This window comes from Staphylococcus sp. 11-B-312 (assembly GCF_016743055.1).
Lineage (GTDB): Bacteria > Bacillota > Bacilli > Staphylococcales > Staphylococcaceae > Staphylococcus > Staphylococcus ureilyticus.
Window position 1 is genome coordinate 692,058 of the sequence record NZ_CP068241.1, and the last position, 57,671, is coordinate 749,728.

The window sequence follows — 57,671 nt, forward strand, 5'->3', positions numbered from 1 at the left end:
ATTGTCTGTTGCTCTTTCAGTTTGAGATGTAGCAGTTTCACTGTGCTCACTGTCTCCACTATGTGTATGTACATTTGTTGTTGAATTATCAGATTCGAGTGTATCTTCATTACTATCATCTGCTTGAGCAGTTTCTGAATCTTCACTTACATGATCTAAATAATTATTGCTATCAACTTCATCTAAACTACGTTTAGTAAAGAAATAAAGTATTGCTCGAATAATAATACTTAATAAAATGTAAACGACTGCTACAGCTGATGTGGATAATGCAATTACTTTCATTGCAAAAACACTGCCAAGTTCTTCATTGAATAAGAAAACAAGACCAAATGACATTGCTGCATGGAATATCGTTGCGATAAATATCGTGCGACCTTTTGTAGCACGAATTAACTCACCGATAATCATGGAAAATGCAAATGTATATAATAAACCATATAAAGTATATTCAAGACTAAAGGCCATATTTATATTCCAAATGGAATATAATAAACCAACAATAATCGATGCAAAGAATGTGTTCATTTTCGTTTCTATAATATTTTGTAAATAAGAACGGAAACCAAATTCTATTAAGAATGCCATCACTAGTTGTCCAAGTATAATTGCAGTAATTGAAACAGATAAATCTTCTGTTTGTAATAATACAAAACTATCCGCAAAGATATTAAAACTTATCATAGCAATCAGGAAAATGATTAAAGGTAAAATAAATGCTAGTAAAATACGTTCAATCACTTTTAAATCTATTGTTAGTTTTAAACCAGATAACTGCATTTTACGTTTACTAAAAACGATAATACAAACAAGCGCAGCAATAAATGGCGCTATAGCACTTAAGTCAAAGACAAAACTCTTAAGTGAAATAGTACTTTGTAAGTCTTTCAGTATAATAGGAGCTGCATAAGCAATAATATAGAAAATAAAAATCATTATTGCCCATTGAAAACCTGATATACGTTGTTTATTCATTATGTAACCTCCAATAGGGTTCAGAAAATCATTTATCACTAATTATACATATTTATTAATCAGAAATAAATTAAATTTAGGTATTTATCATTGAAATGTAATAGTAATGCCAAAACTAACATCTAAATGAAATAATTTATTGTCATTTGATAAAATTAAGTAGATAAATTTTGGGTAAATAAAAGCATAAATTGAATTGAATTCAATGTAAGCGTATACTTTTAAATGAGACATTGTTATAAAAGGAGGAGAATTATGTATAAATTAGCACAGCGTGATTTCTGGACAGGTAGAGTCGATAGCGAATCAGATAAGTCTCAATTTAGACATTTTCAAACTGTGAATTTTAGAAATATCAAAGATGACTATCATGAGACACGCCAAGGTGTGGGATTATTAGGTTACGCAGTTGACAGGGGTGTTGAATTGAACAAAGGGAGATTAGGTGCTAAAGAAGGTCCCGACGCAATTAAGAAAGCATTTGCCAATCTACCTGTGTTGAGTGACTGCAAGATATATGACTATGGTAATGTAGAACATGATCATGATGACTTAGAAGACACCCAAAAAGAATTCGCAAAATATGTTGCGACATCAATACAAAGGCATAAACAGACGTTTTTATTGGGTGGTGGACACGATATCGCATATGCCCAGTATTTAGGTATAAGAGAAGTTTATCCTGATGCTTCTTTAGGTATCATTAATATCGATGCACATTTTGATACCAGAGCGGAGTCACAGTCTACCTCTGGAACGAGCTTTAGGCAAATTTTAGATCAAGATAATCAAGCAGATTATTTGGTATTAGGTATACAACAAGGCGGTAATACACAAGGCCTATTTGATTATGCGGAAGAAAAAGAAATCGGCTTTGTTTATGCTGAGGAATTATTACATCAAATATCTCCTCCTGTAAAAGATAAAGTAGAACGATTTATACACAATCATGACGTTATTATGTTCACAATATGTATGGATGTTATAGATAGCGCATACGCACCAGGTGTAAGTGCTAACGCAGTATTAGGTTTGTTCCCACATATTGTCCTTGAACTTGCCAAACGCATTATACCAAATGACAAAGTCTCTACGATTAGCATTGCAGAAACAAACCCTAAATATGATGTCGATAATCGTACTGCAAAGCTATCAGCTAATTTTTTACATCATTTTATTCTTTAATATTCCAATAAAAAAGACATAAATCTATAAAAGAAAGTACTCGTTCAGGGTGCTTTCTTTTTTTTAGGTAATTGATGTAAATGGTACGACTGAGTGTAGGTTTAATTTCAATTGCATCTAAATCTCGTGCATTAAAAGATTGGTAATAGACACGTGGTATGACGGCATAGCCTAATCCTCGATGAACGAAATTCGTTGAAGCTTCAAAGCGATCTGCCTCTATAATAATATTTGGGTGAATATTTAAGCGGTTAAAATAGTCATCCAAATGCTTACGTACTTGGGAACCTTTTGTAGGTAAAATGAGCGGTAAAGATTTAATGGATACCTTTTTGCTATTAGAAAAGGTATTTTTAGGTGTTATGAGGACATAAGATTCCTTATATAGAGGAACAGAGTGTATATCCTCGTGAATAATTTGTTCATTGGTTAAGCCTAAATGATTTTCAAAATTTAATAGACGCTCTAATATCGTGCTCTGATCATGTACTTCTGAAGCGTGATACGTTTGATCTGCATATTCTTTTTGATGCATAGCAACTACTTGTGATATCCATTGATTTGATGATTCAAGAATAGAAAATTTGATTTTAGGTGCATGTCCCATTTTTAAATCATACATTTTTTCTAGCGTTTGATGATAACTTTGTACGAGCTGAATTGCGTAGTTATAAAAATGAATACCTTTTTCAGTAATTTTGATATCCTTGGTCGTTCTTAAAAATAAATCATAACCTAAATCAGCTTCTATTTTTTTTATTGTATTAGTTAAAGACGGTTGGCTTATATGCAAAAAATCTGCTGCCTTTGTAAAACTATTATATTTAACGACAGCAATAAAATATTCTAATTGAACAATTTTCATCTGAATGTCACTCCTATATATTTGCGTATTTATAGTTTGAAACTATTAATAATTAGTTTATTGATATTGGTAGTTTATATAATAACATATTATACTTTTAGATATAGAGGGAGTCGTACTTTCATGTTAGGGGCGTGAAGTACATGTGGAGATTTTTCATTTATAGCTTGATTGGTATTATATTTTTCTTCGTTCCTGTGACTATACAAGGTCAATCAACCATTATGATTGATCATATTGTGCAATGGATTACGCTAATAGTGAAACCAGTTTTACCATATTATGTATTGATTTTAATTATTATTGGTGCAATTCATCCATTTCTCAATCAAAGGTGGAATGAATCGAAAACAAATATTATTTTTAGCTTATTCAAAGTAGTAGGGGTATTCATCGCTTTCATGGTTGTTTTCAATATAGGGCCTGCTTTTGTTTTAAAAGAAAGTATTGGACCATTTTTATATGAAAAGTTAGCCATACCATTAAGTGTTTTAATTCCCATAGGAGCGATTTTTTTATCATTTTTAGTAGGTTTTGGATTGTTAGAGTTTATCGGTGTGATTTGTCGTCCGATAATGCGACCGATATTTAAGACACCAGGAAAGTCAGCGGTCGATGCAGTAGCATCATTTGTTGGTAGTTATTCAATAGGCTTACTGATAACAAACAAAGTCTACAAGAGTGGTAGTTACACACATAAAGAAGCAGTAGTTGTAGCGACAGGGTTCTCTACGGTTTCCGCTACGTTTATGATTATTGTAGCTAACACACTAGGTATTATTCAGCATTGGAATTTATATTTTTGGTTTACACTCGCAGTGACATTTATTGTTACTGCTATTACCGTACAACTCCCACCTATCAGATTTGAAAAGCATACGACATATAAAGACCAACCATATCAAGAAGAGATTCGCAGAAACATGCCATTGTTAAAAGAGTCTTGGTTAGAAGCAAAATTAGCTGTGAAACAGTCTAAGTCATTAATTGACAATGTATTTGAAAATTTGAGAGATGGTGTCGTAATGACTATAGCAATTTTACCTTCTATCATGTCAATTGGTTTTCTAGGATTAGTAATCGCAGAATTCACACCAGTAATCGAATATATATCTTACATCTTTTATCCATTTATCAGCATTTTTCCAGTAGAAAATGTAGGGGTATTAGCACAGGCTTCAACGATTTCAATTGTTGAAATGTTATTACCAGCTGCGATTGCACAATCAGCAGATTTAGCAACAAGATTTACAGTAGCGGTCATGAGTGTTTCAGCGATTATATTTTTCTCAAGCGTTGTTCCGGTTATATTATCTACTGAAATTAAAATATCGATAGGAAAACTTGTGATTATTTGGTTTGAAAGAGTAGTACTCACACTACTGATTACAATTCCATTTGCATTATGGATATTTTAAATATCAAAACAAAGGTTGAATTTAAAATCGATGAAGGAGAGATTGTTCATGAGAAATATTAAAGCAAAAAAAGGTTTAGAGATTGAATGTAAAGGTTGGGAACAAGAAGCAGTATTACGAATGCTATATAATAATTTAGATCCTGAAGTTGCAGAAAGACCCGAAGATTTGGTTGTCTATGGTGGCATAGGGAAAGCAGCTCGAAACTGGGAGGCATTCGAAGCAATTGAATCCACACTGCGTTCATTAGAAGCTGATGAAACGATGTTAGTTCAATCAGGCAAACCAGTTGCTGTATTTAAAACACATGAAGAGGCGCCACGTGTATTACTTTCAAATTCTGTATTAGTACCTGAATGGGCAAACTGGGATCATTTTAATGAATTAGATCAAAAAGGTTTAATGATGTATGGACAAATGACTGCGGGTAGTTGGATTTACATAGGTTCACAAGGTATCGTTCAAGGTACATATGAGACATTTGGTGAACTAGCTAATCAACATTTTGATGGCAAATTAAATGGTACGGTTACATTAACTGCTGGTCTTGGTGGCATGGGTGGTGCACAACCATTGGCAGTTACGATGAATGGTGGTGTTGTTATCGGAGTTGATGTAGATGAAACACGCATTGATAAGCGTATTGATACACGTTACTGTGATGTGAAAACACGAGATTTAGACGAAGCATTAACGTTAGCGGAAGATGCACGCAAACAAGGCAAGCCATTATCTATTGGCTTGGTCGGTAATGCGGTCGATGTACATCAAGCAATTTTAGATAAAGGATTTAAAATTGACATTATTACGGATCAAACGAGTGCCCACGATCCTTTAAATGGATATGTGCCACAAGGGTATTCATTAGAAGAGGCAAGTGCACTTCGTAATAAAGATCCAAAACAATACGTGAAAGAATCGCAATCCTCAATGCATAAGCATGTATCACTAATGTTAGAATTTCAAAAACAGGGTGCGGTCGCTTTTGATTATGGAAATAACATAAGACAGGTGGCATATAATGATGGCTTAAAAAATGCTTTTGATTTCCCTGGATTTGTACCGGCATATATTAGACCGTTATTCTGCGAAGGAAAGGGGCCATTTAGATTTGCAGCATTAAGTGGGGATCCTAAGGATATTGAACGTGCTGATGAAGAAATGAGAAAGTTGTTCCCTGAAAATGAAAAACTTATTCGTTGGTTAGATTTAGCACAGGAGAAAATTGCGTTTCAAGGATTGCCTTCAAGAATTGCGTGGTTAGGTTATGGAGAACGTGCGAAAATGGGTCTAGCGTTAAATAGACTTGTGCGTGAAGGTGAAATTTCTGCACCGATTGTAATTGGTCGCGACCATTTAGATTCAGGTTCAGTAGCCAGTCCTAATCGTGAGACTGAAGGTATGAAAGATGGTTCAGATGCTGTAGGAGATTGGGCTATTTTAAATGCATTAATCAATACTGCTGCAGGTGGATCTTGGATTTCATTCCATCATGGCGGTGGTGTTGGTATGGGTTATTCATTACATGCAGGCATGGTAGTAGTTGCTGATGGTTCAGAAAGAGCAGATAAACGTTTAGGACGTGTATTAACTACGGATCCAGGTATGGGAGTAGTAAGACATGCTGATGCAGGTTATGAATCAGCAATTAATGTAGCAAATGAAAAAGGCATACACATTCCAATGATTACAAGAAAAGGAGATAAAAAATGAACGACTTAATCATTCAAAATATTAAACAATTAATTTTAACGAAAGCTACCGAACGTCCTTTAAAAGGAAAAGAATTAAATGATTTAAATATTGTTGAAAACGGTACAGTAGTTGTGAAAAATGGCAAGATTGTTTATGCGGGTGAACATTCTGATGCATATGATGCAAAAGAAATAATAGATGCTTCAGGAAAAGTCGTTTCACCTGCCTTGGTAGAAGCACATACGCATCTTGTACATGGAGGCTCACGTGAACATGAGATGTCACTCAAACGTCAAGGTGTGTCTTATTTAGAAATACTTGAACAAGGTGGCGGTATACTTTCTACTTTAGAAGCCACACGTCAAGCGACGGAAGACGAACTTTTTGAAAAAGCGGAAAAAAATCTATTAACCATGTTACAACACGGTGTCTTAGCGGTTGAAAGTAAGAGTGGTTATGGATTGGATAAAGAAAATGAACTTAAACAATTGCGTGTTTCAAATCGATTAGCAAAAAAATATAATTTAGACATGAAACATACCTTCCTTGGGCCACATGCTGTGCCTAAAGATGCGGAGTCTAACCAAGATTTCTTACAAGAAATGATAGATTTATTGCCGGAAGTTAAACCATATGCTGATTTTGCCGATATTTTCTGTGAAACAGGCGTGTTTACTGTGGAAGAATCTAAATCTTACATGGAAGCAGCTAAAAAACAAGGCTTTGATGTTAAAATTCATGCAGATGAAATCGATCCATTAGGTGGTTTAGAACTTGCAATTGATGAAAATGCTATCTCTGCGGATCATTTAGTTGCATCTAGTGAAGAAGGTAAACAAAAGTTGAAAGATAGTGATACTGTTGCAGTATTATTACCAGGGACAACTTTTTATCTTGATAAGGAAGGTTATGCAGATGCAAGAGGTATGCTAGATAACGATGGCGCTATTGCGATAGCTACTGACTTCAATCCAGGTAGTTGTGTGACTAATAATTTACAATTGGTGATGTCTATTGCAGCGTTAAAATTAAAATTATCTCCAAATGAAATTTGGAATGCAGTGACAGTCAATGCAGCTAAAGCAATTGACGTTGATGCAGGTACCATCAATGAGGGAGATAAAGCAAATATTGTAATTTGGGATGCACCTAATCATGAATATATTCCATATCATTATGGTATTAATCATGCAGAAAGAGTTATTAAAGATGGTAAAGTGCTCTTTGATAATCGTGTAAAACTTTAATAGAAAAACTGTAATTAAAATTAAAAATAAGATTATTAGAGATGAATAGGGTGAGGAATGGAATCAAAAATGTTGATTTGTCCTCGCTCTATTCTTATTTTTTTATTCAAGTTTTCTAAAAATAGAAATTTAGAAGTGCAAAAAATTAAGTTAATAAAATATTTTGACAATTATGATAGTATAGTAATTAAAGGGGTTTGGGGGTGAGTACGGTGTGAGTAATGCTGGGTATATTGAACAATGGAAAGGTAACATAGTACAGAATACACTTTCAGGTGTATTACTTGCACTTGCATTGTTACCTGGTGCAATTGCTTTTTCATTTATAGCAGGTGTGAATCCGACAATCGGTATGTTAAGTACTGGTTTAATGATGCTTGTACTTAGCTTTACTGGAAATAGAACCTTGATGGTATCAGCACCAAGTAGTGGTGTATCTTTAGTCGTAGCACCTTTAGCTGTAAGTCATGGATTGCAAGCTGTCATTTTAGCAACCTTATTTATGGGTATCATCCAAATTTTATTTGGGTATTTTCAAATTAATAAATGGTTAGAATTGATACCTGTCGGTGTTGTAATTGGATTTATGAATGCACTAGGTATATTATTATTTACATCTCAGCTAAAGAATATTTTAGGTATTTCTATGGCAACTTATATCGTTGCAATCATGTCATTTTTTATTATTTGGTTGGGCGCTCGATATATCAAAATTATACCTGCACCATTGATATCCATTATTATACTGACAATATTTTCGTGGGTATTAAAACCTGAGATAAAATATGTGCACGATTTGTCTTCAATACATATTAAACTACCTTATCCAACTATTCCTATTGAAATATTAAATGTTAACTTTCTCCTAATTACATTGTTTTATGGTTTGATGATGGCTATTGTTACAATCGTTCAAACGACTTTAACAGCAAGAATGATGGATGAAGTAACAGCTACGACTAGTGATAAAAATCGTGAATCAATAGGTCAAGGCATAGCTAATTTAGTAGTAGGATTATTTGGCGGTTATGGTGGAAGTGCGCTTGTTGGTCAATCGCGTTTTAATGTAACAATGGGTGCGAACTCTAGAGTTTCAACTTTTGTTACCGGTAGTTTTTTACTGGTAAGTTTATTTGTTTTTGGTGAAATTATAGGACATATTCCAATGGCTGTTTTAGCTACCGTGCTTATTACAATTTCATTGAATACATTTGATAGACGAACAATACCCTTTATACGGAAGTCACCTTTAGTAAATGGATTCATGGTAATACTTACGATGGTGCTTATTTTAATCTCTAATAATTTAGCGCTCGGCGTTGTGATTGTAACAATACTATATTATATTTTTAAACGTTTTATAAATTTAGAAAGGACGTGACATGTCATGCCACAATATGAAGACTTTGTAAAATGGAGACGTACATTTCATCAGTTTCCAGAATTGTCTGATGATGAATATGAAACAACGAAACGATTAAGACGTATTTTAGAAAGTTATGAAATTAAAATTTTAGATATACCGTTGGAAACTGGTTTGATTGCTGAAGTAGGTCAAGGAGATACGTTTATTGCTGTTCGATCGGATATAGATGCTTTGCCAATTAATGAAGAAGTTGTACATGAATTTACATCAACTAATGAAGGTATTATGCATGCTTGTGGTCATGATATCCATATGGCAAGTATTTTAGCAACAGCTACAAAATTAAAAGAAATTGAAGATCAATTAAAAGGTAGAGTACGTTTTATTTTTCAACCTGCCGAAGAGCTGGGATATGGTGCTGTTAAATTAGCTGAGACAGGTGCCATTGATGGTACAAAAGCTGTGCTTGGTTATCATAATTATCCTACTATGGATATAGGTACATTGGCAGTGAAATCTGGTGCCGTGACATCCTCTGTAGATCGCTTTGAATTTAAAATTAAGGGTAAAGGTGCACATGCAGCAAAGCCTGAACAAGGTAATGATCCAGTCATCGTATTAGGTCAATTAATCAATAGTGTTCAATCCATCGTCAGCAGAAATTTATCTGCTTTTGATAATGCAGTCGTAACGATTGGAGAAGTATCTTGTGGTAATACATGGAATGTTATTGCAGATCAAGCTTATGTACAAGGTACAGTGAGAAGTTTTGATGAAGGTATTCGCACATTCATTGAGAAGAGATTGAGAGAAATTGGGAGTGGATTGGCAGAAGTATTTGATGTTGAAATTGAAACACAATATATACGATTACCAGGCGCAGTAATCAATGACGAAAAATTAACAGACGATGCAATTAACGTTGCTAAACAAGTAGGTTACAATGTGAATATAATGGAACAGCCATTAACTATTGGTGAAGATTTTTCTGGGTTTGCCAACAAGTATCCAAGTGTATTTGTTTTTATTGGATCTAATAGTGACTATGATTTACATCACCCCAAATATGATCCCGATGAACGCATTTTAGAAAAAGTACCAGATTACTTTGTAACATTTGTACAGAAATTATTGAACGAAGCTTAAAAATATAATCTTGTGTTATGGGCGATTTAATTTGGGTAAAAAATAATTACAACCATTATTTTTTGAGGAGGATTAAGCATGGCGTCTCAAGATCCTAGAAAGAAATATTCAAATGCAGATTTTCCAAAACAAGAGCAACCCGTTCCAGGTTTACAAAAAGATCTGAACCCTAAACCAGATTGTGGAGAAACTTCTTATACCGGTTATGGTAGATTGAAAGGTTTAAAGATGTTAGTAACAGGTGGAGATTCAGCTATTGGTAGAGCAGCAGCTATTGCGTATGCTAAAGAAGGTGCTGATGTTGCAATCAATTACTTGCCATCAGAACAAGAAGATGCTGAAGAAGTAGAAGAAGTTATTACATCGGCAGGACAACAAGCTGTGCTAATACCGGGTGATTTACGCAATGAACAATTCAATTATGAGTTAGTAGAACGTGCATATCACGCGTTAGGTGGATTAGACAATGTTACACTCGTAGCTGGACATCAACAATATAGAGATACACTAAAGGGCTTCGATACAGCGTCATTTACTGAAACCTTTGAAACGAATGTGTATCCAATATTTTGGACTGTACAAAAAGCGATTGATTATCTTGAACCAGGTGCTACAATTACGACAACGTCATCTGTACAAGGTTATAACCCAAGTCCAATTTTACATGATTATGCAGCATCAAAAGCTGCAATCATATCGCTAACTAAAAGTTTGTCTGAAGAACTAGGAGCTAAAGGCATCCGTGTTAACTGTGTTGCACCAGGACCATTTTGGTCACCACTTCAAATATCAGGTGGACAACCACAATCCAAAATTCCAACATTTGGACAAAAAGAAGTGCTTGGCAGAGCAGGTCAACCTGTAGAATTAGCAGGCGTTTATGTTCATTTAGCAGCTGATGAATCAAGTTACACTACTGGCCAAGTATACGGGGTTACAGGTGGTACACAATTAGATTAATTTGATAGATGGCTATTTCAAAGTGATTCGTGCTTAAATGAACAGTTATGCACTTACATTTTGACATAGCCACTTTTTATTTATGAAAGGAAAGTGAATTTTTGTGAAACATTTTAAAGCAAGTGAATTGTCTAAAAGACAAAACTATAAATTATTGAGTGGTAGTGTCATACCTAGGCCAATAGCCTTTGTGACATCTCAAGATAAAAATGGTAAGTTAAATGCGGCACCGTTCAGTTTTTTTAACGTGGTGAACAGTGCACCACCGATGATTATGATTTCTACAGGACGCTCAGAAGGTAAACGTAAAGACACTTCACTTAATATTGAAGAGACTGAAAATTTTGTAGTACATATCACTGATGAAACAAACGTAGAGCAAATTAACCGTACAGCTGCACCATTGGATCGTACTGAAAATGAATTAGAACGAACAACGTTAACCCTTGTCGACTCAGAACTGATAACTGTACCTGGTATTGAACAGGCGAAAATACGTATGGAATGTAAATTAGAGCGGATTATATCATTAGGAGATACTGATGAGGGGTCAGATCTAATCATTGGAGAAGTCGTGATGTTTCATATTAATGAAAACGTGTATTTTGAAGACAGTAAGATTAATGCACAGGCACTAGAAGCCGTGTGCCGTTTAGCTGGAAATGATTATGCCACGATCGGTGATACATTTACGATTGTTCGGCCAACGGAATAACCTTTGAAGTAAAATATCATTTCATATTATGATTATATAATTGACGAAGAGGCGTGAATAGTGTACTGTTATAAAATAAATAAAATAGCTTATCTAGAGAAGTGGAGGGACTGGCCCATTGAAACTTCGGCAACATGGTAATGCGTGTGCCAATTCCAGTAGCATAAAGTGTGCTAGAAGATAAGATTAAAGATGTATCGATTTACTCTTTTCTTCTATGAGAAAAGAGTTTTTTATTTTTTATGGTAAGCAAAATGAATGATTGACTAAAAAAGTAATGATAAAGAAAGTTGGTTTTGTATGACGGAAAATAAAAAAGGTAACGCATGGGCGCTTGTGCCATTAATCATTTTTGTAGGTATATTTTTAGGTGTGGGCGTTATTACTGGTGACTTTTCAATAATGCCACTCAATGTTGCAATTATTATCGCATCCATTGTGGGTTTGTTGATAAATAAAAAAGAAACATTTTCTAAAAAAGTAGATGTATTTACTAAAGGCGCTGGACATTCAAATATTATTTTGATGATGTTAATATTTCTACTTGCGGGTGCATTTTCTCAAACTACAGAAGATATGGGGGGAGTCAAGTCGACGGTAAATTTAGGACTATCCTTTATTCCAGAAAACTTAATTATCGTCGGTTTATTTATCATTTGTATGTTTGTATCACTTTCAATGGGTACTTCAGTCGGTACAGTTGCAGCTATAGCGCCGGTTGGTTTTGGTTTGAGTCAGGCGACGGATGTATCTGCAGCGATAACAATGGCTACTGTCGTTGGTGGCGCAATGTTTGGTGATAATTTATCAATGATTTCGGATACTACAATTGCCGCTGTTCGTACTCAAAAGACTAAAATGAGCGATAAGTTTAAGGTGAACATAAAGATTGTATTACCAGGTGCGCTATTTACTGTTATAGTACTTTGGTTTTTAACGCATGGTGCTCAGATAGATACTACGAAATCATATGACTATAACTTTATTAAAGTTATTCCATACTTATTGGTACTGATTTTAGCGCTGGCAGGTATAAATGTAATTATAGTGTTGATTGGTGGTACCGTATTATCTGCGATTATTGGACTGGTTGATGGATCATTCAACTGGTCAGGCTTGCTTAGTTCAATCTCAAAAGGAATTGTTGGTATGGAGGATATTGCGATTATTGCACTTTTAATTGGCGGACTTGTAGCATTGATACAACATAATGGTGGTATCACTTGGCTATTAAATTTTGTACGCAATAGGGTTAAATCAAAACGCGGTGCAGAATTAGGTATAGCGGGACTTGTGAGTGCTGCGGATATTTCGACTGCCAATAATACAATTTCTATATTAATGGCAGGCCCCTTAGCTAAAGATATTGCAGATGAATACGAGATTGATCCTAGGAAATCTGCAAGTATTTTAGATATGTTTGCGAGCTGTTTCCAAGGTTTATTACCTTATAGTCCGCAAGTTATAGCAGCAGCAGGCGTTGCGTCTATCTCACCAGTTTCATTAATGCCGTATTCAATTTATCCGATCATTCTAGGTGTTTGTGGCCTAATTGCAATTTTCTTTAGATTACCAAGATTAAAATAAAAAAGTTGATTAAAAGAAAGGGCAACAGTTTATATTATTTGATATAGACTGTTTGTCCTCTTTTTTAAGAAGTAAGATAGTATTAAAAAAGGGAAAATTTTGACGTTTACTGATTAATAACGATAGAATAAATAGGTTATCACTTTTAAAGGGGATATAAAGGAAAGTTGAATTTCATAGTATTATTGTTTAGAAGTCTAGTATAATGAGTTAGAATAGTTATAAGAGTGAAAGTAGGTGAACAATCATGGCTAGATATAATGTGGAAAATGAAAACGTAGAAATTCAGTTGGAAAGACTGTTTAAAGTTGAACCTGAATTAGTATATCAAGCTTGGACTGAGCAACGATTTCTTAAACAATGGTTTATGACAACTGAACGAACGAATAAATCAATAGAGATAGACGCTGTACAAAACGGAAGCTATGAAATTATTGATGTTCGTAAAGGGAAAGAAAATATAGTGAAGGGTACTTACGTTACTTTGAACCCAAATGAATATATTGTAATGACGATAGGGATGCCTGAATTAAGTGACTCTGAAGATACAATTGAAATAGAGATGTTTGAAAGAGAACCAGGCATAACCCAAATGATTTTTAATTATACAGCTTATGTACCTAGGGAACGCAGATTGACATCATTAGAGTATAAGCAAAAGAAAAAGGAATATCATGATTCTACTGCGCATGGTTTTGAAATGTTATTTGATAAGCTGCAAACAACACTAGAAGAATATGAAGAGGAACAATAAAAAATCATTACAACCTAACTCAATAAATTAAAAGTGGGACTCAGGCATATTTGGGCAGAAGCTCATGTATCAGTCCCACTTGTGTAATAAATTGAGATGTTGACTAAGAGGCTGAGACAATTAATTTGTCCAGCTTTCTTTTATTTGATATGTTAATTATTTTGTGTGAATTGACCGTATTGTATACGCTCATTAAATTTACGTAGTACCGTTTCAAAAAAAATATGGTAGCTGATAAAGCTGGAATAATCAATGCCGTTTGTTAAATAAAAAGTGTTACTTGATACGTAGATATTATAATTTGCCTTTTGAGCCAAGGTGTTGTCTTGAAGCGTAGTAATAGAAATGAAATACTTTTGACGCAGTTGCAGTAAATTCGTTATATCGGATAAGTGATCGGTCTCGCCGGATAAAGAAATAATAAAAAACAAATCATTATCAGAAGCTTTATTTAACACCATTTTAAATTCATGTACATCATGTAATACAATAATATTTTTATGTATGGTCAATAAAATTCTTTGAGCTTCTTGCGCAACATTCATTTGAGCTAAACCTGTGCCATATAAATATACCGTTTCGGCTTGATATATTTTGTCAGTAACTAGGTCGTAATCGATACGCTCCAAATAAGTGAAGGTATTTTCAATTTCTTGTTTAAAAGCGTTCATAGAGTCAGAAGGTAATTGATGGACTTGTTCAGATTCAAATTTTAAGTATGATTTAAAATCACTGTAGCCATCAAAGCCGAGCTTACGAGTAAAACGATGAATACTTGCATTTGATGCATGTGTATAAGCCGCTAAATCTTGGATTTTCATTGTTTTACAATCTGATATATGTGTGTTTATAAAATGAGCGATTTGTAGGTCGTTTTCATTTAATTTATTAAAATTGTTATTTATGCGTTCATCTAAAAGCAACGTTATCACCTCAGAATTTTGAAAATATTTTCAAGTTTTGAAAATATAATCTTATTGTACAAAATTGTTCGTAATGGCGTCAAACTATTGTTCTGATGTAAGCGTTTACTATAAAATCGATGGTAAATTGATCCATAATCATTTGAATAGAGAGATATTCAATTATCATAAGTGAATTATTTTGGAAATTTAGAAAAGGGGAACTTTATATGAATGCTATAAAGCGATTTGGAAGTGCAATGATTGTACCTGTATTGATGTTTGCATTTTTTGGTATTGTACTCGGTTTAGCAACATTATTTAAAAATCCTTCAATAATGGGGAGTATTGCTGAAGAAGGTACAAATTGGTTCAAAATATGGTCAGTGATAGAGTCTGGTGGTTGGACAATATTTAATCACATGGAAGTGGTATTTGTTGTTGGCTTGCCATTATCTTTAGCTAAAAAAGCACCTGGACATGCAGCACTGTCAGCATTAATGGGATACTTAATGTTTAATACCTTTATCAATGCCATATTAACGCAATGGCCGCATACATTCGGAGCAAATTTAGAAAAGGGTGTAGAAAATGTAACGGGATTAAAAGCGATTGCTGGTATAGAAACATTAGACACGAATATCCTAGGCGGTATTATTATTTCAAGCATTGTCACATGGATACATAATAGATATTATAGTAAAAAATTACCTGAAATGCTTGGTGTATTTCAAGGTTTGACATTTGTAGTAACGATTTCATTTTTTGTCATGTTGCCAATTGCTTTAATTACTTGCATCATATGGCCAACGGTACAAAATGGTATTTCTTCACTGCAAGGATTTATTATTGGCTCGGGTTATATAGGTGTGTGGTTGTATCATTTTTTAGAAAGAGTATTGATACCAACTGGATTACATCACTTTATATATGCACCAATAGAAGTAGGTCCTGTTGTTGTGAATCATGGATTGAAAGCAGAATGGTTCGAACATGTAAATGAATTTGCTAAAAGTAAAGAACCATTAAAAGAATTATTCCCATATGGCTTTATGTTACAAGGTAACGGAAAAGTCTTTGGTTCAATTGGTATTGCTTTAGCAATGTATGCAACGACGCCAAAAGAAAATAGAAAGAAAATTGCAGCATTACTAATTCCAGCAACATTGACAGCGATTGTTGTAGGCATCACTGAACCATTAGAGTTTACATTTTTATTTATTGCACCTTATTTATTCGTTTTACATGCAATTTTAGCAGCAACGATGGATACGTTAATGTATGGTTTCGGATTAGTAGGTAACTTTGGTGGAGGATTATTAGATTTCTTTGCTACGAATTGGATACCTTTAGCCCAAAATCACTGGTTAACTTATATTATTCAAATTGCAATAGGTTTCGGTTTTACAGCGATTTATTTCTTCTTGTTCAAGTTTTTAATTATAAAATTTAATATTCCACTTCCTGGACGTAAAAAAGACGATAAGGATATGAAATTATATAATAAAGATGACTATAAAAATAAAGACGGTAAAGCACAAGTTGCTAAAAAAACTGAGTCAGCAAACGAGTTTGAAGCTAAAGCAATCTATTATTTAGAAGGTCTAGGTGGCAAAGAAAATATTAAAGACGTTACAAATTGTACGACACGTTTAAGATTGACAGTGAATGATGTCAATAAAGTTGAGGATAGTGATTACTTTACGCATAAACAAATGGCACATGGCTTAGTGAAAAGTGGGAAAAATGTGCAAGTCGTAGTAGGTATGTCTGTACCTCAAGTCAGAGAAGCATTTGAAAATTTAGTATTTGAAGAAAAAAATAAATAATAACGAGATTGCATATAAAACTTATGCACAAAAAAGGACTAATCCATATGATAATCATTAATGGATTAGTCCAATTTTTTATCAATAACGCATCAATTAATTTTTGCATGCTTGTTAGTAGACATGGTATACACGGCGCGAAGATGGGTCTTACATTCTATTTTGTTTATAAGTGTCCACATAAAAAAACGTCATTTCTATACAATTACAATAAGAATAGACGTTTATGATTGGATGCTAGATCCTTGTATACATGATTTATGTTGATTAAATATCGTGAAATGGTAGCTAAATCAATTTTACTGTATATGTGAGTGATGTCGTACATTAATGTTTTTAAGAAATTCTCGTTTTATGCATTAAACGTGGTTGGTAGGTAGCACTGTAAACATCAATGTTGTGTGTTGCGATAGCGTGAATTAATTTAGAGAATACTGTAGGCGAACAAGAAACGTTGATGGTATTTCGATTGAAGGTATAAACAATTGTTTCAGTGTGATTGAGTAAATTCATAATATCGATAACTTTGTCTTTAATAAATGCATCATGAAGGCCGTCAACAGCGATTTCGAAACGCTTAGATGATAATAGTAAATGATCCAAGTCTAGTAGGTCCTGTGCATGATTATTTTCTAAAATTTGATAGATTAAATAATTGTGGAAGCTAAGAAAACTAATCAAATATGGTAGTTGTTGCTTAGGTAAATTCACTTCTAAAGCATATAAATGATTTTTTTTGAAAATAGTAAATTTGAACGATTTACAAAAGTGGACTTGTTTCAAAAGTTTTAACAAATTTTTGCGGATATGACGTTTATTTAAACCACTGATGTTTAAAACAAACGTTTCAGTTTTATCTAAAAACATATTATACCTCCATATCTATATAAAGTGACATACGTATATTAAAATTAATATTTAGTGCCCTTAAAATTATACATGTTTTAAATTCTATTAAATTGTACCACTCTTTTTAAAAGAAGACACTAGGTCTTTAGAACGAAGTATAAAATTTTTGGAAATTCCTAGGGTTTTAAAGTCGAAATATTTAGAAAATTCTGTTGTTTAGATGTTCAAAATATGATACATTCTTCTTTATTAATACAGAGAGGGAAGTGTTTTAGATGTTATCAAAAGTAAGTAAGTTTGCAACGAATACGTTCTTAGTATGGATGCTTATTGCAGCTGTCATTGGTTTTATATTTCCAATGCAACTTTCTACTTTAAGTAATTGGGTACCTTATTTACTAGGAATTGTTATGCTAGGTATGGGATTAACCATAGACCCCAAAGATTTTAAAATCATATTTCAAGCACCTAGATCTGTAATCATTGGTGTGGTTTTGCAGTATACGATTATGCCTTTAAGTGCATTTTTAATTGTTAAACTGTTTCATTTGCCTCCAGAAATTGCAATTGGTGTGATTTTAGTTGGATGTTGTCCAGGTGGTACATCTAGTAACGTTATGAGTTACTTAGCAAATGCAAATGTTGCATTGTCAGTAGCTATCACAAGTGTTTCAACATTACTAGCACCATTTTTAACACCAGCTTTAATATATTTATTTGCGCATGAATGGTTACAAGTTTCATTTATCAGTATGTTTTGGTCAGTCGTTCAAGTGATTTTAATACCAATAATCATTGGGTTTGTACTGCAAAAACTGTTCAAGACATTTGCTGATAAGACTGCCACTGCATTACCAATCGTTTCCGTTGTAGCTATTTCATTAATACTTGCATCTGTAGTTGGTAGTAGTAAAGCACAAATTTTAGCCACAGGATTGCTTATTTTTGCGGTTGTCATTCTTCATAATTTGATTGGCTATATACTTGGTTATACATTTGCTAAAATCCTAAAATTAGACCGACCGGACAAAAAGGCAGTATCGATAGAGGTAGGTATGCAAAATTCAGGGCTAGCAGTTTCTTTAGCTACAGTACATTTTAACCCATTATCTGCAGTTCCGGGAGCCGTGTTCAGCTTAATACATAATATTACAGGTCCAATACTTGCAAAATACTGGAATAAAAGGTAAGTATCATTGATTTTGAGATAAAATTAATATGAAGTTCTAAACTAAGAGGAAAACATTAATTTTTTCGTGTTTTTCTCTTAGTTTATATTATCTCTGTCTTTGATAGGCTAGAGAAGTATAAAATATGATACACTGACAATAATTTGATTCAATTTTGTTAAATTATAGGAGGGGAAATGTATGTATCGTGCTGTGATATTTGATTTTGATGGTACAATTATAGATACAGAAAAGCACTTGTTTGAAATAATAAATAAACATTTAAATCATTATGGTTTGGAAGAAGTTAGTTTAGATTTTTATCGTCAATCTATTGGGGGATTGGCTTCAGATTTGCATCAGTATCTAGAAGACCAACTAGGACAAGAACGTAAAGAAAAAATATATCAAGAGCATAATGAAACGAGTATACATTTACCGATAGTTACACATATGAAACAACTTATGGATTATTGTAAAGTGCGCCATATACCCATGGCTATTGCGACAAGTAGTTTTAGAAACGATATTCAACCAACGTTTGATCAATTAGGATTAGATGCGTATATTGATGTTGTTGTTGGACGTGAGGATGTAGAAGAAATAAAGCCAAGTCCCGAACTATATTTAACAGCAGTTCAAAGATTAAACTATAATCCTGTTAATTGTTTAGCTATAGAAGACTCAGTCAATGGGGCAACTGCAGCGGTGAATGCTGGTTTAGATGTTATTGTAAATACGAATGAAATGACGGAAAAACAAGATTTTAGTAACATAGTATATTTAGATAAAGACATATCAGGTACAGCTATCATTGAAAAATATTTTGAAAAAAGTAGAGGCTAACGTATGAATGGTTATTTAATTTTATTTTTTTTAGGAGGCCCAATTGTTTTAGCAATAGGAAATTTAGTTTTAGGACCTATTTTTAATAAAAAAGTCCCCTTAAAAATACAATTCCGGTCATTTATGGTTGGAAGTCTTATTTACTTATTGGGAGCTTTGGCCTTATATTATCTTATTTTACAAAATCAATTTTAATATAAAACCCCTTATTTTGACATTGGAAAATGCTTCAATAAGGGGTTTTATAATATCGAAATGAAAAATGATAGTCTATTTTAAAAATTGAAGTATTAGTGTCACAATAACTAATACGAGTAATATAGAATCAATACCTACCATAATTGCAAAACGTGGATTTTTTTCTCCAGCAGCTTTAGATTTTTTTACAGCTTTTAAATTAGGGATTAAACTTACACTTAGTAAAATGATAACAACAATACCAATGAAAATACTCATGATTTATCACCACCATTTTTATGAGTATCGATATATTCCCAGATATACCCTGCAATGATACCAATAATCAATCCGGTTATGATACCGATTTTTAAAGCAGAAAACATAGCGCTGATTATGATTGCAATTAGTAGTGAAATAGGTAATGTAATACCAAATTTATATTTTCGCTCTGGTGAATTTACAATAGTAAAAATTAAGTAATATAGTATCCCAAATACAACAATCGTTAGTAAACTTTTTAGCATTAAATTTCCGGCAGAAACATCACTATCGCTAAAATAATTGATTAGGAAAAATAATATACCAAATATAATTGAAACTGTGATTGTACGTTTCAATAGATGTTTATTCATATTGAACTCCTTTATAATAAAATCTATTGAGCATTATATCATATAAAATTAGGAACTATAACTTCATGAACGTTAGACTCTAGCTCATCATTACAATAACGCAAGTTGTAGTTATTGTACTTTACTTTTTTGATATTGCTTATGGTCGTTTAAATAAGCATAGAACAAGCCTATTACTAAACCGCCTCCGATATAATTGCCGATACCTGCCCCCAGCAAATTGATTAAAGCAGGCATGGCTGAAAGTACATCACTTTGGTAAACGACTCCACCTGCGAATAATACGGTATTATAAACAACGTGTTCGTAACCCATAAATGCGAAAATGGATACACCAAACATCATGACAAACATTTTTGCCAAAACATCATCAATTTGCATAGCTATGACAAGCGATATATTTATAAAGAAATTAGCAAAAATACCTTTTATAAGAATGGCAACAAAACCTGCCGATAGTGTTTTATGATCAATTGTAGCTTCTAATTGTTGCATCATCTCAGGTGTCATAATGTCTGAGGAACGAATCAATAAGAAGAACACCAATCCACCTAAGGCATTACCAATAAAACAGAGTACAAATATTTTAAAAACGCGGATTGGCGAAATGACGCGATAATACAGTCCAACTGTAAAATACATAAAGTTACTCGTTAATAATTCGGAATTTGTAAAAAGTATTAACACTAAAGCAAAACTAAATGCAACCGCACCGACTATATTTGCAACGCCCATTGGAATATCAGAGGCTAATGAAGCTTTAATGAGCAATACAAAAACTGTAATCACACCTAAAATAAAACCAGCCATTATGGCACGTAATAGATAACGTTTTAAATAAAAACTTTGTAAAATATCTTTGGCACGAATTGTCTCTACGACATGATGAACCCACGCTTTACCATAAAAAACTTTATCCCATTTAATATTTTTTTCGTTCAAAACTTTATCCTCACTTTCTATTAATTAAAAATAGTATACTATGTTACAGTATTTTTGTGAAATAATTCACAAAATAATCACAATTAAATAGTGACACTCAATTAACTAAATATAGTATTTAATTGCTCTCTATCATATTGAAATGAAAATTTACATTGCGTTTTCTCTAAAAGTAATCTAAAATAAAAACATATGTAAGGGCTTACATAAATGAAAAATAATTGTTTTAATTTTTAGAATTTATAGTATAATAGCGTCATAATAAGTGAATTATTTTCACTTATATTTGAATGAGATGGGGTTTGAATGATGAATGAGAATAACGAATTACAAAGGGGACTAGGTGCACGTCAAATGCGGATGATAGCACTTGGTGGAACGATTGGTGTCGGACTCTTTATGGGGGCGACAAGTACGATTAAATGGACAGGGCCTTCAGTAATATTTGCCTATTTAATAGCTGGGCTGTTTTTATTTTTAGTGATGAGAGCTATGGGGGAAATGGTATATTTACACCCGACTTCAGGTTCTTTTGCAAACTTTGCAAGTGATTACATAAATCCAGTTGCTGGTTATCTGACAGCATGGAGTAATATTTTCCAATGGGTTGTTGTAGGTATGAGTGAGGTTATCGCCGTTGGAGAATATATGAATTATTGGTTTCCTGATTTACCACAATGGATACCAGGTATTATAGTTGTATTATTGTTGGCTGGTGCTAACTTAGTATCAGTTAAAGCTTTTGGTGAATTTGAATTTTGGTTTGCAATGATAAAAGTAGTAACTATTATCTTGATGATTATTGCAGGGTTCGGTTTGATTTTCTTTGGACTTGGTAATGGTGGAGAGGCTATAGGTCTTTCTAATTTATGGTCACATGGTGGCTTTATGCCTAATGGTTGGATTGGTTTCTTCTTCGCACTTTCTATTGTAATTGGTTCTTATCAAGGTGTTGAATTAATCGGTATTACTGCTGGTGAAACGAAAGATCCACAAAAAAATATTAAAAGTGCGGTTAATGGTGTTATATGGCGTATATTAATTTTCTATATCGGAGCCATTTTCGTTATTGTAACTGTTTATCCTTGGGATGAATTAGGAAACATTGGCAGTCCATTTGTTGCAACATTTGCAAAAGTGGGTATTACATTTGCTGCTGGACTCATTAACTTTGTAGTTTTGACTGCAGCGATGTCAGGATGTAATTCTGGTATATTTAGCGCTAGTCGAATGACGTTGAATTTATCTCAAAAGGGCATGTTACCTAAATTTTTCCGTAAAGTTATGAAAAATGGTGTTCCTATTTGGACGGTTACTGCAATAGCAATTGGTATTTTAGTTGGCGCGTTATTAAATGTTATTTTGCCTTTATTTATTAAAGGGGCAGATAGTATTTTTGTTTACGTATACAGTGCCTCGATTTTACCAGGTATGGTACCGTGGTTTATGATATTAATTAGTCATTTAAGATTCAGAAAAAATCACAGCGAAGAACTCAAAAATCATCCTTTTAAAATGCCAGGCGGCGCAATAACAAATTATATTACAATGGCGTTCTTTATCATGGTGTTAATCGGCATGCTATTTAATAAAGAAACAGTTGTTTCAGTTGTTATTGGTATCGTGTTCTTAGGTTTTATGACATTGTTCTATTATCTAAAAGGCTATCATAAATTAAGTGATGATCAGCAACTTTAAAAAATATAATAACACATCAATTTGTAAGCAATATTAAGTAGTCATAAATGATACATTTTTTGTATCATTTATGACTTTTTTTGTATATCCGTCATTACGTTGGTACACTTACATAAATGCTTTTACAAAAATTTAACAATATAAAAATACTCACTCAAAACTCGTGCTTTAGAATAAAGTTGAGGTCATAATACATATCTAAAGGAGTTATTATATGAAAATACTTAATAAACTAGCTACTGCTACGATTGCAGGGACAATCATTGCCGGTTCATCATTAGGGAGTGTACAAGGGACTTATGCTGCAGGGAAAAAAGATGAGTCTAAAGATTCAAATCAGAATGCTGATGTAGCTTATATGGGTAATACAAAAAATCCTAAAAACGTTATCTTTTTAGTCGGTGACGGTATGGGACCTTCGTATAATTCTGCTTATCGTTATTTTGCAGATAATCCAGATACTAAAGAAATGGATCAGACCGCTTTTGATAAATATCTAATAGGGAGTCAACGTACAAACCCTAATGATCCAAAAGAAAATGTTACTGATTCAGCAGCTGGTGCAACCGCATTTAGTTCAGGACAAAAAACGTATAATGGAGCTATAGGCGTCGATGCTAATAAAAATAATGTTAAAACAGTATTAGAACAAGCTAAAGAAAATGGTAAATCAACTGGTCTCGTATCTACGGCTGAAATTACAGATGCCACGCCTGCTGCATACGCATCACACGTTGATGATCGTGATAAAAAGGATGAAATTGCTAAACAATTTTACAATGATAAAATTAATGGCAAGCATAAAGTCGATGTACTACTAGGTGGTGGTGCTGAGTATTTTGGCAAAGACAATGGCAATTTAAAAAACAAATTTAAAAAAGATGGTTACGATGTGGTTACAAATAAAAATGAACTACAAAATTCCAAAAGTAAACAAGTATTAGGATTATTTGCAGATAATGATATGCCATTACAGATAGACGCACCAGACAAAAATCCAAAATTAGTGGATATGACTGATAGTGCCGTAAATAAATTAAAACAAAACGACAAAGGATTCTTTTTAATGGTTGAGGGCGCTTCTATAGATAAATCAGGGCATCCAAATGATGTAACTGGGGTAATGTCAGAAATGTCTGGATTTGAAAAATCATTTGAATATGCTATGAATTATGCAAAAGAAAATCCAGATACACTTGTGGTAGCTACTGCAGATCATTCTACAGGTGGTATGTCTATTGCGAAAGGTAAAGATTACGTTTGGAACCCAGATGCCATTCACCAAATGAAACATTCAGGTAAATATATGACTGAAGAAATTAGCAAAGGCAAAAATGTGGAGAAAGTCATTAAAGATGGTTACGGTTTTGAAGTCTCAGAAGATCAAATGAATAAAATAAAAGATGAAGCTAAAAAACTTAAAGATCTTAAAAAAGATGAAAAAGCATATGAAAGTCAATTACAAAAGGTTCAAGATGCTGTACAAAAACCAATTAATGACAAATCAAATACTGGTTGGACTACTAATGGTCATACAGGAGAAGATGTAAATACTTATGCATATGGCCCTGGTAGTGATAAATTTAAAGGAAATATTGATAATACTGATAATGCCAAAAATATTTTCGACTTTTTTCAAAATGATGTAAAGTAAACAACTAACAAATAAATAGTGTTAGCGATAGATTAAAAACGAGAACGACATAGAAATCCTTTATCAAAATGCGATTTCTATGTCGTTCTCGTTTATGATGTTATTTAAAAAGTGATGGCAGCAATGATTTAGTGTTTAAACTGGATTTTAGACAAATGTTTACGATAATTATCAAGTGCCATTTTAGACTGTGTGATTGAGTCTAACGAACGTTGATAATTTAAAGCAATAAATCGATAATAAAGAATATCTACCGTAAAAAGTTGTGCAAACAATGATGTTGTTGCGGCCATGCGTAGTTCATTCTCATCAGTTTGACCATAAATTAAAGTATAATCAGAAATTTTAGCTACAGGATTATTGTTCGAGCTTGAAATCGTGATGATAGGTATATTATAGTCAGTTGCAACTTTTGCCATAGATTGCATTTCACTATGACTACCTTGGTTGGTTACAAAAATAATACAATCTTGTTCATCATGAGTAGCCATGGTAGTCATTAATAAATGCGTTTCTTGTATTAAGCGCACATTTAAACCAATCCGAGATAATTTTTGATATAAATCTGTAACAATAACGAGTGATGCCCCATAACCAAATAAAAATATGGTACGCGCATGTTTTAATGTGTCACAGATGTCATCGATGTGATGTTGTTCAATTTGTGAAGCAACACAACTCATTGTATCTGTTGCTCGGGCTAACATTTTAGACTTGATAATATCGACGGATTCATTATCAATTAATTCCATATGATTATTGTTGATTGCATCTTCAGGCAAATAACGTGAAATTGTAATTTTAAGTTCTTGAAACCCTTTTTCTGTTATTTTCTTGCTAAAACGTACAATGGATGCTGTACTTGTATTAATTTCATTTGAAAGGTCTTGGACAGACATATTAATGATACGATGAGGTTCGTTTAAAATAAAATCAGCAATTTTTTTTTCACTTTTTGTAAAAGTTTCATATATATTATCAATTTTATAAAGTACGTTGGTCATAGTTTAACCACCTAAGTTATCAGATTCTCTCATTGATTTTGTTGTACCTAAAAAGAAGGTGAAGAGGAAACCACCGATGTAAGCAGCGATTAATCCTGCAATGTATCCTAAGTACATATGATCTGAAATCAAAGGTAACAATGAAATACCACTCGGTCCAATAGCGGTAGCACCGATGTGTCCAATACCACCAACCACTGCACCGCCAATACCGCCACCAATACATGCGGTAAAGAATGGTCTACCAAGAGGTAACGTGACCCCATAAATCAAGGGCTCGCCAATACCAAGGAAACCGACAGGCAGTGCACCTTTAATTGCATTTCTCAAAGTAGTATTTTTCTTACATCTTACCCAAAGCGCTAATGCGGCACCAACTTGTCCTGCACCTGCCATAGCAGCAATTGGTAGTAAGTAAGTAGCACCAGATTGATTGATCATCTCAATATGAATAGGCGTAAATATATGATGTAATCCTAACATAACTAATGGTAGGAAGAAAGCACCAATAATAAAGCCACTAAAGACGCCACCAATATTAATAACACCATTCACTACGGATACTAAACCGTCAGAAACAAAACCAGCTAAAGGCATAATGATAAAGATTGTTGATAATCCGATAACAAACAAAGTAATCGTGGGTGTTACGATAATATCAATGGCATTTGGTACAATTTTATGTAATCTCTTTTCTACGAGACTCAATAACCAAACAGCAAAGATAACACCGATAATACCACCTTGTCCTGCTTGTAAAGGTTCGCCTGTAAAAATATTAGTGATCATATTTTCTTCTGTTAAACCTGTTAGTAATGTCGTTCCTCCAATAACACCACCTAAACCTGGTGTCGCACCAAATTCTTTAGCAGCATTGATACCAGTGAAAATGGCTAAATATGCTAACATACCATCTTTAATTACGTTAAAAACAGTAACAAGTTGCGTAATCCATGAGCCAGATATGACCTCTGCAGCTAGTAAGTTGCTTAAAACTGCAGCAATACCACCGATTAAACCTGCACCAATAAATGCTGGAATCAATGGGATGAATATATTAGCGATTGTTTTTAATAATTTATTGAATTTGCCACGTTTTTGTTTACTTTGAAAAGCGGCTTTGTTTTCTTTGGCTCTTGCTTCAGTTTCTGCTTTATAATCTTTAGTTTGGTGAGGGATGGTTTCACCTAAACGCACACCACTCATTTCAGATATATGAGCAGCTACCTTATTAACTGTGCCAGGTCCAACGACTACTTGTACACGGTCGTCTTTGACAACGCCCATTACACCTTCTGTCGATTTTAATTTATCATAGTTAACTTTATTTTCATCGTGCACCTTAATTCTTACACGCGTCATGCAATTTATAACATTTTCCATGTTCTCTAAACCGCCAACTGCATTTACAATACTTTCTGCAAGTTTTTGTTCTTTAGACATCATAAAACCCTCCTATATACATAAATTATTTTAAGTATTTGGTTTAATTTTTGATTGCTTGCTTAACGATGTGATTATTTTTTTCTAAACGCTGTTGTGCATCTGCTTTTGATGTATCACACATATGCATAACGATAGCAACTTTAAGGTTATGATCTGCAGCATGATATAGTTTTTCAGATTGTTGATAAGAAATGTCGCAGATATCTTGTATAATGCGTATGGAACGGTCAATTAATTTTTGATTTGTAGCTTTTACATCAACCATGAGGTTATCATAAACTTTACCGGCGCCAACCATTGTGATTGTTGAAATCATATTAAGCATTAATTTCTGAGCTGTTCCAGATTTTAATCTTGTAGAACCTGTTAAGACTTCAGGACCCACATTAACTTCAATTGCATTTTTAGCTATGCTACTTATTTTAGTGTTTGAATTGCATGAAATTGAAACAGTATGTGCACCAATGTGATTCGCATACTTTAATCCGCCGATAACATAAGGTGTATTACCACTAGCAGCAATACCGATTAAAACGTCTTTTTCATTAAGGTGAATATGATGTAAATCTTCTTCAGCCAAGGAGGAACTATCTTCAGCACCTTCAACAGCAACAGTCATGGCTCTTTGTCCTCCTGCAATTAATCCAATGACTTCATCTGGAGACGTATTGAATGTGGGCACACATTCAGCAGCATCAAGCACCCCCAACCTTCCACTTGTTCCAGCACCGATATAAATAATTCGACCACCAGCTCTAAATTGTTTTGTAGTGATTTCTATGACTTTAGTCAAGTCTGGTATGACTTTTCTAATTTGTTGTGGGACTTTTTGATCTTCATCATTCATTGTTTTAAGAATTTCTGTTATAGACATCTCATCTAAATGCATTGTCGCTTTATTTCTAGATTCAGTAGTTAAATCACTCATAAATTTCTACTCCCTTGTTTTTATAATAAATTTAAATGTATCATTGGGCTTCATACAACGAATCAATCTGCGCTCAGCTTCACAAATTTCACCTATAACATTAACGTGAGGATGCGCTGGTAAGTCAGTTTTCAAAAGTTGTAATTCTCCTTGATAACGTCCGTTCAGTTTATTATCGATGGTAACTGTACCAGTGTTTCGAACTGTTGTATTATAAGCATTAATTTCACTTGTACAATAGTGTCTAGCTTCTTGTGAGCGAATTACATCTTGCGGGTTGTCTGGTCGTACAGTGTGAGGTTGCTGTAATATCTTAGTTGCTTGAATATCTAATAAATCAATTGTGAGTGTGAAAGTTCTATGGCATAATACATTCATTAATTGTTCGTCTAGTGGTGCGCTAATTTTAGTATCACCAATCAAAATTTGTGTTGTCAGATGATCTAATAATAGCTGTGCACTTTCAATAGGGTGTTGTGCTCTCGTTGATTCTATGGTTGGTAAACCTTTAAAAAGGGGGCCACGTTTTGTAGTGCCTGGAATAAAACCGAAGATCGTTGCGTTTGGATTATACTTTAAAATTAGTGAGTTTTGAATATGAACAAATTCAGTTGTTAGACCTGTATCTGGCCGTGGATAATAGTTATGGCAATAGCATAAGTGTGTAAAATCATCTAGTTTTTCATAAAGCTGTTGAAGTAGTGATTCAGAAAGTATGCTGGCATTTAAGCAACAGTGAAAACCATGTTGGATAATGTCATTAATAATTTCTATAGAAGTACTGTGATCAATACGAATCATAAATTGCGCATGATGATATGATTGCAAGAATTCATAAAAAGATTGATCCAGCAATGAAGGATTGATATCAATCATATACGTAAGTTGTTCGTCTGATAAATAATTTAAAAGTTCTCCCAAATAGCGATATTTAGATGTTTCGTCTTCCTCTGGAATTTGTACAGATGTGAAAATGGTCGTATATCCCAAAGCAATCATTCGTCTAATATATGATTTATCAATGGGTTGTCCTAAATAAATAGAAAAGCCATGCATTGTTATCACTCCTATATTGCTGTAATCGATTTCATTTTACAACACATGAAAAAGTATTACAATTTTAATTTTAAAAAAATGTCATTTTGAAATATTATTACAAAAACGCTTGTAATAACTTTTGTGTTTCCAATAATTGATTTTGTAAGGTATCGAGGTACTTAATTGTATTTCCAATAGTGAGTTCTTCAATGGGGTTGGTGTCATGGGTTAAAAGGAATTGGTAATAATTATAATGGGGCAAAGAAAATCGTTGTAAGCTGATGTCTGAAAACACGATAAGTTCGTCTTTAATAAACTGTTGGATATCTTGTTTGTACTGTGCTTTCTTTTTATTTTGAGTAACGATAGCAAACTTATAAGTTTCAATTAAGTTTAATAGTTGGTTAATGCGTTGAGCGAGTTGATGAAATTCTAAATTATACATAAAATGCATCCTTTCTTAAAAAAATTTAAAATGATGAATATGATTTTCTGATTTTGTTAAGCATGGTAGGATATACACTATAAAATTAAAAATGAACTTAAAGGGGCTATTAAAAAATGGAAAAAACAAAATATCGTTTTAAAGATATTGTATGGAAAGACTTTTTCCTTATTGCGATTTTAATTGTAAGTATGATTGTTTTTACAGTGATTGGTATTTTATTTAGTTTTGTTTTTGTAGATCATTTAACAGAAAAAATAGTGATCAAAATAAGTGTGGTTGTACAACTGCTATCATACGTAGTTACTGTGTTTAGCTTTTATTTTTTACATACCAAGGATTTTAAAATAAATTTGAAGAGAAATATAGCATTTATAAAGCAGCATTATTTATTTCTTATCATCGTGACGATTGTTATGATGGTTTGTAGTGGAATTTATAACATGGTGATGCAAATGTTACCCAATGGTATTGGGTTTAATGAAACTCAAAATGAATTAGAACTAATGAATTTATTTGATCAGCCGTCATTTTTACCGTTTACATTTTTGTTAATTGTAATTGGTGCACCATTAGTGGAGGAAATATTTTTTAGACATTTACTGATAGGTGAATTAGGGAAGAAATTTAATGCTATTGTTATGGGGGTTATTTCAGCCATTCTATTTTCACTAATGCATGTGATTGGAGCGGAATCTCCATTAGAAATAGGAAGTTATTTAATTTTAGCGATTGCTATGGTCTATGCATACATCAAATCAGGTTTTAAACTCATTGCAAGTGTAAGTATTCATATGCTCAATAATTTAATCTCATTTGTTTTTACGCTAATTACGTTATATACATAATGGACAAGGTTGAAAAAATCCCACTGAGTTTTTTAGGACTCAGTGGGATTTAAAAATTGTTGATAGTTATTGATAGTAATATCTTGTGTTTTTATTTTTTTCTCAAATGAATATGAAATATCATGGATATCAACAATAGGTATTTCATTAGTTTTACCGAGACCAATTTCAAAAATAACTGCTTTCCATAATCCGTCTGTACATAATAAGCCTATAAAAATTACATTTTCAGTCATAATCTCATTATTTTTATTATACTCCATAGCCATCACATTTCTTTCGGTACAATAGATTAAGACTTCTGAAAAAATGGGCGGCAAGTCAACATGTGTTTGTTGATTGAATTTAATATATCGGTCTAGCTTTTTAAGCGCCCGTCTCATTTTCGTATAAGGTAAATTTAAACATTTTTTAATAATTGCGTTTATCTCTTCTTTATATGGAAGTGTAGTATATGATTGACTTTCATTCAATACTAAGAATAAAGCGGTGAGTTGCTTATCAGTTAATTCGAGCTCATAACTATTTGGCGTCTCTTGGAGTTGATAACCACCTAATTTCCCATGTTTTGCTAGAATTTTTACTCCCTGATCTTCTAAATCTTGAATATCTCTTAAAATTGTACGTTTCGATACATTTAAGTCTGTCGCGAGTTCTGAAGCGGTAATTTGCTTATTTTGTTGTATGGCTTGTACCAATTTATTTTGCCTTTCGCGTTTATTCATTAGAAAGTCACCTCCCAAATGATTACATATTACATTCATTATAGCATAAAAGTGACAATGACGACATTTATAAAGTTTTAAAAAAAGTTATAGAAAACGCTTACATTTTTTAGTTGTTTATGTTAGTATAATAATTAGTAACAAGGGGGTAGCGAAAAGATGACAAAGGGGTAGGCTATTACATATAGTTTTGTTAACATCTTTTTCGTACGAGTTACTAAGCAAACATCTTCAATATTTATTACTTACTTTCCTTTCTATAAGAGGCTGGGGCAATTAAATTGTCTCAGCCTCTTATCATTTTATTGAATATCATACTTATCGGTATAGAATAATGAAATCATTTATCGGACGATAGTGAATCGAATAGTTTGTTACCGTAATTATATTTATATGATAAAATAAAACAAATTATACATATGAAATAATTAAAATGAAAAAATTTAGTGATTCGCTTAAAGAGGAGGTCGCAAATGAATAAAGAAACATTATTAGATATAGATAATTTAGTTAGAGATTGGTTAACAACATTAGATGATATTATCCCACAATTAATAAAACAAATGGTTACTTCAACGAAAAAAAATCGATTTGATTTAGTGACTAATGTAGATAAATCTATTCAACAAAATTTTGAGCAATTTTTACAGCAACATTTTCCAAATCACCAACTTTTTGCGGAAGAAAAATCGAATGAAGGTATTCAAGCAAAAAAGGGTCATGTATGGGTCATGGATCCGATTGATGGTACTACAAATTTAGTTAAGCAACAGGAAGATTATTGCATTATATTAGGCTACTTTGTGGATGGTGAACCTACGTTGTCATACATTTATGATTATCCACACGGCAAGCTTTATAAAGCTATCAAGGGCCAAGGCGCATATATGAATGGTAAATTATTGCAACAGCCAGAAGATCTAAAATTAGAAGACGCGATTATTTCATTTAATACTTTGGTAATGAATGATGATACGATTCATGATTTAAATGATGCTTCATTTGGATATCGTTTCATTGGTTCATGTGGCTTAGATTCTGTGCGCGTAATTTTAGGACAATTTGGCGCACATGTAAATACAAATCCTAAACCATGGGATATCGCTGCACAGTTTTTATTCGCTGAAGAATTGGGATTGACAATGACGACGTTAAATAATTCAACTTTAGATTTTGCGAAAGCGGGACCATTTATTATAAGTAACAAAGCTTGTCATAAAGAAATGTTGACGATTCTAAATTCAGGATCTGGGTATCAAAAATAATTATTTTAAAATATTAATTATTTAACAATAGGTCTTAAGCACCATGTTCATTAAATAATTTTACTATATAATCTATAATTAATTGAAATAGAAAATCGAATATAGAATGGAGAATGAAAAAGGTGAATCGTTCTAACGAATATAATAAAAAGAAAATGGGGTTGCCCGCAAAAGTATTTTTGTGGTTTTTGGGTTTATTGTTAATTTTAGCAATTTTAGCCGTTGTGTATTTAGGTTTTAAAATATTTTCTGTCGGTGGTGCAATACATAATCCATTGGATAGGGATAAGTCATCTTTGAGGGAAAAAGAAGCCAACCTTAATAATGGAGATCCATTTACGATTGCTTTATTTGGTGTAGATTCAGATGCCAAAAGAGCTGCTAATGGCGGAGGACAGCGTAGTGATACGATTATGGTGTTGTCTATCAACCCAGAGAAGAAATCTACTGAAATTGTGAGTATACCTAGAGATACTCAAGCAGATATCGTAGGTAAAGGTACAACTGAAAAAATAAATCATGCATACGCGTATGGTGGTCCTGACATGGCAGTGAAATCAGTAGAAAAATTATTGAATGTGCCGATAGATCACTATGCAACGATAGACATGGATGGAATGAAAGATATGATAGATACTGTTGGAGGTATTGATGTCACTAGTAACGCTACCTTCTCATATGATGGATTCCAATTTAATGAAGGACAAAAGTCTCGAATGGATGGAAAAGAAGCAATGGCGTTTATAAGAAGTCGTAAAGAAGAAGGCGCTGGCGGCGACTTTGGTAGACAAGAACGTCAACAATTAGTTATACAAGGTCTTGCCAACAAATTGACAAGTATCAGTTCAGTTACGCATTTTAACTCGTTGATGAATCACGTTGAAGATAATGTAAAAACTGATTTGACTTTAGGTGAGTTGAACAAAGTTAGAGGTAATTATAAAGATGCAAATGATAATGTTCACCGCCATCAATTAGAAGGTCAAGGTGGCATACAAGATGATGGTCTATATTATTTTGTACCTAGCCAAAGTTCATTATCTGAAATAGAAAGCGATATAAAAAATAATTTAGGTATCTAATTTAATAAATACACGCAACCACTGTATTGGTTGCGTGTATTTTATTTTTGTCACTAAAATAATAATTTTCAGAGAGAATATTTAACACTATAAATTAAAACTTATATTAAACAGTTAAAAATCAGTGGAAAGCCTTAACATTTTATTGATTTACATATACAATATAAATAACATTACCAAAAAGTGTGGGGCTTTTAAGATGGAATGTTGTCAGACATCTTTGATTCATAAACACGGGCTTTATAAAATTAATAGGGGTGAATAATATGCAAGAACATTTAATTATTACATTAGATGGCAAAGATTATCTTGTGGAACCCGGCACAAATTTACTACAATTTATTAAATCACAAGATACGTTTGTACCTTCTATATGTTATAACGAATCGCTTGGTCCAATTGAAACTTGTGATACGTGTACAGTAGAAATAGACGGTGTGATGCAACGTGCTTGTAGTACGACGATAGATAGACCAATGATTGTAAATACACAAAATGATAATGTACAAACAAGTCAAAAAGAAGCATTAGATCGTATTTTAGAAAAACACATGCTTTATTGTACAGTATGTGATTATAACAATGGTGATTGTGAGATTCATAATACAATGGATCAGTGGGGTCTCGAACATCAAACATATGAATATAAGGAAAAACCATATGAAAAAGACTATGGACCTTTCTATCGTTACGACCCAGACCAATGTATTCTTTGTGGAAGATGTGTAGAAGTGTGTCAAGACGTCCAAGTCAATGAAACTTTAACGATTGATTGGGAACGTCAACAACCACGCGTGATTTGGGATAATGATACAACAATTAACGATTCATCATGTGTTGGTTGTGGTCAATGTGCAACTGTATGTCCTTGTAACGCTATGTTAGAAGTAAACATGGAAGGAAACGCAGGCTATATGACAGATTTAGAGCCAGGTTCACTTGCTGCGATGATTGACTTAACTAAAAAAGCAGAACCAGGCTATGGCCCACTATTTGCAGTATCTGATTCTGAAGCGGCGATGCGTGAAGAACGCATCGAAAAAACTAAGACTGTATGTACATATTGCGGTGTTGGTTGTTCCTTTGACGTATGGACAAAAGGAAGAGAAGTATTGAAAGTTCAACCTCAACACGAATCTCCAGCCAACAAAATTGCAACTTGTGTGAAAGGTAAGTTTGGTTGGGATTACATTGATTCAGAGGAAAGATTAACTAAACCATTAGTACGTAAAAATAATCAATTCGAAGAAGTAGAGTGGGATGAAGCATTACAAGTAATTTCTGAAAACTTTAATAGAGTAAAAGCTTCTCACGGATCTGATGGTCTAGCATTTATTTCTTCTTCAAAAGCAACTAATGAAGAATCATATTTAATGCAAAAGCTTGCGAGACAAGTAATTGGTACGAATAATGTCGATAACTGTTCTCGTTACTGTCAAGCACCTGCGACAAAGGGATTATTTAGAACTGTAGGTCATGGTGGTGATTCAGGTTCAATCAACGATCTTGAAATTGCTGATATGGTTGTTTTAATAGGCACAAATACTGCTGAAGCACATCCAGTCATTGCTTCTCGCATTAAGCGTGGACATAAATTATATAACAACACATTAAATGTTTTTGATATTCGTAAACATGAAATGGCAGAAAGAGCTGACAACTTCTATCAACCTAAACCTGGTACTGACTTAGTTTGGTTATCAGCGGTGACAAAATATATTATAGATAATGACTTGCATGATAAAGCATTTGTAGATGAATGGGTAAATGGCTTCGATGAATATCATAAGTCTTTAGCACCATTTACGATGGAATTTGCCGAAGATACAACAGGTATTTCAAAAGAAGCACTCATAGATTTTGCACATCAAATGGTTAATGCTGAAACAGTGTCAATTGCGTGGGCTATGGGTGTCACACAACAAGATATTGGTAGTGACACGTCTACAGCAATTTCTAACTTATTATTAGCAACAGGCAATTATAGAAAACCAGGTACTGGTGCATATCCGCTTCGTGGTCACAACAACGTACAAGGATGTAGTGACATGGGTAGCATGCCTGATCAATTCCCTGGTTACCAAAAAGTAGCAGACGATGAAATTCGTGCAAAATTTGAAAGAGAATATGGTGAAACATTACCGAGTGTTCCTGGTAAAGATAATCACCAAATGATGGAAGGTATTCACGCAGGTGAAATTGACGCATTGTATTTATATGGTGAAGATACAGGTATTGTTGATTCAAATATCAACTATGTACAAGCTGCACTAGAAAAAGTTGGTTTTTTAGTCGTACAAGATGAGTTTTTCACTTTCACTGCTTCATATGCAGATGTAGTTTTACCAGCATGTCCTTCACTAGAGAAAACAGGTACATTTACGAATACTGAACGCCGTATCCAACGTTTATATCAAGCCCTTGAACCTAAAGGCGAATCTAAACCAGATTGGGTCATTATTCAAGATGTAGCTAGAACACTAGGTTATGATTGGAATTACACGCACCCAAGTCAAATTATGGACGAAATTGCTAAACTGACACCATCATATTCGGGCGTGAACTATGACAGATTAGATGGTTACAATAGTTTACAATGGCCTGTGGCTGAAGATGGCACGGATCAACCAACATTATATTTAGATGGATTTAACTTTGAAGATGGTAAAGCGAATTTCTATCCTTTAACTTTCGATAATTTCTTTAAAGTGAATGAAAAATATGATTTACATGTAAATAACGGTCGTTTATTAGAGCATTTCCATGAAGGAAACATGACTTATAAAGTACCAGGTCTTGCATATAAAGTCCCTCAACCATTCGTAGAAGTATCTCCAGAACTAGCACAAGAAAGAGATATTCATGAAGGGGCAGAAGTTAAGTTGATTTCAGATAGTGGTGAAGCTGAACTAATTGCACATGTCACTGATAGAGTAAAAGGCAAAGAAATTTATATTCCACTTAATAACAATGCAATGATAAATGGTGATCAAGGTGCGATTAACTTATTGACGAACAGTGATGTGGATAAAGATACAGACACACCTTCTTATAAGCGTACAAGTTGTCGTATGGAAGTTAAAACACGTAGAGGAAAATCACCATTAAACCCTACAAACTTCCGAGTAGATAAACAAAGACAACCACAATATAGCGTACGTGTTGAAGACAAATGGAAACGTGATGATTACACTTTCCCAGGAAGTCAGGTGAATAAATAATGGCTGAGAGAATAACGAAAATTAATCGCATGCAAAAGTCTGAAGAACAAATCAAACAAGAAAGTTTAGCAGAAGTAACAGATGCAATTGCAGCAAATAAAGATAGTATCATGAAAGCTATTAACATTATTAGCACGTTGGACGATGCTAAGATACTAGATGCAGTATCAGGTATGGTCAATAGTCGAGGTGTTATCGCTAATAAATTCGCAGTTGAATTAAACAAAGAACAATACACAGGATTGATTACAAATATGGCATCACTTGTTTTCCTTTTAGGTGATTTGAATGTCAATGACTTGAGCATTATGTTAAATAAAGTAAATAAAGGATTAAGTGTTGCAAATCAAGCTAGTCCAAACCAAAAAACATCTATCACTGGCTTAATGAGTGTACTGAGAGATGACGAAATGAATCGTAGTTTAACTTATATGTTAAATATGCTCAGAGGCATGTCTAGATCATAAAATGAAGTGTATATATTGATGAAAAAAGCCCTTATTGTGAATTTTTATTCACATGAGGGCTTTTTTGCTATGATAAATGACATATTGAAAATTAAGTAAATATGATACAATTTCAATAAACAGAATGATTTACTTAGAATATGATTACAAGGAGTGGAGTCTTATCAATCCGAAATTAATTAAAATCATGGCTATTATTTCAAATGTATTTTTAGTCATTGGTATTATATTTTTAATCACTTTAAATATTGCGATGGCGATTACAATGTTTGTTGTTTCATTGGCAATTAGCTTAGTGATTTTCAACACATTGTTTAGAAATCGAAAAGGCATGCGTATTGCAATTAATGTTTCCTTTATAATTGTACTTATTGCGATTATTTTTGCCTATTTCACATTGACTCAATAAAATGCAATGCAGGGAGATTTTAAAATATGAACGAGCGTGTTAAGCAACGTATACCGTTGATATTATTAATATTAATTATTGTTATATTTGCTATTTTATTAATAATAAATGAAACATCTTTATTTGAAAAACAAAGAACACATACCTTTAATGAAGCGGTAGATAAGCAAGTAAGTTCAGACGCATTAAATATGAAAGAACAGGAAGGTAAATTCATTAAAGCTACTACTACAGATGTGAAAAAAGCAATGGAGGTTAATAGTGATCAAGATGATTTAAACCATATGGATATTTCTGAAAAGGTATCTATGTCTGAAGCTGAAATAAATAAAATTTTAAAAAATAAAGGTGTATTAAAAGGGAAAGGTAAAACTTTTCTAGAAGCACAAGATAAGTATGAGGTTAATGTTTTATATTTAGTGAGTCATGCCTTAGTTGAAACAGGTAATGGTAAATCGGAATTAGCTAAAGGCATTAAAGATAAAGGTGAAAGGTATTATAATTTTTTTGGTATAGGTGCATTTGATGAAAATGCTGTACATACTGGTAGTAGTTTTGCAAAGAAACAATCGTGGACATCACCTGAAAAAGCAATTATGGGTGGGGCCAAATTTGTAAGAAAAAATTACTTTGATAATAAACAAATCTCACTTTATCAAATGAGATGGAATCCTAAGACACCAGGTGAACATCAATATGCAAGCGATGTGGATTGGGATGATAATATCGCTTGGTTTATGAAACATTTTTATAAAAATTTAGGCATTAAAAAAGATGACATTAACAAAGATTATTACTTGTAGTTGGATTATAGAGTATTGCAATCGCAATTTTTACAAGCTTTATTTAAGTTTTGTTATGTTATGATACAAATGTGAATATAATATTAAAAGATTAAGGAAAGTTGGAGTGAATAAAGATGAAAATAGCCATCGTTGGTGCAGGTATAGGTGGTTTAACTGCAGCAGCTTTATTAATAGAGCAAGGTCATGATGTAAGTGTATTTGAAAAAGAGAATACAGTATCTGAATTAGGTGCTGGTATTGGCATTGGTGGTAATGTTATTGAGAAATTGAATGGTCATGATTTGGCAAAAGGACTTAAAAACATTGGACAAGTCATCGATATGATGGAAGTTCGAGATGATAAAGACAAACTATTATCAAAACTTAAGTTGAAAAAAAATACAGTTAATTTAACGATGTCACGTCAAAGTTTATTAGAAGTGATTAAATCTTATGTACCGGATAGCGCAATTTTCACCAATCATAATGTGACAGGAATTGAAAATGGGGATTTGAAAGTAACCTTACAATTTTCCGAGCAAACTTCACAATCATTTGATTTATGTATCAGCGCTGATGGTATCCATTCAAACATAAGGCAAGCAATAGTGCCAAATAGTAAGCCAATTTATCAAGGATACGCAGTATTCAGAGGCTTAGTTGATGATATTGATTTAAAAGATAACAATGTTGCTAAAGAGTTTTGGTCTACAAAAGGTAGAGTGGGCATTGTACCATTATTAAATAACCAAGCTTATTGGTTTATTTCAATTTCTGCCAAAGCTCATGATTCTAAGGTTCATGCTTTTGCGAAGCCACATTTACAGGCAAGATTTAATCATTTTCCTAATGAAGTCAGACAAATATTAGATAAGCAAAGTGAAACAGATATATTATTACATGATATGTATGATTTAAACCCATTGAAATCGTTTGTTTATCAACGTGTTGTACTTCTAGGTGATGCTGCACATGCAATGACGCCAAACATGGGGCAAGGTGCTGGCCAAGCGATGGAAGATGCTATTGTTTTAGCGAATTGTATGCAATCATATGATTTTGATTTAGCCTTAGAACGCTATAATAAATTGCGTGTAAAACATACAAAAAAAATAGTGAAACGTTCTAGAAAAATAGGAAAAACTGCTCAAAGAACAAATAAATTCGTCGTGAAAGCGAGAAATAAAATTGCTAAAATTTTACCTAATCGATTACTTTCAAATCAGACAAAATTTATTTATAAGTCGAAAGCAAAGTAAAACATATACATTGGCCAAAGCCTCAACATCACAAAACGTGTAAATGTAATTCGGAAAAATTATATTTACACGCTTTTTAATATCAAAATGTACTATTATTAGATAACTTTTCTAAGGTAATAATCTAGTTTGTTATTTTCAGTGATTCGATTATGTCAGCTAGAACGATCCGCTAACATAAAAATATTTTAAATTTTTATTGAATCATCAACTTTGCTAATAGAAAAAACACTTTCGTACTGTTCATTTTAAATGAATTCTACGAAAGTGTTTTTATATTAATCCCATTGATATAGGGCAATTTATATTTGATTTAATAAAAATTGATGTTTAAACATGAGTTAAAAATAAGTGATGTCGCTGCATTGTTATTTTGTTAAATTATCAATGATTAATTAACGACAAATTTAGGTTCATCACCATTAAGTTTACTTATTGTGTCATTTGCTACAATTTTTGACATCATATCACGTGATTCAAACGTAGCATTACCAATGTGTGGCGTAATGACAACATTCTCTAATGATTTCAGTTCACCATTAATTTCAGGTTCAAATTCAAACACATCTAATGCTGCACCTTCGATGTCTTTATTTTTTAATGCTTCTACTAGAGAGGCTTCATTTACGATAGGGCCTCGAGCTGCATTAATAAGATAACTTGTTGGTTTCATTGACTTGAATTGTTCTGTGTCAAAGAGATGGTGTAAATCTGGATTATATGCAGCATTAATTGTAATGAAATCTGAGTGCTGTATGAGTGTGTCAAAATCAACATATTTAGCACCAATTTCACGTTCTTTATCAACTTTTTGATGAGGACCTGTGTATAGTACATTCATATCAAATGCTTTGGCACGTTTTGCCACTGCACTTCCAATTTCTCCTAAACCAATAATACCTATTGTTTTACCAGAAACTTCTCTACCACGGAAGAATAATGGTGCCCATCCGTCAAATCCAGTTGTACGACATAATTTATCGCCTTCAGGGATGCGTCTTGCAACTGCCAATACAAGTGCGAAAGTTAATTCGGCAGTAGAGTTTGTTGATGCTTTTGGTGTATTGGTTACATCAATTTGCTTTTGACGTGCATGTTTAATGTCTACATTATTGAAACCAGCACCATAGTTTGTGATGATTTTTAAGTTTGAGCCTGCATCAATCACATCTTTATCAACATTAGTAGATAGAAGACTGATTAAAGCGTCGGCATCTTTAACACCTTGAATCAATGTTTCTTTATCAATAATTCCTTTACCTTCATACATATCAACTTCATAACCTTGTTCTTTTAGCAAGTTATACCCTACTTCTGGTATTGGGCCTGCAATAAATACTTTTACCATATATAATCACTTCCTTTACTTAAAGTATAGTAAATTTCATATAAGTAAACAAACTTTTACATTGCTCTCAATTCAAACAAAGTAAATATCACTTGTGATTATCATTGTAGCGTTATATAAGCATTTTATTTTAGTAGATACTGTACTAAATTTAAAAGTTACGTTAACCAACGATTTTCAAACCAACAATTGCTAAAACAATGACAACAATAAAGAAAATACGCTTGATATTTTTAGATTCTTTATAGATAAGCATGCCAGCTAGCGTGCCTCCACCTGTACCTATACCGCTCCATACTGCATAAGCCGTTCCCATAGGTATGCCCATTGTCATTGCTAGTTTAAGTGTGCTAAAACTACAAATAAAGGCAACTGCTAAAAGCACTACGAACAGTTTCTTTTTAGTACGAGCAATTTCATTTAGAATAATGACACCAACAACTTCTAATAAACCTGCCATAAATAGTATCATCCATGCCATTATTGTTCAGCCTCCTCTGTAGTTAATTTAAGACCGATAATTCCTATAACAAGTAAGATAACTAATGCTATTTTCATAATGTTAAAATGATCACCGAAAATTATCATATCAACCAGTACTGTTCCAATAGCACCAATACCTACAAATACAGCATAAACAGTACCAACAGGTAATGACTTACAAGCTGAAATGACTAAATAGAAACTCAAAATTAAGATAATAATCGTACCGGTCCAACTCAAAAATGAGTCAGCAGAGTTTAACCCAGTAACCCATAATATTTCTATAATCCCTGCCAAGATAACTTTAAACCACTGCATTTGCTTTAACCTCCTTTTTACATGAAACGCTACTATTTTCTCAAACTTTTAATTAGCCTGCAATATGTAAGCGTTAATTCAATATAAAAGGGTCTGGTATATACAGTACTTTGACAAGTGAAAAGTCAATTTTTATTGAAATCATATAGAAATTGCCTTTTTAAATATGGTTTTAGTTATAATTAGCTCATTGAGTCGTTACTTTTCTTTTATTAAATACCATTAATATAAAGAAATAATGATTATAATAGGACAATTGTTTTAGGATTTACTCTAAAATGATTTATTGGTTTATAAAAAGGCGGTTGATTTTGTGAGAGTCACATCATTCAGCTACGATCATTAAGCAATTTTTCTATTTTACGACTAGAGAATGATATTATGTGTACATATATATAGTGATTTTTAATCTCTTGTTAGTATGATATTGCACCACAAGATGTTTAAATGCATCGAATACATTTTCAGGGATTGTTTTATCGGTTTCATTCATTAATATGTCGTGGCATATCATTTGTGAGAAAATGAACTGAAGTTTCCATTGGTAGTGTTTGTAGAGTCAAGTTATAATCTTATACATATATCGCTCGTTAATTTAATAGTGGCTATTAAATGATACGTATAAATCTTATTTTTTGAATGACAAAATATAAGTTGTATCGATTTTGTTATGTACTAACGCCCGTGGGAATCCGTATGAGTGAGAGACGACAGGCTCGCACAATCCCCCTAGTCAACTACGCACAGTCAAAATCGTAAAATTTTAAATATAAAGAGGACCAATCCATATTAAGGATTGGTCCTCTTATTTTAAGAATGGGGATTTATGTCCCAGACGCTTATATAAGTTACTACTTGTTATTAAAAACAGATTGTTATTGACATTTTTAATATAAATAACTGTATTTATCATACGCATAAAATCATGAAATAAGTATAAGACCTTATGTTTTGTATGACTCCCAATCGTGATGACTTAATGACAATATTAGTTTAAGTGAATATAGTTATATGAACTAGCTTCACCAGCTGAAATTGTACGTTCACTTACTGAGAATGGTCCACCATTATAGTTCATTTCAGAAACATTAACCGAACCATCACTGTTTACATTTTCAACATATGCTACATGGCCCATGCTACCTTCACTAGATTGTAAGATAGAACCTGCTTCTGGAGAATTATTAACTGTATATCCTGCTGAAGATGCTGCAGATGCCCAATTATTTGCATTTCCCCATGTAGAGCCGATTTGACCACCTGTTTTATCAAATACATACCATGTACATTGTCCAGCAGTGTACAAGTTTGCACTTGATCCTGATGTAGCTTGAGTAGTGTTTTGGTTAGCTTGAGTAGATTGTTCAGCTGCGTTTGCTTCATTTCCGTGATCTAAACCTACAATTGCTGCGCCGATACCTGCTGTTAATGTTGTTGCTGTTACTATTTTTTTCATAATAAAAAAGTCCTCCCAAAATTTAATTCATCTATTATTTTAATAAAATTTATTTTTATAATAACTGCGTTAGTTTCAACGACAATTTATACAATAACAGAAGATTATCACTTTGTGTGGAATGTTACGTATTTGTAAAACAATTAAAAAGACCTCACATATTGTTGTAATAAACAACACGTGAGGTTACAAAAGCAAATATTGTTGTAATATAGTATAAATTGCACAAGTATAAGGTTTAACACGATTATCAACACATATACTAAATTTGTATATTACAGAAGGTGTAAAGAATCACAAAATTTTGATATAAATTATTTGAAAAATCTAATAGATAACGGAGGTAAATAATCTTCGCCATTATATGCTTTTACGGCTGCTACTATTGTAAAAATAAAATTTAAAATTGCGAAAATAGGAAATAAAATAAAGCCTATGAGAATAAACATCAAAATAGTTGAAACGGTTAGCCAGATAACATATGAAATTAGAAAATTAAAATAGTTTTTACCAGCTCTATCAACAAATGCAGAATCTTCACGTTTAATAAGCCAAATGACTAGTGGCGCTAAAAATGTAGTGAAAAAACTAAGTACATAAATTAATGTAGCCATCAATCTTGCATCACTATTAGGTTCTTGATTTAATACTTCACGATTTGCGTAATCTTCAGTCATTATTATTCCTCCTTTTAATTTACTATTACTATAACAAAACCCAAAATGAGTTGTACATTATTTGAAAAATTTTATAAAAAGCCTGTTTACAAAGTGGCGATATTGTTAAAATATAGAAATGCACTTAAGTACCTTTAAATTGAGAAAATTAGATAGGTTGTATACCAGTGTTTATCATTTTTCTTAATAGGTTATACATGAGAGTAATGTTTAATACGAAAAAATTCAATGTTTAAAGAAAGAAGGGTGTTTATGAAGATAGCTATTGTAGGATCAGGTAATGGTGCTGTTACTGCAGCACTTGATATGGTTAATAAAGGACATGAAGTCAAGTTATATTGTAGAAATCAGTCTATAGATAAATTTGACAAAGCCATTGAACAAGGTGGATTTACATTTAATAATGAAGGTGAAGAAACCTTCGTAAAATTTACTGACATAAGTGATGATATGGAATACGTGCTTGAAGGTGCTGATGTTATACAAGTTGTGATACCATCATCATTTATTGAACATTATGCGCACACAATGGCGCCATTTATCAAAGCGAATCAGTTAATTTTCTTTAATATTGCTGCTGCAATGGGATCAATACGTTTTATGAATGTGTTAGAAGATATGCATATTGATGTAATGCCTAAGTTTGCAGAAGTAAATACATTAACTTATGGTACGCGTGTCGATTTTGAAGCAGCACGTGTCGATTTATCTTTAAATGTTAGAAAAGTACATTTTTCAACATATGATAAAGAAGAGTTAAGTGATAGCTTTGATACAATTGAGCAGTTATATCCTCATATTGTAAAAGAAGAAAGCTTATGGAAAACAAATTTAGAAAATGGTAATCCTGAAGTTCATCCAGGACCAACATTATTAAATGTAGGAAGAATAGATTATGCTGATGAATTTGCGTTGTATGAAGAGGGAATCACAAAACATACTGTGCGTTTATTACATGCAGTAGAGTTAGAGAGACTAACACTAGGGCGAAAATTAGGATTTGAGTTATCTTCTGCAAAAGAAGCTCGAATTGAACGTGGTTATCTAGAAAGACAAGATGAAGATGAACCACTCAATCGTTTGTTTAATACGAGTCCTGTATTTTCTCAAATTAAAGGACCTAATCATGTAAAAAATCGTTATTTAACAGAAGATATTGCATATGGTTTAGTGCTTTGGTCAAGTTTAGGAAGAGAAATTGATGTGCCAACACCTAACATTGATGCGATTATCATTATTGCATCAACAATTTTAGAACGTGACTTCTTTGAAGAAGGATTAACGATAGATGAGTTAGGAAAAGATAAGTTAGGATTGTACTAATTATAATATTCATTCATATAAATAAGGGGAAATGTGTATGAAAAGACAACCAACTTTTTTAGAATCTATTTCAACAATCATAGTGATGATTATTATTGTAATAACTGGTTTTGTTGTGTTTGATATTCCAATTCAAGCATTACTTATTCTTTCTTCAGCTTATGCTGCAATTATTGCGAGACGCGTAGGTCTAAAATGGAAAGATTTAGAAGAAGGGATTACTAATCGTTTAGCGACTGCTATGCCAGCGATATATATTATATTATCTGTAGGTATTATTGTGGGTACTTGGATGTATTCGGGAACAGTACCTGCACTGATTTATTATGGCTTAGAATTTTTAAATCCTAATCTGTTTTTAGTATCCGCATTTATTATTTGTGCAATTACATCAGTTGCTACTGGTACTGCGTGGGGGTCAGCATCTACAGCAGGTATAGCGCTGATGGCGATAAGTGCACAATTAAATATTCCAGCTGGTATGGCAGCAGGTGCGATTATTGCAGGTGCAGTTTTTGGTGATAAGATGTCACCACTATCAGACACGACTAATTTAGCAGCACTAGTTACTAAGGTGAATATCTTCTCGCATATAAGAGCGATGATATGGACAACGGTTCCAGCGTCTATCATCGGATTAATTGTGTGGTATTTTGCCGGTTTACAATTTAAAGGTAATGCGAATACTTCACAAGTTAATGCGATGCTTAAGGAACTATCAACGATTTATAACATTAACTTTTTCGTATGGTTACCGTTAATCATTATTATTGTATGCTTGTTGTTTAAAATTTCAACAGTGCCATCGATGTTAATCTCTAGTGTCAGTGCGATTGTTATCGGTGCATTTAATAATGGTTTTAAAGTGACAGATGGCTTTAAAGCAACATTTGATGGTTTTAATAAAAGTATGGTACCAAATTTACATGGCTCATTATCCGAAAAAGCGATTAATTTAATAGAACAGGGCGGTATGATGAGTATGACAGAAATTGTAGTCACAATCTTTTGTGGCTATGCTTTTGCTGGTATTGTGGAAAAAGCAGGATGTTTAGATGTAATCTTGAAGAAAATATCTAGTAATATTAATTCTGTAGGGACTTTAATTCTTGCTACAGTTGTAGGTGGATTAATGATGGTGTTAGCTGCAGGCGTTGCTTCTGTAGTGATAATCATGGTTGGTGTATTAATGATGGATATGTATAATAAAATGGGCTTGGATCGTTCAAATCTATCTAGAACATTGGAAGATTCAGGTACAATGATTATACCATTGATACCTTGGGGAACATCTGGTATTTATTATACCCAACAATTAGGCGTTTCTGTCGATCAATTCTTTATTTGGGCAGTGCCGTGTTATTTATGTGTCTTTTTTGCAATATTTTATGGATTTAGTGGTATTGGCATCAAGAAAGCTAAAGTTAGCGAAGAATAAAAGTAACATAGTATCATTGTGATAATAAATTAAGAAAAAAGTAGTAATGTTTTCAAGTTGCAATCTTGTTTATATTACTACTTTTTTAGATAGATTTAAGTGGAATTATTAATAATATGTTTATGAGATAGCTAATTCGGCTAAACAAAACTATGGATGAGGTGGTTCCGTATTGAATTTAGTAATTATTGTAGCGATATTACTTTATGTTATAGGAATACATCAATATTTCAATATAGGTAAAGATTTTAAATATCCTTCTATTATCTATTTTATAGTCGGTTTTATATTGTATATTGTAGCGATGGTACAGTATAAAGCCGATTTATGTTAACAATACACAAATGGTATATGTATAGTTATACTTGCATAAACCATAATTTAAATGGTTTTAATTCTCTAAATTAAATTAACCTATGATGGTAGTCATGTTATTTTTACAATGATACAAGTGAGTATTATATTGCTAATTTTAGATATAAGCTGATGCATCATTGAAGATTTATCACTTTAAAAGTGTACATAAAAGATGACTAGAATTGATAAAAGTACCAAATGGTGACCTAAGTTCCAGTCATCTAAGATGATATGAAACATACTAAGATCGCTTCAAAACTAATCTTAGTATGTTTTTTAATATTTTAAAGCGTATGTGTTGATGATCGTTGATGTAGCTGGATTGTGATAAAATACAGGTTTCCAACTTAGTAATTATACACACTATATAAATTTCATATAACTTCTAAGTCCGTATCACTTTGCAAAATCGCTAATATTGGTATGTATTAGAAAAAACAATACTAATTAAATATATCTAGAATAATTGTAAGTGATATTATCCAGTTAAAATCTAAAAGTGAAATAAAAAAGCAGCAATTTCTATATCGTTTCAATAGAAATTGCTGCTTGATTATGTCTAGCTATTTTTATGTGCTAACATTTAGTGAATGTAGTTATAGCTTGAAGCTTGGCTAGCTGAAATTGTACGTGAAGTAACAACACCAGGACCTTGACCATAGTTCATTTCAGATACACGGATTGAACCGTCGCTGTTTACACTTTCAACATATGCTACGTGTCCCATAGCACCAGTTGAAGATTGTAAGATTGAACCTTGTGAAGGTGAATTGTTTACTGTGTAACCTGAAGCAGCTGCAGCGCTTGCCCAGTTGTTAGCGTTACCCCAAGTTGAACCGATTTTACCACCGACTTTATCAAATACATAATAAGTACATTGGCCAGAAGTATATAGGTTGTTAGAAGAACCTGAAGTGCTAGAAATAGAACTTGATGAACTTGATGGCGCGCTTGTTGTAGTTACTTTGATGTTACGGTCTGAAGTTGAATTTGAAGCAGCTCCACCGCCACCAGTTGTATTATTATTAGCTGTATATGATTGAGTAGCGTTACCATATGTAGAACCATAATTACTGCTTTGACCATTACTTGCATAGCCATTGTTATTTGAATGAGCTTGGTCTGCTTGGCTTGGATTCCAATTACCTTGCCAAGTGTAGTGGTAATTACCTTGTTGATCTATTGTATATGAATAGCTATAAGAAGTTGGGTCATTAGGGTTATAACCATTATTATTTTCAGCAGCATCTGCTTCGTTTTGTGCAAATGCGAAAGTAGCGATTCCTGCAGTAGCGATTGTAGCTGTAGCGATTTTTTTCATTGTAAAATATCCTCCTAATAATGATAAAGCATTTAATTTATTATCTCAGTCTCTAAATGACAATAGTTTAAAATATTTTTTTTCGTTGTTTTTTAACGACAAGCAATACTTTATCAGATAATGGTCGGTTTGTGTGCAATGTTATCATTTTGTAATTTAACTCTAATAATTAATCGTTAGATGTAACAAATAACATTAGTTTTATATAGTTCTCAGCGCCCATTGTTATCACATTTTAATGATTTCATGTGTAATCTTGCACTCTAATTTATTACAAATCTGTAAAATAACAGAAAATTACAAATGCTAATAAATGCTAAAATTTAGTTATTTAAATAATATATTATTTTCTAAAGTTAGAGATTATTTATTTTTTGAAAGAATTGAGAGTAATTTATACAAATACGGCTGTAATGTTCATGAGCAATGCTATTGACAGTTTATTTGAAAGGTTTTAAGATAATGAGTATAAAAAATATACTTGTTAAGCGAGGTGAATTAATGAAAATTGAGATTGGCTTAACATCATTTGCTGATAATAGTGAAATTTTCACCGATAAAGGTAAAACATCTGCAATTAGCAATGCTCAGAGAATAAGAAATATCATAGAAGAGATTGAAATTGCAGATGACTATGGTCTTGATGTTTATGGGTTAGGAGAGCATCATCGACCTGATTATGCCGTTTCTGATCCTGTTACAGTCTTAGCTGCAGCGTCTAGAAATACAAAGCAAATTAAATTGAGTAGTGCTGTAACTGTGCTATCCTCAGATGATCCTGTAAGAGTTTATGAAAGGTTCTCAACATTAAATGCAATTTCAAATGGTCGTGCCGAAATAATGGTAGGAAGAGGTTCATTTATAGAATCATTTCCACTATTTGGGTATAACTTAAATGATTATGAACAATTATTTAATGAAAAGATTGAATTATTAATGCAAATTAATCAAAATGAAATTGTAAATTGGACCGGTCAACTGAGACCCAATATACAAAATTTAGGTGTCTATCCTAGAGTTGAGCATGGTATTTTACCTATTTCTATAGCTACAGGTGGAACACCTGAATCTTCATTGAAAGCAGGAGCATTAGGATTACCCATCACTTATGCTATAATTGGCGGTGACCCCAAAAGATTCCGCAGAAATATTGATATGTATAAATCGATAGCCGAATCCTATGGTCATGATGTGAAAGAATTACCGATTGCTACGCATTCTTGGGGGTATATTGCTGAAACGGATGAACAAGCTTTTTGTGAATTTTTCCCTTCAGTAAAAGCAAGCCATGATGTATTAGCTAAGGAACGTGGCTGGCCACTATATGATGAAAATAGTTTCATTCGTGAAGCAGGCCCGAATGGTGCATTATATGTTGGAAGTCCGGAAACTGTGGCTAATAAAATTATTGAAACTGTTGAAACACTAGGTTTATCTCGCTTTATGTTGCATACACCTGTAGGTTCAATGCCACATGAGCATACAATAAACACCATTAAATTATTGGGTGAGCGGGTAAAACCTATTGTAGATAAATATTTTGAAAACAAATAGAAGGAGAGTAAAAATGATATTACGTTATTTAACAAATTTAAAATTAGCAAAAGAATTATATGGTGCAGCGAAACCAAAATTAAAAGGTGACAAATCTATGAAAGATACTTTTACTGAAGTATTTAATTTACCTGCAAATGCAGTACCTTTAGCTGGTGCTTTAGAATCATTAAGTGCAGTATTTTTCGTGCTAAGCTTTGCAAGTAAAAGATTATCACGTATTGCTTCGTTAATGACGATTACTGTGCTAGGTGTAGCAGCGTATAAACACTTTGAAGCTGGACATGGTAAAGCAGGTGCAAAACATGCACTTGATTTAACAGGATTAGCAGCGCTTAGCTTATTAGATACGTTAGATTGTAAAAAGAAATAATTATTTATTAAGGTATCGTCTAGATATCAATATGATAAAGTGTTTCTTTTTAAATAAAGAATAATAAGAAATGAAAATTAACACAACTTGGGACTTTAATAAATGTCTCAAGTTGTTTTTTTATACAGATTTTTTATGAGGAAATTACTTGTAAATAGTGATAATTGAAACATTTCGTTTTAAAAACGACATTACACTTTGAAAATGATAATTTGATATTTATGTGTTTATAATGAGAGAGTGCTACAACATAGCTCCATGACATTAGGCAGTTTGTTTGGTTAATATAGTTGTTTGGTTGACGTATATAACAATGCTTATTATTAGATATGCCGAAGTATTTTTAGTTGGTTTTAGTGATCTTCAATTTATTAAATTAAAAGCAAATGCTAATAATTTTAAAAATTTATATAAGCTATTAGTGAATTTTTAGTAACAAAAAGGATATATGTAGCACTAAATTTTAATAATAAAAAGTGATATTAAAAAAATAGTAGTAAAACCTAATATTTTTCATAGTAAGCCATATTGAATTCAATAGCATAAATAGGATAAAATTATATTACATAAAGACAGGCACACATTGAAATATATTAACAACATGAAAAAACATAAGGAGTGGTTTTATGGAAAAATTAAAAGAATTAAGTGAACTAAACGAATTAATAACTTTGTATCAAAAAGGGAAACAGTTTTTCAAAGAAACTAAGAAATATCACAAATTAAATTATGAAGAAATATTTATTTTGAATTATATACATGAGTGTCAATCTTATGAGGTTACCGCAAAAGAAATTGCGCAATATTCAGAGTTAAAACCGTACTACTTAACGAAAGCTTTGCAAAAATTAATTAAAATGGGTTATTTGAGTAAAAAGAGAAGTGATATTGACGAACGTACAGTTGTTGTATATATAAATGAAACACAACGTCAGAAAATTGAACATATGATAAAAACATTACAAGACTACTTAAAGTAACTCACTTTTGAAAATGAGTCGTGTTACATATATAAAAAAACGAATATTCTGAAAAGTGTAATTTTATTTTATTAATTATATATTGAACCAAAATATTATTTGAGTAAAACATTAAATGTGATATACTAATATTTGTTAAATGAAAGCGCATACAAATATTAGAAGGGTGTTTTTATGAATTTACTTTTAGGGGTTATATTTTTAGGTATTGTTTTATGTTTGTTTACACTTTTTACAAGTAAGGCACCAAATGGTGGAAAAGCAATGGGAGCGCTAGCAAATGCTGCAATTGCTTCTTTTTTAGTCGAAGCCTTTCATAAATATGTAGGTGGAGATTTAATGGGAATTCCATTTTTAGGCCAGTTAGGTGAAGCGGCAGGTGGCTTAGGCGGGGTTGCTGCTGCTGGTTTAGTTGCTTTAGCAATGGGCGTTTCTCCTGTATATGCATTTGTTATTGCCGTTGCATGCGGTAACATGGATTTACTACCAGGTTTTGTCGCAGGTTACATAGCCAGTTTTGGTATGAAATGGATAGAACAAAAATTTCCCGATGGTTTGGATTTAATAGGTTCAATTATTATCATTGCACCTATCACACGAATTATTGCAATTGGTGTAGCACCTGTTGTAGATGCGACATTATTGCAAATAGGTAATATCATTAAAGATTCGACAACTTCAAGCCCAGTACTAATGGGGATAGTGCTAGGGGGTATTATAACAGTTGTAGCAACTGCACCTTTAAGCTCAATGGCATTGACTGCGTTATTAGGACTTACAGGAACACCAATGGCAATTGGTGCATTGGCAGTTTTTGGATCATCGTTTATGAATTTTGTTTTGTTTAAACGAATGAAGTTCGGTGATCGTAAAACAACGATTTCTGTGGCTATTGAGCCGTTATCACAAGCAGATATCGTTACTGCCAATCCAATTCCTGTTTATGCTACAAATTTTGTAGGCGGTGCTGTATCGGGCGTTATTATTGCTATGTTTGGACTTGTTAATGAAGCAACAGGCACTGCAACGCCAATTGCAGGTTTAATGGTGATGTTTGGCTTTAATAATGCATTGACTGTGATTATCGTTGCATTATTATGTGCAATAGGAAGTGCTGTTTGTGGTTACTTAGGATCTATTGTGTTCAAAAATTATCCTATTATAACTAAAGATGAATTACAAAATGGTAGAATGCCTAAAAAGGTTAAGAATTATTATAAAAGAAAAAGACAGTATGCCGAAAGTTTAGCAATGTAGCTATTAAAGACAATGTTATAGGAATAAATGAAAACTTAAAAAGACTGGAACGTCCATATCAATATCAAGGCCCGTAACTACATTTTGAAATAATGTAGTTACGGGCCTTTTTGATACTCATATTTTATATTGAGTGCTGATTTTTTGTCACTGTGAGATTGAAAAGAAAACGCATCATAAATGTTCAGTACATACGACTAACTATTATATTAACTGTAAAAAATAAGTCGTTTTGTATACATGTGTCAAGGTTAAAATTATAGATAAGCACATGGAGTTTTGGAAATCGATAAAACAGAAAATTTAAATAAGTGTCTATATGAAAATGATTTTGTTCTATTGTGATTTATGCTGTGGTTTTTGAAGTCATATATTGTGCTGAACGGTTTTCAACTTTAGAAAATAACAATTCTAGTACTATGGCAAGTAACCAATAAAATATTGCTGCTATACTATATACAGTTATAAAACGATAACCTTCATTTGCAATAACATGACTAACTGCCATAATCTCAGTAACTTGTACTGCGAATGCTAGAGAAGTTCCTTTGATAAGCATTATAAATTGATTTTCAATATTGGGAAGCGCATAGCTGAATGCTTGCGGTAATATAATTTCTTTGTAAGTTCTAATTGTTGAAAGTCCTACAGTTTGAGCAGCTTCAATTTGATCGGTATCGACTGAAAGTAATCCCCCTTTAATAGATTCTGACAAATATGCAACAGCATGTAAGGAAAACACAATAAATGCAATAACTAATGGTGAGAAAATATCAGGATTAATTGTCAATGTAAATTGTGCATTACTCCAAATCACTAATTTTGGTATGCCATAATACATAATAAATAATTGGACTATAAGTGGTGTGCTTCTAAAAAAAGAATTATATATCACTATAATTTGAGAGAGAATTGGAACATTTTTAGTTTGAATAAAAGCAAATAGTGTGCCGATAATTAAACCTACGATCATTGCTACAATTGAAATAATAATTGTATTTGGTACACCCTTAAGCACTTCTGAAACAGTATAAAGTATAAATGACAAAGTATTACCTCCTTAGACACGATATGGTTTTTGGGCTCGTTTATTGATGAGTGCAAATATAGTTTGTATGATAAGAGCGATTATCCAGTAAATAATAGATATGACGACATAAACTTCTAACATACCTAGTCCATAGTTATTTCCAATAATTAATTTAACTTGTCCCATCATATCAATAATCCCAATTGTAAAAGCTAAAGATGTGTCTTTAATTAGTTCAATCACTTGTGTCGTCAAGTTTGGAATACTGTTGCGTAACGCTTGTGGAATTATAATATCTACTAAAATCCGTGGGTAAGATAAACCGACAGATAGTCCTGCTTCAATTTGGCTATAGTCTACTGATTGGTATCCTGCCCGTATAATCTCTGAAAGATAAGCACCCGTATGCAATGTGAACGCTAAAATTACAAAAAACAGTCTGCTAAAATGATTGATATCGATTTGGATGAATAATAATAATTGCGGCAAAGCAAAATATGCCAAAAAAAGTTGTAAAATTAAAGGTGTACTTCGAATAAAAGACAGATAAATACGGACGATAGGTGATAATACTTTTACTTTTTTGATACGGATGGTTGCTAATAAGCACCCAAGTATTAAGGCAAAAAAGAGTGACAATATAAAGATGAATAGTGTTATGGGTAATTGTTGTAAAACTTGGCCGAATAAATCACCCCAGTTAACAGAATTTGTCATGATTGTACCTCCAATTTATCTTTTTGCTTGTTTATTTCATCCAAATCATCAAATACATTGATATCAAAATATTTTTCAGAAAGTTTTTGTAATTCACCTTCATCTATCAGTTCTTGAGTAGCTTGATCAATATCGTCATGCAATTTTTGATGCTTTTTATTATAGACAATATGCAATGATTCTTTTTTTATAATTCCGCCAATTTTAACATCAGCATTGATTTGTTTTTGAATCGCATTGTAAGTGTTCCAGTTTAAAATCATGGCATCACGTCTGTTATTGCTAACCATTTTTAAATTGTCCCCGTTAGAAGGTTCTTGAATAGTATCGATATCAATTTTTGGAGAATGTGAATTATTATACTGAGATAATATAGAGTATAATCCGCCACTCGGTGCCATTGGTGTTAATTTTTTATCAGGTAAGTCATTGAGTGAATGTATATCAGAATTATTTCTATGAACAACAATTAAAGGCAATGCGTAACTATAAGGAACGTCTTGATAGAGAAATTGTTTTTCGCGTTCAGGCGTTTTGAAAAACCAGTTAATTCCCATATCAAACTTTCCAGCGCCAATGCCTACAAGATTAGATTCTTCTTCGCCAACTTCATAGTTAAACTGATATTGCGGTAACTTTTTTTCTAATAGTTTTAGGTAGTCTATATCCAAACCGGCAAACTCATTTTGTTTATTTGTATACAAATAAGGCGGATTAACTTCTGCAGAAATTGCTACTTTGATTTCTTTTTTATTATTATGACTTGAGGATTCTTGTGTTTGACTACATCCACTAAATAAAACCGTAATCAACAATGAAATGATTAAAATGCGTAACTTATTATTTTTCATAATAAGTCACGCTCCATTTCTACGGTGTTTAAAAAACGATTAATTCTTTTAGAATCAGAAGATTCTAAAACTGATTGTGGTGTACCTTGTTTCAATATTTTACCTTCATCTATAAATAGAATTTGATCTGCAATTGCTTTAGCAAATTGTATTTCATGAGTGACGATTACCATGGTCATGCCTTCTTGTGCAATAGATTTGATAAGTGACAATACGCCTTGAATTGATTCAGGATCTAACGCAGACGTAGGTTCATCTAATAGCAGTACTTCTGGATTAAGCGCTAAGGCACGTATGATTCCTATGCGTTGACTTTGACCACCAGATAGTTGTGAAGGATATTTATCTTTTTGGTTTAATAAATTAAAACGCTCTAAATAAGAAATGGCCATTTCATTTGCCTGTTTAGCAGGCATTTTTTTACCATGTATCAAGCCAACTGTAATGTTTTCAAGAATTGTTTTGTTTTTGAATAAATTATAGTTTTGAAACACCATCGCAGATTTCTTTCTTAACTGTGAAATATCTTTTTTTGAATGTTTATCGGCGACAAAATTTTGATTACCAATTTGAATTGTACCTGATTTTGGTATCGCTAACACGTTCAATGTTCTAAGTAGCGTTGTTTTACCTGATCCACTTGGACCGATGATAGCAGTCACAGTTCCCTTATTTTGTGAAAAGCTAACGCCATTAAGAACAGTATGATTTTTATATTTATGTATTAAATGTTCAACTGTAATCATTTTAAACCCCCAGAATATCAATACGCACAAAGTATCACATTAATCCTTATCGGTAAAGTAAGATTTTGTAATCTAATAGCTTTTATTCGTTATAAGCGAGTGTTACACTAAGTTTAATAGAGAAAAGTCTAAAATGAGGTGGACACTGTGAATTATTCTGCATTAATACATACAGAGATACAAAAAAAGTGGATAGATAAATTTGATTCAATCAAAGCGCAGTTTAAAGAAAAAGCTGATTATAATGATAAACATTCAAGATTTCCATATGAAAATATTGATTGGTTGGTAAAAGAAGGTTATACGTTATTAACGTTACCTAAAGCATATGGTGGTGACGGTGCGACTGTTGAAGATATGGTTGTACTACAGACATATTTAGGAGCAATAGATGGTGCGACTGCACTTTCAGTTGGCTGGCACCTTAGTGTTGTTGGGCAATTATATGAACAACATGCTTGGGAACAAGATATGCTAGAGCGCTTTGCAGTAGAAGTGAAAAAAGGTGCATTAGTTAACAGAGCTGTCAGTGAAGCCGAAACAGGTAGTCCTACACGCGGCGCAAGACCTGCTACACATGCAATAAAAAAAGATAACGGTTTTGTGATTAATGGGGTCAAAACCTTTACTTCAATGAGTAGAAGATTAAGCCATTTTATTGTAAGTGCCTATTATGAAGAAATTGATACTGTTGGTTTTTTCTTGATATCTGAAGATACGCCTGGTGTGGAGATTGCAGACAATTGGAATATGGTAGGCATGCGTGCAACTGAAAGTCACGATTTGATTTTAAATGATGTTTTCATTCCAGAAGAAAATTTTGTAGAAATAAGAGGTGCGGGTGGCAAGCAACCTAATGGCTGGATACTACATATCCCTAGTACATATCTAGGTATTGCACAAGCGGCGAGAGATTATGCCGTAGATTTTGCAAAAAATTATAGTCCTGCAAGTATTGATGGTGTGATTGGCGATATTTCAACTGTACAGCAAAATGTTGGTAAAATGGAATCATTACTATTGTCTGCACGCCACTTTTTATGGAGTACTGCAGCGTTATACAACCAACAACAAGAGATACCGATTTGGAATGAAACTTCAGCAAGTAAAGTGTTGGTGATGAATCAAGGTTTAGAAGTAATAGATATTGCCATGCGTATTGTGGGCGCTAAGAGTTTAGAAATGGAACGACCATTGCAACGTTATTATAGAGATATGCGAGCTGGTCTGCATAATCCGCCGATGGAAGACATGGCCTATACTAATATTGCGCATAGTGTATTAGGCCACTTTAAATAAATGCCGAGAACATGGCTTGTCTTTATAGTCAATGAAATCTTTGAATAAACGATTTATATTGGAATGAGTATATGAAATCAATGATTAAAGTTGATTTTCTAACTCATTCCTTTTTTATTTTTTAAAATAATAAAAATTTTAGGTTTTCTATTGTACAAATTTTATAATCATTATATAATTCAATGGTAATGATAATCATTTTCAATGGAGGAGACTTATGAAAAAATTAATATTTCCAATAATTATAATGGTTCTAATATTAGCAGCTTGCGGCAAAAAATCTGAAAGCGGCTCAGATAGTAACAAAGAAGACACAAAAGCTTATACATTAGATAGCGGAAAGAAAATTGATATACCTAAAAATCCTGAACGTATTGCAGTTGTTGCACCTACATACGCAGGCGGAATAAAATATTTAGGAGGTAAAATTGTAGCTGTCAATGAGCAAGTCGATAACAGTCATATTTTAAAAGATAAATTTAAAGATGTTGAAAAAGTTGGAGAAAATGATGTTGAAAAAGTTGCAAAAACAAAACCAGATTTGATTGTAGCTTACTCTACAGATAAAAACATTAAAAAGTATAAGAAAATTGCACCGACTGTTGTT

The 57,671-nt window shown here is 32.7% G+C and carries 56 protein-coding genes and 1 riboswitch (2 of these 57 cut by a window edge); of the genes, 33 read left to right on the top strand and 23 right to left on the bottom strand.

The features are described 5' to 3' along the window. Positions 1 to 975: the 5' portion of a peptidoglycan release complex CPBP-like subunit SdpC gene (locus JG554_RS03015; RefSeq protein ID WP_203265369.1), read on the bottom strand. It extends 345 nt beyond the left edge of the window; the window shows 975 of its 1,320 coding nt (coding positions 1–975); its start codon is at positions 973 to 975; the stop codon falls past the left edge of the window. A 255-nt stretch (positions 976 to 1,230) separates the two neighbouring features. Here JG554_RS03015 and hutG point away from each other — a divergent pair, with 255 nt between their 5' ends. Next, a complete protein-coding gene (gene hutG / locus JG554_RS03020; RefSeq protein ID WP_046208509.1) occupies positions 1,231 to 2,160 on the top strand; it encodes a formimidoylglutamase in 930 nt (309 codons plus the stop codon). Here the strand turns inward: hutG and JG554_RS03025 are convergent. Then, positions 2,150 to 3,025, bottom strand: a complete 876-nt coding sequence (locus JG554_RS03025; RefSeq protein ID WP_070037546.1) for a LysR family transcriptional regulator — start codon at positions 3,023 to 3,025, stop codon at positions 2,150 to 2,152. The two genes, hutG and JG554_RS03025, sit on opposite strands and share 11 nt — an antisense overlap. 143 nt (positions 3,026 to 3,168) lie before the next feature. On the opposite strand from JG554_RS03025, the gene JG554_RS03030 reads away from it, so the two are divergent. From JG554_RS03030 to JG554_RS03070, 9 genes are all read left to right on the top strand, one after another. Beyond that, positions 3,169 to 4,443, top strand: coding sequence for a YjiH family protein (locus tag JG554_RS03030; protein ID WP_046208507.1), 1,275 nt, complete (start codon positions 3,169 to 3,171; stop codon positions 4,441 to 4,443). Between the two features lie 48 nt (positions 4,444 to 4,491). Continuing rightward, a complete protein-coding gene (hutU, locus tag JG554_RS03035) occupies positions 4,492 to 6,156 on the top strand; it encodes a urocanate hydratase (protein ID WP_070037548.1) in 1,665 nt (554 codons plus the stop codon). Further along, positions 6,153 to 7,385: an imidazolonepropionase gene (gene hutI / locus JG554_RS03040; RefSeq protein WP_203265370.1), complete on the top strand. Its 1,233-nt coding sequence runs from the start codon at positions 6,153 to 6,155 to the stop codon at positions 7,383 to 7,385. Before hutU ends, hutI begins: the two co-directional genes overlap by 4 nt. A gap of 214 nt (positions 7,386 to 7,599) precedes the next feature. Then, the gene (locus tag JG554_RS03045; protein WP_070037553.1) at positions 7,600 to 8,766 is read left to right on the top strand and encodes a SulP family inorganic anion transporter; all 1,167 of its coding nucleotides are present in this window, start codon (positions 7,600 to 7,602) and stop codon (positions 8,764 to 8,766) included. A 6-nt stretch (positions 8,767 to 8,772) separates the two neighbouring features. Beyond that, positions 8,773 to 9,897 (top strand): amidohydrolase, encoded by a 1,125-nt coding sequence (locus JG554_RS03050; RefSeq protein WP_107360035.1) that lies wholly within the window; start codon positions 8,773 to 8,775, stop codon positions 9,895 to 9,897. A gap of 78 nt (positions 9,898 to 9,975) precedes the next feature. Beyond that, entirely contained in the window at positions 9,976 to 10,857 is an 882-nt protein-coding gene (locus JG554_RS03055) for an SDR family oxidoreductase (protein ID WP_070037559.1), read from the top strand. Between the two features lie 103 nt (positions 10,858 to 10,960). Then, a complete protein-coding gene (locus tag JG554_RS03060; protein WP_070037561.1) occupies positions 10,961 to 11,572 on the top strand; it encodes a flavin reductase family protein in 612 nt (203 codons plus the stop codon). A gap of 86 nt (positions 11,573 to 11,658) precedes the next feature. Next, a riboswitch (SAM riboswitch) is annotated at positions 11,659 to 11,759 on the top strand. 113 nt (positions 11,760 to 11,872) lie between these two features. Continuing rightward, on the top strand, positions 11,873 to 13,159 hold the full coding sequence (locus JG554_RS03065) for a Na+/H+ antiporter NhaC family protein (RefSeq protein WP_070037563.1): 1,287 nt from the start codon (positions 11,873 to 11,875) through the stop codon (positions 13,157 to 13,159). A gap of 247 nt (positions 13,160 to 13,406) precedes the next feature. Then, positions 13,407 to 13,913 (top strand): SRPBCC family protein, encoded by a 507-nt coding sequence (locus JG554_RS03070; protein ID WP_070037565.1) that lies wholly within the window; start codon positions 13,407 to 13,409, stop codon positions 13,911 to 13,913. 152 nt (positions 13,914 to 14,065) lie between these two features. Here the strand turns inward: JG554_RS03070 and JG554_RS03075 are convergent, their stop codons facing one another. Continuing rightward, positions 14,066 to 14,836, bottom strand: coding sequence for a MurR/RpiR family transcriptional regulator (locus tag JG554_RS03075; RefSeq protein ID WP_046208498.1), 771 nt, complete (start codon positions 14,834 to 14,836; stop codon positions 14,066 to 14,068). Between the two features lie 209 nt (positions 14,837 to 15,045). On the opposite strand from JG554_RS03075, the gene JG554_RS03080 reads away from it, so the two are divergent. Beyond that, positions 15,046 to 16,644, top strand: coding sequence for an alpha-glucoside-specific PTS transporter subunit IIBC (locus tag JG554_RS03080; protein WP_070037567.1), 1,599 nt, complete (start codon positions 15,046 to 15,048; stop codon positions 16,642 to 16,644). Between the two features lie 336 nt (positions 16,645 to 16,980). On the opposite strand, the gene JG554_RS03085 is transcribed toward JG554_RS03080, so the two are convergent. Next, positions 16,981 to 17,511: a hypothetical protein gene (locus JG554_RS03085; RefSeq protein WP_046208496.1), complete on the bottom strand. Its 531-nt coding sequence runs from the start codon at positions 17,509 to 17,511 to the stop codon at positions 16,981 to 16,983. Between the two features lie 257 nt (positions 17,512 to 17,768). Between JG554_RS03085 and JG554_RS03090 the strand changes: the two genes are divergently transcribed. The 3 genes from JG554_RS03090 to JG554_RS03100 all read left to right on the top strand — a co-directional run bounded on the left by JG554_RS03090 (position 17,769) and on the right by JG554_RS03100 (position 19,703). Next, the gene (locus tag JG554_RS03090; RefSeq protein ID WP_046208495.1) at positions 17,769 to 18,683 is read left to right on the top strand and encodes a bile acid:sodium symporter family protein; all 915 of its coding nucleotides are present in this window, start codon (positions 17,769 to 17,771) and stop codon (positions 18,681 to 18,683) included. A 180-nt stretch (positions 18,684 to 18,863) separates the two neighbouring features. Beyond that, positions 18,864 to 19,508, top strand: a complete 645-nt coding sequence (locus tag JG554_RS03095; protein ID WP_070037569.1) for an HAD family hydrolase — start codon at positions 18,864 to 18,866, stop codon at positions 19,506 to 19,508. A gap of 3 nt (positions 19,509 to 19,511) precedes the next feature. Then, complete coding sequence (locus JG554_RS03100; protein ID WP_046208493.1) at positions 19,512 to 19,703, top strand: hypothetical protein; 192 nt, start codon at positions 19,512 to 19,514, stop codon at positions 19,701 to 19,703. Positions 19,704 to 19,778: 75 nt separating this feature from the next. Here the strand turns inward: JG554_RS03100 and JG554_RS03105 are convergent, their stop codons facing one another. From JG554_RS03105 to JG554_RS03115, 3 genes are all read right to left on the bottom strand, one after another. After that, the gene (locus tag JG554_RS03105) at positions 19,779 to 19,964 is read right to left on the bottom strand and encodes a hypothetical protein (RefSeq protein ID WP_046208492.1); all 186 of its coding nucleotides are present in this window, start codon (positions 19,962 to 19,964) and stop codon (positions 19,779 to 19,781) included. Next, positions 19,961 to 20,320: an SND2/TMEM208 family protein gene (locus JG554_RS03110; protein ID WP_046208491.1), complete on the bottom strand. Its 360-nt coding sequence runs from the start codon at positions 20,318 to 20,320 to the stop codon at positions 19,961 to 19,963. Before JG554_RS03110 ends, JG554_RS03105 begins: the two co-directional genes overlap by 4 nt. Before the next feature lie 111 nt (positions 20,321 to 20,431). After that, positions 20,432 to 21,262, bottom strand: coding sequence for a formate/nitrite transporter family protein (locus JG554_RS03115; protein ID WP_070037571.1), 831 nt, complete (start codon positions 21,260 to 21,262; stop codon positions 20,432 to 20,434). Between the two features lie 309 nt (positions 21,263 to 21,571). Between JG554_RS03115 and JG554_RS03120 the strand changes: the two genes are divergently transcribed. Further along, the gene (locus tag JG554_RS03120) at positions 21,572 to 22,960 is read left to right on the top strand and encodes an amino acid permease (protein ID WP_046208490.1); all 1,389 of its coding nucleotides are present in this window, start codon (positions 21,572 to 21,574) and stop codon (positions 22,958 to 22,960) included. Between the two features lie 214 nt (positions 22,961 to 23,174). Beyond that, positions 23,175 to 24,614, top strand: coding sequence for an alkaline phosphatase (locus tag JG554_RS03125; protein WP_046208489.1), 1,440 nt, complete (start codon positions 23,175 to 23,177; stop codon positions 24,612 to 24,614). A gap of 128 nt (positions 24,615 to 24,742) precedes the next feature. Here the strand turns inward: JG554_RS03125 and JG554_RS03130 are convergent, their stop codons facing one another. The 5 genes from JG554_RS03130 to JG554_RS03150 all read right to left on the bottom strand — a co-directional run bounded on the left by JG554_RS03130 (position 24,743) and on the right by JG554_RS03150 (position 29,475). After that, positions 24,743 to 25,618: a MurR/RpiR family transcriptional regulator gene (locus tag JG554_RS03130; protein WP_046208488.1), complete on the bottom strand. Its 876-nt coding sequence runs from the start codon at positions 25,616 to 25,618 to the stop codon at positions 24,743 to 24,745. Between the two features lie 3 nt (positions 25,619 to 25,621). Continuing rightward, positions 25,622 to 27,061, bottom strand: coding sequence for a PTS transporter subunit EIIC (locus JG554_RS03135; RefSeq protein WP_064209356.1), 1,440 nt, complete (start codon positions 27,059 to 27,061; stop codon positions 25,622 to 25,624). A 43-nt stretch (positions 27,062 to 27,104) separates the two neighbouring features. Continuing rightward, on the bottom strand, positions 27,105 to 27,992 hold the full coding sequence (murQ, locus tag JG554_RS03140; protein WP_070037574.1) for an N-acetylmuramic acid 6-phosphate etherase: 888 nt from the start codon (positions 27,990 to 27,992) through the stop codon (positions 27,105 to 27,107). A 6-nt stretch (positions 27,993 to 27,998) separates the two neighbouring features. Continuing rightward, complete coding sequence (locus JG554_RS03145) at positions 27,999 to 29,048, bottom strand: MupG family TIM beta-alpha barrel fold protein (RefSeq protein WP_064209357.1); 1,050 nt, start codon at positions 29,046 to 29,048, stop codon at positions 27,999 to 28,001. 97 nt (positions 29,049 to 29,145) lie between these two features. Beyond that, positions 29,146 to 29,475 carry a hypothetical protein gene (locus tag JG554_RS03150; RefSeq protein ID WP_046208484.1) on the bottom strand — a complete coding sequence of 110 codons (330 nt, stop codon included), beginning with the start codon at positions 29,473 to 29,475 and terminating at the stop codon, positions 29,146 to 29,148. Positions 29,476 to 29,591: 116 nt separating this feature from the next. On the opposite strand from JG554_RS03150, the gene JG554_RS03155 reads away from it, so the two are divergent. Further along, positions 29,592 to 30,323: a CPBP family intramembrane glutamic endopeptidase gene (locus JG554_RS03155; protein WP_070037577.1), complete on the top strand. Its 732-nt coding sequence runs from the start codon at positions 29,592 to 29,594 to the stop codon at positions 30,321 to 30,323. Between the two features lie 32 nt (positions 30,324 to 30,355). Here JG554_RS03155 and JG554_RS03160 read toward each other — a convergent pair whose 3' ends face one another. Further along, a complete protein-coding gene (locus JG554_RS03160; protein ID WP_046208482.1) occupies positions 30,356 to 31,048 on the bottom strand; it encodes a helix-turn-helix transcriptional regulator in 693 nt (230 codons plus the stop codon). Between the two features lie 473 nt (positions 31,049 to 31,521). Between JG554_RS03160 and JG554_RS03165 the strand changes: the two genes are divergently transcribed. The 7 genes from JG554_RS03165 to JG554_RS03195 all read left to right on the top strand — a co-directional run bounded on the left by JG554_RS03165 (position 31,522) and on the right by JG554_RS03195 (position 39,536). Continuing rightward, complete coding sequence (locus JG554_RS03165; protein WP_070037580.1) at positions 31,522 to 32,313, top strand: inositol monophosphatase family protein; 792 nt, start codon at positions 31,522 to 31,524, stop codon at positions 32,311 to 32,313. Positions 32,314 to 32,426: 113 nt separating this feature from the next. After that, the gene (locus tag JG554_RS03170) at positions 32,427 to 33,395 is read left to right on the top strand and encodes an LCP family glycopolymer transferase (RefSeq protein ID WP_438873882.1); all 969 of its coding nucleotides are present in this window, start codon (positions 32,427 to 32,429) and stop codon (positions 33,393 to 33,395) included. Between the two features lie 266 nt (positions 33,396 to 33,661). After that, positions 33,662 to 36,616, top strand: coding sequence for a formate dehydrogenase subunit alpha (fdhF, locus tag JG554_RS03175; RefSeq protein ID WP_070037586.1), 2,955 nt, complete (start codon positions 33,662 to 33,664; stop codon positions 36,614 to 36,616). Beyond that, positions 36,616 to 37,083: a helical membrane plugin domain-containing protein gene (locus JG554_RS03180; RefSeq protein ID WP_070037589.1), complete on the top strand. Its 468-nt coding sequence runs from the start codon at positions 36,616 to 36,618 to the stop codon at positions 37,081 to 37,083. Before fdhF ends, JG554_RS03180 begins: the two co-directional genes overlap by 1 nt. A 124-nt stretch (positions 37,084 to 37,207) precedes the next feature. Next, a complete protein-coding gene (locus JG554_RS03185; RefSeq protein WP_071560236.1) occupies positions 37,208 to 37,492 on the top strand; it encodes a hypothetical protein in 285 nt (94 codons plus the stop codon). Positions 37,493 to 37,518: 26 nt separating this feature from the next. Beyond that, positions 37,519 to 38,295: an N-acetylglucosaminidase gene (locus JG554_RS03190; protein WP_064209361.1), complete on the top strand. Its 777-nt coding sequence runs from the start codon at positions 37,519 to 37,521 to the stop codon at positions 38,293 to 38,295. Positions 38,296 to 38,411: 116 nt separating this feature from the next. After that, positions 38,412 to 39,536 (top strand): FAD-dependent monooxygenase, encoded by a 1,125-nt coding sequence (locus tag JG554_RS03195; protein ID WP_070037592.1) that lies wholly within the window; start codon positions 38,412 to 38,414, stop codon positions 39,534 to 39,536. Positions 39,537 to 39,927: 391 nt separating this feature from the next. Here the strand turns inward: JG554_RS03195 and JG554_RS03200 are convergent, their stop codons facing one another. The 5 genes from JG554_RS03200 to JG554_RS03220 form a co-directional block, all read right to left on the bottom strand. Next, positions 39,928 to 40,884 (bottom strand): 2-hydroxyacid dehydrogenase family protein, encoded by a 957-nt coding sequence (locus tag JG554_RS03200; RefSeq protein WP_070037596.1) that lies wholly within the window; start codon positions 40,882 to 40,884, stop codon positions 39,928 to 39,930. Positions 40,885 to 41,047: 163 nt separating this feature from the next. After that, a complete protein-coding gene (locus JG554_RS03205; protein ID WP_070037599.1) occupies positions 41,048 to 41,365 on the bottom strand; it encodes a DMT family transporter in 318 nt (105 codons plus the stop codon). Continuing rightward, positions 41,365 to 41,685, bottom strand: coding sequence for a DMT family transporter (locus JG554_RS03210; RefSeq protein ID WP_046208474.1), 321 nt, complete (start codon positions 41,683 to 41,685; stop codon positions 41,365 to 41,367). Before JG554_RS03210 ends, JG554_RS03205 begins: the two co-directional genes overlap by 1 nt. A gap of 988 nt (positions 41,686 to 42,673) precedes the next feature. Further along, positions 42,674 to 43,141: a CHAP domain-containing protein gene (locus JG554_RS03215; RefSeq protein ID WP_046208473.1), complete on the bottom strand. Its 468-nt coding sequence runs from the start codon at positions 43,139 to 43,141 to the stop codon at positions 42,674 to 42,676. 314 nt (positions 43,142 to 43,455) lie between these two features. Next, complete coding sequence (locus JG554_RS03220; protein WP_046208472.1) at positions 43,456 to 43,818, bottom strand: DUF4870 domain-containing protein; 363 nt, start codon at positions 43,816 to 43,818, stop codon at positions 43,456 to 43,458. Between the two features lie 252 nt (positions 43,819 to 44,070). On the opposite strand from JG554_RS03220, the gene JG554_RS03225 reads away from it, so the two are divergent. The 3 genes from JG554_RS03225 to JG554_RS03235 all read left to right on the top strand — a co-directional run bounded on the left by JG554_RS03225 (position 44,071) and on the right by JG554_RS03235 (position 46,913). Next, positions 44,071 to 45,141: an NAD/NADP-dependent octopine/nopaline dehydrogenase family protein gene (locus tag JG554_RS03225; RefSeq protein ID WP_064209363.1), complete on the top strand. Its 1,071-nt coding sequence runs from the start codon at positions 44,071 to 44,073 to the stop codon at positions 45,139 to 45,141. Positions 45,142 to 45,178: 37 nt separating this feature from the next. Further along, positions 45,179 to 46,579 (top strand): Na+/H+ antiporter NhaC, encoded by a 1,401-nt coding sequence (gene nhaC, locus JG554_RS03230; protein WP_046208470.1) that lies wholly within the window; start codon positions 45,179 to 45,181, stop codon positions 46,577 to 46,579. Positions 46,580 to 46,751: 172 nt separating this feature from the next. Next, complete coding sequence (locus JG554_RS03235) at positions 46,752 to 46,913, top strand: hypothetical protein (protein WP_155390677.1); 162 nt, start codon at positions 46,752 to 46,754, stop codon at positions 46,911 to 46,913. Positions 46,914 to 47,519: 606 nt separating this feature from the next. Here the strand turns inward: JG554_RS03235 and JG554_RS03240 are convergent. Beyond that, positions 47,520 to 48,257 (bottom strand): CHAP domain-containing protein, encoded by a 738-nt coding sequence (locus JG554_RS03240; RefSeq protein ID WP_046208469.1) that lies wholly within the window; start codon positions 48,255 to 48,257, stop codon positions 47,520 to 47,522. 501 nt (positions 48,258 to 48,758) lie between these two features. Between JG554_RS03240 and JG554_RS03245 the strand changes: the two genes are divergently transcribed. From JG554_RS03245 to JG554_RS03260, 4 genes are all read left to right on the top strand, one after another. Then, positions 48,759 to 49,811, top strand: a complete 1,053-nt coding sequence (locus tag JG554_RS03245) for an LLM class flavin-dependent oxidoreductase (protein WP_107360038.1) — start codon at positions 48,759 to 48,761, stop codon at positions 49,809 to 49,811. Positions 49,812 to 49,824: 13 nt separating this feature from the next. Beyond that, positions 49,825 to 50,184 (top strand): DoxX family protein, encoded by a 360-nt coding sequence (locus tag JG554_RS03250; RefSeq protein WP_046208468.1) that lies wholly within the window; start codon positions 49,825 to 49,827, stop codon positions 50,182 to 50,184. A 626-nt stretch (positions 50,185 to 50,810) separates the two neighbouring features. Next, the gene (locus JG554_RS03255; protein ID WP_046208467.1) at positions 50,811 to 51,164 is read left to right on the top strand and encodes a transcriptional regulator, SarA/Rot family; all 354 of its coding nucleotides are present in this window, start codon (positions 50,811 to 50,813) and stop codon (positions 51,162 to 51,164) included. A gap of 174 nt (positions 51,165 to 51,338) precedes the next feature. Further along, positions 51,339 to 52,421 carry a PTS sugar transporter subunit IIC gene (locus JG554_RS03260; RefSeq protein WP_046208466.1) on the top strand — a complete coding sequence of 361 codons (1,083 nt, stop codon included), beginning with the start codon at positions 51,339 to 51,341 and terminating at the stop codon, positions 52,419 to 52,421. 346 nt (positions 52,422 to 52,767) lie between these two features. Here JG554_RS03260 and JG554_RS03265 read toward each other — a convergent pair whose 3' ends face one another. Genes JG554_RS03265 through JG554_RS03280 form a run of 4 tightly spaced genes read right to left on the bottom strand, consistent with a single transcriptional unit; the run spans position 52,768 to position 55,765 of the window. Then, the gene (locus JG554_RS03265) at positions 52,768 to 53,469 is read right to left on the bottom strand and encodes an amino acid ABC transporter permease (RefSeq protein ID WP_070037605.1); all 702 of its coding nucleotides are present in this window, start codon (positions 53,467 to 53,469) and stop codon (positions 52,768 to 52,770) included. 12 nt (positions 53,470 to 53,481) lie between these two features. Then, positions 53,482 to 54,168 carry an amino acid ABC transporter permease gene (locus JG554_RS03270; RefSeq protein WP_046208464.1) on the bottom strand — a complete coding sequence of 229 codons (687 nt, stop codon included), beginning with the start codon at positions 54,166 to 54,168 and terminating at the stop codon, positions 53,482 to 53,484. Then, the gene (locus tag JG554_RS03275) at positions 54,165 to 55,019 is read right to left on the bottom strand and encodes an amino acid ABC transporter substrate-binding protein (protein ID WP_070037609.1); all 855 of its coding nucleotides are present in this window, start codon (positions 55,017 to 55,019) and stop codon (positions 54,165 to 54,167) included. The genes JG554_RS03270 and JG554_RS03275 overlap by 4 nt, the downstream gene beginning before the upstream one ends. Next, entirely contained in the window at positions 55,016 to 55,765 is a 750-nt protein-coding gene (locus tag JG554_RS03280; protein WP_070037612.1) for an amino acid ABC transporter ATP-binding protein, read from the bottom strand. The genes JG554_RS03275 and JG554_RS03280 overlap by 4 nt, the downstream gene beginning before the upstream one ends. 147 nt (positions 55,766 to 55,912) lie before the next feature. On the opposite strand from JG554_RS03280, the gene JG554_RS03285 reads away from it, so the two are divergent. After that, on the top strand, positions 55,913 to 57,064 hold the full coding sequence (locus tag JG554_RS03285; RefSeq protein ID WP_070037615.1) for an acyl-CoA dehydrogenase family protein: 1,152 nt from the start codon (positions 55,913 to 55,915) through the stop codon (positions 57,062 to 57,064). A 217-nt stretch (positions 57,065 to 57,281) separates the two neighbouring features. Continuing rightward, positions 57,282 to 57,671, top strand: the start of a protein-coding gene (locus JG554_RS03290) for an ABC transporter substrate-binding protein (RefSeq protein ID WP_046208460.1). 528 nt of this gene lie beyond the right edge of the window; only the first 390 of its 918 coding nucleotides appear in the window; it begins with the start codon at positions 57,282 to 57,284; the stop codon falls past the right edge of the window.

Coding starts and splice junctions, on each gene's coding strand:
- JG554_RS03275 (WP_070037609.1), bottom strand. CDS start 55,019: ATGAAAAATAATAAGTTACGCATTTTAATCATTTCATTGTTGATTACG.
- JG554_RS03070 (WP_070037565.1), top strand. CDS start 13,407: ATGGCTAGATATAATGTGGAAAATGAAAACGTAGAAATTCAGTTGGAA.
- JG554_RS03050 (WP_107360035.1), top strand. CDS start 8,773: ATGCCACAATATGAAGACTTTGTAAAATGGAGACGTACATTTCATCAG.
- JG554_RS03085 (WP_046208496.1), bottom strand. CDS start 17,511: ATGTTTTTAGATAAAACTGAAACGTTTGTTTTAAACATCAGTGGTTTA.
- JG554_RS03200 (WP_070037596.1), bottom strand. CDS start 40,884: ATGGTAAAAGTATTTATTGCAGGCCCAATACCAGAAGTAGGGTATAAC.
- JG554_RS03130 (WP_046208488.1), bottom strand. CDS start 25,618: ATGACCAACGTACTTTATAAAATTGATAATATATATGAAACTTTTACA.
- hutG (WP_046208509.1), top strand. CDS start 1,231: ATGTATAAATTAGCACAGCGTGATTTCTGGACAGGTAGAGTCGATAGC.
- JG554_RS03125 (WP_046208489.1), top strand. CDS start 23,175: ATGAAAATACTTAATAAACTAGCTACTGCTACGATTGCAGGGACAATC.
- JG554_RS03170 (WP_438873882.1), top strand. CDS start 32,427: ATGAAAAAGGTGAATCGTTCTAACGAATATAATAAAAAGAAAATGGGG.
- JG554_RS03250 (WP_046208468.1), top strand. CDS start 49,825: ATGATATTACGTTATTTAACAAATTTAAAATTAGCAAAAGAATTATAT.
- JG554_RS03155 (WP_070037577.1), top strand. CDS start 29,592: ATGGAAAAAACAAAATATCGTTTTAAAGATATTGTATGGAAAGACTTT.
- JG554_RS03225 (WP_064209363.1), top strand. CDS start 44,071: ATGAAGATAGCTATTGTAGGATCAGGTAATGGTGCTGTTACTGCAGCA.
- JG554_RS03105 (WP_046208492.1), bottom strand. CDS start 19,964: ATGAGTATTTTCATTGGTATTGTTGTTATCATTTTACTAAGTGTAAGT.
- JG554_RS03195 (WP_070037592.1), top strand. CDS start 38,412: ATGAAAATAGCCATCGTTGGTGCAGGTATAGGTGGTTTAACTGCAGCA.
- JG554_RS03215 (WP_046208473.1), bottom strand. CDS start 43,141: ATGAAAAAAATAGTAACAGCAACAACATTAACAGCAGGTATCGGCGCA.
- JG554_RS03270 (WP_046208464.1), bottom strand. CDS start 54,168: ATGACAAATTCTGTTAACTGGGGTGATTTATTCGGCCAAGTTTTACAA.
- hutI (WP_203265370.1), top strand. CDS start 6,153: ATGAACGACTTAATCATTCAAAATATTAAACAATTAATTTTAACGAAA.
- JG554_RS03090 (WP_046208495.1), top strand. CDS start 17,769: ATGTTATCAAAAGTAAGTAAGTTTGCAACGAATACGTTCTTAGTATGG.
- JG554_RS03220 (WP_046208472.1), bottom strand. CDS start 43,818: ATGACTGAAGATTACGCAAATCGTGAAGTATTAAATCAAGAACCTAAT.
- hutU (WP_070037548.1), top strand. CDS start 4,492: ATGAGAAATATTAAAGCAAAAAAAGGTTTAGAGATTGAATGTAAAGGT.
- JG554_RS03025 (WP_070037546.1), bottom strand. CDS start 3,025: ATGAAAATTGTTCAATTAGAATATTTTATTGCTGTCGTTAAATATAAT.
- JG554_RS03160 (WP_046208482.1), bottom strand. CDS start 31,048: ATGAATAAACGCGAAAGGCAAAATAAATTGGTACAAGCCATACAACAA.
- JG554_RS03205 (WP_070037599.1), bottom strand. CDS start 41,365: ATGGCATGGATGATACTATTTATGGCAGGTTTATTAGAAGTTGTTGGT.
- fdhF (WP_070037586.1), top strand. CDS start 33,662: ATGCAAGAACATTTAATTATTACATTAGATGGCAAAGATTATCTTGTG.
- JG554_RS03095 (WP_070037569.1), top strand. CDS start 18,864: ATGTATCGTGCTGTGATATTTGATTTTGATGGTACAATTATAGATACA.
- JG554_RS03080 (WP_070037567.1), top strand. CDS start 15,046: ATGAATGCTATAAAGCGATTTGGAAGTGCAATGATTGTACCTGTATTG.
- JG554_RS03210 (WP_046208474.1), bottom strand. CDS start 41,685: ATGCAGTGGTTTAAAGTTATCTTGGCAGGGATTATAGAAATATTATGG.
- JG554_RS03245 (WP_107360038.1), top strand. CDS start 48,759: ATGAAAATTGAGATTGGCTTAACATCATTTGCTGATAATAGTGAAATT.
- JG554_RS03185 (WP_071560236.1), top strand. CDS start 37,208: ATGATTTACTTAGAATATGATTACAAGGAGTGGAGTCTTATCAATCCG.
- JG554_RS03150 (WP_046208484.1), bottom strand. CDS start 29,475: ATGTATAATTTAGAATTTCATCAACTCGCTCAACGCATTAACCAACTA.
- JG554_RS03260 (WP_046208466.1), top strand. CDS start 51,339: ATGAATTTACTTTTAGGGGTTATATTTTTAGGTATTGTTTTATGTTTG.
- nhaC (WP_046208470.1), top strand. CDS start 45,179: ATGAAAAGACAACCAACTTTTTTAGAATCTATTTCAACAATCATAGTG.
- JG554_RS03065 (WP_070037563.1), top strand. CDS start 11,873: ATGACGGAAAATAAAAAAGGTAACGCATGGGCGCTTGTGCCATTAATC.
- JG554_RS03055 (WP_070037559.1), top strand. CDS start 9,976: ATGGCGTCTCAAGATCCTAGAAAGAAATATTCAAATGCAGATTTTCCA.
- JG554_RS03120 (WP_046208490.1), top strand. CDS start 21,572: ATGAATGAGAATAACGAATTACAAAGGGGACTAGGTGCACGTCAAATG.
- JG554_RS03190 (WP_064209361.1), top strand. CDS start 37,519: ATGAACGAGCGTGTTAAGCAACGTATACCGTTGATATTATTAATATTA.
- JG554_RS03110 (WP_046208491.1), bottom strand. CDS start 20,320: ATGAATAAACATCTATTGAAACGTACAATCACAGTTTCAATTATATTT.
- JG554_RS03100 (WP_046208493.1), top strand. CDS start 19,512: ATGAATGGTTATTTAATTTTATTTTTTTTAGGAGGCCCAATTGTTTTA.
- JG554_RS03240 (WP_046208469.1), bottom strand. CDS start 48,257: ATGAAAAAAATCGCTACAGCTACAATCGCTACTGCAGGAATCGCTACT.
- JG554_RS03255 (WP_046208467.1), top strand. CDS start 50,811: ATGGAAAAATTAAAAGAATTAAGTGAACTAAACGAATTAATAACTTTG.
- JG554_RS03145 (WP_064209357.1), bottom strand. CDS start 29,048: ATGCATGGCTTTTCTATTTATTTAGGACAACCCATTGATAAATCATAT.
- murQ (WP_070037574.1), bottom strand. CDS start 27,992: ATGAGTGATTTAACTACTGAATCTAGAAATAAAGCGACAATGCATTTA.
- JG554_RS03280 (WP_070037612.1), bottom strand. CDS start 55,765: ATGATTACAGTTGAACATTTAATACATAAATATAAAAATCATACTGTT.
- JG554_RS03135 (WP_064209356.1), bottom strand. CDS start 27,061: ATGTCTAAAGAACAAAAACTTGCAGAAAGTATTGTAAATGCAGTTGGC.
- JG554_RS03165 (WP_070037580.1), top strand. CDS start 31,522: ATGAATAAAGAAACATTATTAGATATAGATAATTTAGTTAGAGATTGG.
- JG554_RS03180 (WP_070037589.1), top strand. CDS start 36,616: ATGGCTGAGAGAATAACGAAAATTAATCGCATGCAAAAGTCTGAAGAA.
- JG554_RS03030 (WP_046208507.1), top strand. CDS start 3,169: ATGTGGAGATTTTTCATTTATAGCTTGATTGGTATTATATTTTTCTTC.